At 41.3% G+C, this 56,673-nt stretch carries 58 protein-coding genes, 1 tRNA gene and 1 pseudogene (1 of these 60 cut by a window edge); 28 read left to right on the top strand and 32 right to left on the bottom strand.

The window, feature by feature from the left end; translation table 11 throughout:
• Positions 1–36: 36 nt before the first annotated feature.
• Positions 37–1,515 carry a CoA-acylating methylmalonate-semialdehyde dehydrogenase gene (locus tag U2718_RS24870; protein ID WP_342002743.1) on the top strand — a complete coding sequence of 493 codons (1,479 nt, stop codon included), beginning with the start codon at positions 37–39 and terminating at the stop codon, positions 1,513–1,515.
• Here U2718_RS24870 and U2718_RS24865 read toward each other — a convergent pair.
• Positions 1,506–1,790 carry a DUF2087 domain-containing protein gene (locus U2718_RS24865; RefSeq protein WP_342002742.1) on the bottom strand — a complete coding sequence of 95 codons (285 nt, stop codon included), beginning with the start codon at positions 1,788–1,790 and terminating at the stop codon, positions 1,506–1,508. The genes U2718_RS24870 and U2718_RS24865 overlap by 10 nt on opposite strands.
• Positions 1,791–1,990: 200 nt before the next feature.
• Here U2718_RS24865 and U2718_RS24860 point away from each other — a divergent pair, with 200 nt between their 5' ends.
• Together U2718_RS24860 and U2718_RS24855 are read left to right on the top strand one after the other, a co-directional pair.
• Complete coding sequence (locus tag U2718_RS24860) at positions 1,991–2,380, top strand: hypothetical protein (RefSeq protein WP_342002741.1); 390 nt, start codon at positions 1,991–1,993, stop codon at positions 2,378–2,380.
• Between the two features lie 626 nt (positions 2,381–3,006).
• A complete protein-coding gene (locus U2718_RS24855; protein WP_342002740.1) occupies positions 3,007–5,349 on the top strand; it encodes a WD40 repeat domain-containing protein in 2,343 nt (780 codons plus the stop codon).
• 512 nt (positions 5,350–5,861) lie between these two features.
• Here the strand turns inward: U2718_RS24855 and ptsP are convergent.
• On the bottom strand, positions 5,862–8,426 hold the full coding sequence (gene ptsP / locus U2718_RS24850; RefSeq protein WP_342002752.1) for a phosphoenolpyruvate--protein phosphotransferase: 2,565 nt from the start codon (positions 8,424–8,426) through the stop codon (positions 5,862–5,864).
• Positions 8,427–8,902: 476 nt separating this feature from the next.
• On the opposite strand from ptsP, the gene U2718_RS24845 reads away from it, so the two are divergent.
• A complete protein-coding gene (locus U2718_RS24845) occupies positions 8,903–9,040 on the top strand; it encodes a hypothetical protein (RefSeq protein WP_342002739.1) in 138 nt (45 codons plus the stop codon).
• Positions 9,041–9,231: 191 nt separating this feature from the next.
• On the top strand, positions 9,232–9,411 hold the full coding sequence (locus tag U2718_RS24840; RefSeq protein WP_342002738.1) for a hypothetical protein: 180 nt from the start codon (positions 9,232–9,234) through the stop codon (positions 9,409–9,411).
• Here U2718_RS24840 and U2718_RS24835 read toward each other — a convergent pair.
• From U2718_RS24835 to U2718_RS24820, 4 genes are all read right to left on the bottom strand, one after another.
• Complete coding sequence (locus U2718_RS24835; RefSeq protein WP_342002737.1) at positions 9,400–10,152, bottom strand: hypothetical protein; 753 nt, start codon at positions 10,150–10,152, stop codon at positions 9,400–9,402. The two genes, U2718_RS24840 and U2718_RS24835, sit on opposite strands and share 12 nt — an antisense overlap.
• 252 nt (positions 10,153–10,404) lie before the next feature.
• A complete protein-coding gene (locus U2718_RS24830; protein WP_342002736.1) occupies positions 10,405–10,878 on the bottom strand; it encodes a GNAT family N-acetyltransferase in 474 nt (157 codons plus the stop codon).
• 247 nt (positions 10,879–11,125) lie between these two features.
• Positions 11,126–11,272 (bottom strand): hypothetical protein, encoded by a 147-nt coding sequence (locus tag U2718_RS24825; protein WP_342002735.1) that lies wholly within the window; start codon positions 11,270–11,272, stop codon positions 11,126–11,128.
• Positions 11,250–11,807, bottom strand: coding sequence for a dihydrofolate reductase family protein (locus tag U2718_RS24820; RefSeq protein ID WP_342002734.1), 558 nt, complete (start codon positions 11,805–11,807; stop codon positions 11,250–11,252). The genes U2718_RS24825 and U2718_RS24820 overlap by 23 nt, the downstream gene beginning before the upstream one ends.
• A 569-nt stretch (positions 11,808–12,376) precedes the next feature.
• Between U2718_RS24820 and U2718_RS24815 the strand changes: the two genes are divergently transcribed.
• A complete protein-coding gene (locus U2718_RS24815) occupies positions 12,377–12,625 on the top strand; it encodes a hypothetical protein (protein WP_342002733.1) in 249 nt (82 codons plus the stop codon).
• Between the two features lie 107 nt (positions 12,626–12,732).
• The gene (locus U2718_RS24810; protein ID WP_342002732.1) at positions 12,733–13,008 is read left to right on the top strand and encodes a diguanylate cyclase domain-containing protein; all 276 of its coding nucleotides are present in this window, start codon (positions 12,733–12,735) and stop codon (positions 13,006–13,008) included.
• Here the strand turns inward: U2718_RS24810 and U2718_RS24805 are convergent.
• From U2718_RS24805 to U2718_RS24755, 11 genes are all read right to left on the bottom strand, one after another.
• Entirely contained in the window at positions 12,988–13,119 is a 132-nt protein-coding gene (locus tag U2718_RS24805) for a hypothetical protein (protein ID WP_342002731.1), read from the bottom strand. The genes U2718_RS24810 and U2718_RS24805 overlap by 21 nt on opposite strands.
• Positions 13,112–13,627 (bottom strand): DUF1877 family protein, encoded by a 516-nt coding sequence (locus U2718_RS24800; RefSeq protein WP_342002730.1) that lies wholly within the window; start codon positions 13,625–13,627, stop codon positions 13,112–13,114. Before U2718_RS24800 ends, U2718_RS24805 begins: the two co-directional genes overlap by 8 nt.
• Entirely contained in the window at positions 13,617–13,778 is a 162-nt protein-coding gene (locus tag U2718_RS24795; RefSeq protein WP_342002729.1) for a hypothetical protein, read from the bottom strand. Before U2718_RS24795 ends, U2718_RS24800 begins: the two co-directional genes overlap by 11 nt.
• Before the next feature lie 123 nt (positions 13,779–13,901).
• Positions 13,902–14,384: a cupin domain-containing protein gene (locus tag U2718_RS24790; protein WP_342002728.1), complete on the bottom strand. Its 483-nt coding sequence runs from the start codon at positions 14,382–14,384 to the stop codon at positions 13,902–13,904.
• Between the two features lie 158 nt (positions 14,385–14,542).
• Positions 14,543–14,938 (bottom strand): ACP S-malonyltransferase, encoded by a 396-nt coding sequence (locus tag U2718_RS24785; protein WP_342002726.1) that lies wholly within the window; start codon positions 14,936–14,938, stop codon positions 14,543–14,545.
• Positions 14,935–15,309 carry a DUF433 domain-containing protein gene (locus U2718_RS24780; protein ID WP_342002725.1) on the bottom strand — a complete coding sequence of 125 codons (375 nt, stop codon included), beginning with the start codon at positions 15,307–15,309 and terminating at the stop codon, positions 14,935–14,937. The genes U2718_RS24785 and U2718_RS24780 overlap by 4 nt, the downstream gene beginning before the upstream one ends.
• 664 nt (positions 15,310–15,973) lie before the next feature.
• A complete protein-coding gene (locus U2718_RS24775; protein WP_342002724.1) occupies positions 15,974–16,252 on the bottom strand; it encodes a DUF5615 family PIN-like protein in 279 nt (92 codons plus the stop codon).
• A gap of 8 nt (positions 16,253–16,260) precedes the next feature.
• A complete protein-coding gene (locus U2718_RS24770) occupies positions 16,261–16,590 on the bottom strand; it encodes a DUF433 domain-containing protein (RefSeq protein ID WP_342002723.1) in 330 nt (109 codons plus the stop codon).
• 72 nt (positions 16,591–16,662) lie between these two features.
• Complete coding sequence (locus tag U2718_RS24765; protein WP_342002722.1) at positions 16,663–16,842, bottom strand: pentapeptide repeat-containing protein; 180 nt, start codon at positions 16,840–16,842, stop codon at positions 16,663–16,665.
• Positions 16,839–17,012, bottom strand: coding sequence for a hypothetical protein (locus tag U2718_RS24760; RefSeq protein ID WP_342002721.1), 174 nt, complete (start codon positions 17,010–17,012; stop codon positions 16,839–16,841). Before U2718_RS24760 ends, U2718_RS24765 begins: the two co-directional genes overlap by 4 nt.
• 174 nt (positions 17,013–17,186) lie before the next feature.
• Positions 17,187–17,318, bottom strand: coding sequence for a hypothetical protein (locus U2718_RS24755; RefSeq protein ID WP_342002720.1), 132 nt, complete (start codon positions 17,316–17,318; stop codon positions 17,187–17,189).
• A gap of 108 nt (positions 17,319–17,426) precedes the next feature.
• Between U2718_RS24755 and U2718_RS24750 the strand changes: the two genes are divergently transcribed.
• Positions 17,427–18,242: an alpha/beta hydrolase gene (locus tag U2718_RS24750; RefSeq protein ID WP_342002719.1), complete on the top strand. Its 816-nt coding sequence runs from the start codon at positions 17,427–17,429 to the stop codon at positions 18,240–18,242.
• Here the strand turns inward: U2718_RS24750 and U2718_RS24745 are convergent.
• Together U2718_RS24745 and U2718_RS24740 are read right to left on the bottom strand one after the other, a co-directional pair.
• The gene (locus U2718_RS24745; protein WP_342002718.1) at positions 18,233–18,898 is read right to left on the bottom strand and encodes a pentapeptide repeat-containing protein; all 666 of its coding nucleotides are present in this window, start codon (positions 18,896–18,898) and stop codon (positions 18,233–18,235) included. The two genes, U2718_RS24750 and U2718_RS24745, sit on opposite strands and share 10 nt — an antisense overlap.
• Positions 18,899–19,811: 913 nt before the next feature.
• Positions 19,812–20,303, bottom strand: a complete 492-nt coding sequence (locus U2718_RS24740) for a hypothetical protein (protein WP_342002717.1) — start codon at positions 20,301–20,303, stop codon at positions 19,812–19,814.
• Positions 20,304–21,334: 1,031 nt separating this feature from the next.
• Between U2718_RS24740 and aroF the strand changes: the two genes are divergently transcribed.
• Positions 21,335–22,210, top strand: a complete 876-nt coding sequence (gene aroF, locus U2718_RS24735) for a 3-deoxy-7-phosphoheptulonate synthase (protein WP_342002716.1) — start codon at positions 21,335–21,337, stop codon at positions 22,208–22,210.
• Between the two features lie 93 nt (positions 22,211–22,303).
• Here the strand turns inward: aroF and U2718_RS24730 are convergent, their stop codons facing one another.
• Entirely contained in the window at positions 22,304–22,582 is a 279-nt protein-coding gene (locus U2718_RS24730) for a DUF3493 domain-containing protein (protein WP_342002715.1), read from the bottom strand.
• A gap of 38 nt (positions 22,583–22,620) precedes the next feature.
• Between U2718_RS24730 and U2718_RS24725 the strand changes: the two genes are divergently transcribed.
• Positions 22,621–22,692 (top strand) — tRNA-Thr (locus U2718_RS24725).
• Between the two features lie 132 nt (positions 22,693–22,824).
• Here U2718_RS24725 and lysS read toward each other — a convergent pair.
• On the bottom strand, positions 22,825–24,351 hold the full coding sequence (gene lysS, locus U2718_RS24720; RefSeq protein ID WP_342002714.1) for a lysine--tRNA ligase: 1,527 nt from the start codon (positions 24,349–24,351) through the stop codon (positions 22,825–22,827).
• A gap of 206 nt (positions 24,352–24,557) precedes the next feature.
• Between lysS and U2718_RS24715 the strand changes: the two genes are divergently transcribed.
• The 10 genes from U2718_RS24715 to U2718_RS24670 all read left to right on the top strand — a co-directional run bounded on the left by U2718_RS24715 (position 24,558) and on the right by U2718_RS24670 (position 35,757).
• A complete protein-coding gene (locus U2718_RS24715) occupies positions 24,558–25,793 on the top strand; it encodes a DUF4336 domain-containing protein (RefSeq protein ID WP_342002713.1) in 1,236 nt (411 codons plus the stop codon).
• 405 nt (positions 25,794–26,198) lie between these two features.
• The gene (locus U2718_RS24710) at positions 26,199–27,875 is read left to right on the top strand and encodes a hypothetical protein (protein ID WP_342002712.1); all 1,677 of its coding nucleotides are present in this window, start codon (positions 26,199–26,201) and stop codon (positions 27,873–27,875) included.
• A 131-nt stretch (positions 27,876–28,006) separates the two neighbouring features.
• Positions 28,007–28,336 carry a killer suppression protein HigA gene (locus U2718_RS24705; RefSeq protein ID WP_342002711.1) on the top strand — a complete coding sequence of 110 codons (330 nt, stop codon included), beginning with the start codon at positions 28,007–28,009 and terminating at the stop codon, positions 28,334–28,336.
• The gene (locus tag U2718_RS24700) at positions 28,329–29,423 is read left to right on the top strand and encodes a helix-turn-helix domain-containing protein (protein ID WP_342002710.1); all 1,095 of its coding nucleotides are present in this window, start codon (positions 28,329–28,331) and stop codon (positions 29,421–29,423) included. Before U2718_RS24705 ends, U2718_RS24700 begins: the two co-directional genes overlap by 8 nt.
• A gap of 71 nt (positions 29,424–29,494) precedes the next feature.
• Positions 29,495–30,214, top strand: coding sequence for a class I SAM-dependent methyltransferase (locus U2718_RS24695; RefSeq protein ID WP_342002709.1), 720 nt, complete (start codon positions 29,495–29,497; stop codon positions 30,212–30,214).
• A gap of 138 nt (positions 30,215–30,352) precedes the next feature.
• Positions 30,353–30,958 carry a gamma-glutamylcyclotransferase gene (locus U2718_RS24690; RefSeq protein WP_342002708.1) on the top strand — a complete coding sequence of 202 codons (606 nt, stop codon included), beginning with the start codon at positions 30,353–30,355 and terminating at the stop codon, positions 30,956–30,958.
• 578 nt (positions 30,959–31,536) lie between these two features.
• Complete coding sequence (locus tag U2718_RS24685; protein WP_342002707.1) at positions 31,537–32,292, top strand: tryptophan 2,3-dioxygenase family protein; 756 nt, start codon at positions 31,537–31,539, stop codon at positions 32,290–32,292.
• 135 nt (positions 32,293–32,427) lie between these two features.
• Positions 32,428–33,552, top strand: coding sequence for an aminotransferase class V-fold PLP-dependent enzyme (locus U2718_RS24680; RefSeq protein ID WP_342002706.1), 1,125 nt, complete (start codon positions 32,428–32,430; stop codon positions 33,550–33,552).
• A 244-nt stretch (positions 33,553–33,796) separates the two neighbouring features.
• A complete protein-coding gene (locus U2718_RS24675; RefSeq protein WP_342002705.1) occupies positions 33,797–34,375 on the top strand; it encodes an NIL domain-containing protein in 579 nt (192 codons plus the stop codon).
• 29 nt (positions 34,376–34,404) lie between these two features.
• The gene (locus U2718_RS24670; protein WP_342002704.1) at positions 34,405–35,757 is read left to right on the top strand and encodes a selenium-binding family protein; all 1,353 of its coding nucleotides are present in this window, start codon (positions 34,405–34,407) and stop codon (positions 35,755–35,757) included.
• Positions 35,758–35,776: 19 nt separating this feature from the next.
• Here the strand turns inward: U2718_RS24670 and U2718_RS24665 are convergent, their stop codons facing one another.
• The 3 genes from U2718_RS24665 to U2718_RS24655 all read right to left on the bottom strand — a co-directional run bounded on the left by U2718_RS24665 (position 35,777) and on the right by U2718_RS24655 (position 39,224).
• On the bottom strand, positions 35,777–37,708 hold the full coding sequence (locus tag U2718_RS24665; protein ID WP_342002703.1) for an ATP-binding cassette domain-containing protein: 1,932 nt from the start codon (positions 37,706–37,708) through the stop codon (positions 35,777–35,779).
• A 177-nt stretch (positions 37,709–37,885) separates the two neighbouring features.
• Positions 37,886–38,302 (bottom strand): DUF1824 family protein, encoded by a 417-nt coding sequence (locus U2718_RS24660; protein ID WP_342002702.1) that lies wholly within the window; start codon positions 38,300–38,302, stop codon positions 37,886–37,888.
• A gap of 79 nt (positions 38,303–38,381) precedes the next feature.
• Positions 38,382–39,224 (bottom strand): prohibitin family protein, encoded by an 843-nt coding sequence (locus tag U2718_RS24655; RefSeq protein ID WP_342002701.1) that lies wholly within the window; start codon positions 39,222–39,224, stop codon positions 38,382–38,384.
• Between the two features lie 134 nt (positions 39,225–39,358).
• On the opposite strand from U2718_RS24655, the pseudogene U2718_RS24650 reads away from it, so the two are divergent.
• The 5 genes and pseudogenes from U2718_RS24650 to U2718_RS24630 all read left to right on the top strand — a co-directional run bounded on the left by U2718_RS24650 (position 39,359) and on the right by U2718_RS24630 (position 47,132).
• Positions 39,359–41,138, top strand: a pseudogene (locus tag U2718_RS24650) (ABC transporter ATP-binding protein).
• A 178-nt stretch (positions 41,139–41,316) separates the two neighbouring features.
• Positions 41,317–41,745, top strand: a complete 429-nt coding sequence (locus U2718_RS24645; protein ID WP_342002700.1) for a hypothetical protein — start codon at positions 41,317–41,319, stop codon at positions 41,743–41,745.
• Between the two features lie 642 nt (positions 41,746–42,387).
• A complete protein-coding gene (locus U2718_RS24640) occupies positions 42,388–44,745 on the top strand; it encodes an alpha-glucosidase (RefSeq protein ID WP_342002699.1) in 2,358 nt (785 codons plus the stop codon).
• 22 nt (positions 44,746–44,767) lie between these two features.
• Entirely contained in the window at positions 44,768–45,043 is a 276-nt protein-coding gene (locus tag U2718_RS24635; protein WP_342002698.1) for a hypothetical protein, read from the top strand.
• Complete coding sequence (locus U2718_RS24630) at positions 45,033–47,132, top strand: cation:proton antiporter (protein ID WP_342002697.1); 2,100 nt, start codon at positions 45,033–45,035, stop codon at positions 47,130–47,132. Before U2718_RS24635 ends, U2718_RS24630 begins: the two co-directional genes overlap by 11 nt.
• 40 nt (positions 47,133–47,172) lie before the next feature.
• Here U2718_RS24630 and U2718_RS24625 read toward each other — a convergent pair whose 3' ends face one another.
• Both U2718_RS24625 and psaK read right to left on the bottom strand, forming a co-directional pair.
• Positions 47,173–47,457 (bottom strand): photosystem I reaction center subunit PsaK, encoded by a 285-nt coding sequence (locus tag U2718_RS24625; protein WP_342002696.1) that lies wholly within the window; start codon positions 47,455–47,457, stop codon positions 47,173–47,175.
• 204 nt (positions 47,458–47,661) lie between these two features.
• On the bottom strand, positions 47,662–47,913 hold the full coding sequence (psaK, locus tag U2718_RS24620; protein ID WP_342002751.1) for a photosystem I reaction center subunit PsaK: 252 nt from the start codon (positions 47,911–47,913) through the stop codon (positions 47,662–47,664).
• Positions 47,914–48,002: 89 nt separating this feature from the next.
• On the opposite strand from psaK, the gene U2718_RS24615 reads away from it, so the two are divergent.
• Positions 48,003–48,635, top strand: a complete 633-nt coding sequence (locus U2718_RS24615) for a phosphoribosylanthranilate isomerase (protein WP_342002695.1) — start codon at positions 48,003–48,005, stop codon at positions 48,633–48,635.
• Positions 48,636–48,689: 54 nt separating this feature from the next.
• Here U2718_RS24615 and folE read toward each other — a convergent pair whose 3' ends face one another.
• The 5 genes from folE to U2718_RS24590 form a co-directional block, all read right to left on the bottom strand.
• On the bottom strand, positions 48,690–49,400 hold the full coding sequence (gene folE / locus U2718_RS24610; RefSeq protein WP_342002694.1) for a GTP cyclohydrolase I FolE: 711 nt from the start codon (positions 49,398–49,400) through the stop codon (positions 48,690–48,692).
• A gap of 42 nt (positions 49,401–49,442) precedes the next feature.
• Positions 49,443–50,168 (bottom strand): SDR family oxidoreductase, encoded by a 726-nt coding sequence (locus tag U2718_RS24605; RefSeq protein WP_342002693.1) that lies wholly within the window; start codon positions 50,166–50,168, stop codon positions 49,443–49,445.
• Positions 50,169–50,545: 377 nt separating this feature from the next.
• Complete coding sequence (locus U2718_RS24600; RefSeq protein WP_342002692.1) at positions 50,546–51,526, bottom strand: acetyl-CoA carboxylase carboxyltransferase subunit alpha; 981 nt, start codon at positions 51,524–51,526, stop codon at positions 50,546–50,548.
• A gap of 152 nt (positions 51,527–51,678) precedes the next feature.
• Complete coding sequence (locus tag U2718_RS24595) at positions 51,679–52,698, bottom strand: long-chain acyl-[acyl-carrier-protein] reductase (protein ID WP_289792604.1); 1,020 nt, start codon at positions 52,696–52,698, stop codon at positions 51,679–51,681.
• A gap of 207 nt (positions 52,699–52,905) precedes the next feature.
• A complete protein-coding gene (locus U2718_RS24590) occupies positions 52,906–53,601 on the bottom strand; it encodes an aldehyde oxygenase (deformylating) (protein ID WP_289792605.1) in 696 nt (231 codons plus the stop codon).
• Between the two features lie 384 nt (positions 53,602–53,985).
• On the opposite strand from U2718_RS24590, the gene U2718_RS24585 reads away from it, so the two are divergent.
• Both U2718_RS24585 and U2718_RS24580 read left to right on the top strand, forming a co-directional pair.
• Positions 53,986–54,813 (top strand): carbohydrate ABC transporter permease, encoded by an 828-nt coding sequence (locus U2718_RS24585; RefSeq protein ID WP_342002691.1) that lies wholly within the window; start codon positions 53,986–53,988, stop codon positions 54,811–54,813.
• Positions 54,814–55,141: 328 nt separating this feature from the next.
• Positions 55,142–55,651, top strand: coding sequence for a phenylacetaldoxime dehydratase family protein (locus tag U2718_RS24580; protein WP_342002690.1), 510 nt, complete (start codon positions 55,142–55,144; stop codon positions 55,649–55,651).
• Position 55,652: 1 nt separating this feature from the next.
• Here the strand turns inward: U2718_RS24580 and U2718_RS24575 are convergent, their stop codons facing one another.
• Positions 55,653–56,673, bottom strand: partial view of a hypothetical protein gene (locus U2718_RS24575; RefSeq protein ID WP_342002689.1) — the 3' portion only. Its footprint extends 320 nt past the window's final position; the window shows 1,021 of its 1,341 coding nt (coding positions 321–1,341); its start codon lies beyond the right edge, outside the window — the gene reads right to left on this strand; its stop codon occupies positions 55,653–55,655.

Below are 56,673 nucleotides of genomic sequence, written 5' to 3'. Positions count from 1 at the left end.
CCCGGATTTTTGTTCTACGAATTTAATATTCAACCAATGGAACCAATTATCACATTACCTAACTACATCAACGGTCAGTGGTGTGCATCTATAGCTACAGAATTTTTAGACGTAACCAACCCAGCAACAACAGAAGTATTAGCTAAAGTTCCCCTCTCGCCCACATCTGAGGTAAATCAAGCAGTAGAAGCCGCAGCAGAAGCTTTTTTGACATGGCGTCGCACACCACCGACAGAACGGGTGCAGTATTTGTTCAAACTTAAGAATCTATTAGAAGAACATTTTGAGGACTTATCCCGGATCATTACCCAAGAATGCGGTAAGACTTTAGCAGAGTCGAAAGGTGAGATGCGCCGGGCGATTGAAAATGTGGAAGTCGCCTGTGGTATCCCGATGATGATGCAGGGAACAAATTTAGAAGATATTGCTAGGGGGATTGATGAAATCATGATTCGGCAACCGTTGGGAGTATGTGCGGTGATTGCTCCTTTCAACTTTCCAGGGATGATTCCGTTTTGGTTTATGCCCTATGCTCTTGCCTGTGGCAACACATACATCGTTAAACCATCGGAAAAAGTGCCGTTAACGATGCAGAAAATCTTTCAGTTATTAGAAAAAACTGGATTACCAAAAGGTGTAGTGAATTTAGTGAATGGGGCAAAAGCAGCTGTTGATGCAATCTTAGATCATCCTCAAATTCGGGCAATCAGTTTTGTTGGTTCCACACCCGTTGCTAAATATATTTACAGTCGGGCAGCGGCAAATGGGAAGCGCATGCAATGCCAAGGTGGGGCGAAAAATCCAATTATTGTCTTACCAGATGCAGATATAGAAATGACTACCCGGATTGCTGCTGATAGTGCTTTCGGTTGTGCTGGGCAGCGTTGTTTGGCTGCTTCTTTTGCTGTCACAGTTGGGGAAGCACAGCGCACATTTACAGAGGCGATCGCCGAAACCGCTAAAAAACGGGTAGTTGGTAATGGTTTAGATCCTAATGTAGAAATGGGGCCAGTTATTAATGCTCAAAGCAAGGTAAGAATTGAAGGATTAATTAGAAAAGGAGCAAATGAAGGGGCAAGATTACTAGTAGACGGTCGATATCCAAATATTCCCGGTTATGAAGCAGGGAATTTTATTAAACCAACAATTTTACAAGATGTTGATCCTGACAGTGAACTTGCTCGCGCAGAAATTTTTGGGCCTGTTTTAAGTTTGCTGCATGTAGATACTATAGATCAGGCAATTTCATTAGTGAATAGCGGTCAATACGGTAATATGGCTTGTTTATTCACTACTAGTGGTGCGGCTGCTCGTAAGTTCCGGTATGAGGCTGAGGCTGGTAATATTGGTATCAACATTGGTGTTGCCGCGCCAATGGCGTTTTTTCCTTTTAGCGGTTGGAAAGAAAGCTTTTTTGGTGACTTGCACGGACAAGGTAACCATGCAGTAGAATTTTTTACTCAAACTAAAGTAGTAGTAGAACGTTGGCCTGGTGATTGGTCGCGTCAATTTTGAAGAGGATTGCACCAGTAAGCAGAACCATCACGCATTCTATTGATTAGTTTACTCTCAAATAATTCTCGTCGCAACAGGGCAGGATCGTTAAAGGTGTGATATTGATTCAGTAGTGCATTGACTTGTTTTTCTGTATAGGTTGTTCCAGACTCAAATTTTGTTGCGAGGTACTCCAAAACTAGCTTTTGAAACTTGCTGCGATTTCGTTTAGAGGGCCATTCTTTCACGCGTCCTTGCTCATCTAGGTAGCTTTTGAGTTCTGCCAAGTAATCCATAATTTATGCTAGAACTTTGCTGTCATCAATTTGGTGAATGTTCAAAAGATATTAGAAAAAACATAATTTAGCATCCGCTTTTCTGAATACTTATATTCCTAAAGCGATCGCCTAAATTGCCAAAGTTATTTCAATCTCCATTTGGCACCTAAGTAGAGTCAAATCCGTCACCATTGGTAATGGACTTATAGGAGAAAAGTGTGAAAACCAGATTTATCACCAAAACACTGCTGACATCAATGGGTTTGTTAGTTTTATTTGTCCCGCAGCGTACTCATGCTCAACTAGTACCACAACCTTGGGTTTCGGTGGGAGCCAAAGATGGTGATGTGACCTATTCTATTGGTGCAAGGGCTTTTGATTGGGGTGCTGAGTTTGGAGTAGGTTCCGATAGCGCTACTGGTATAGATGTGCTAAAATTCCTGAGCTTACCAGTAGTTTCACCTTATGTAGGATTAGGTTACTATTCCGCAGATAAAGGTATTGCCGTGTCTGGCGGGGTTCAAGTAGGCGCAAGTGATAACCTTTTTTTAGGTGTTGGTTATAACTCTGTTCGTGGTGTCAACGGACAATTGGGAATTAGGTTCTAACTATTTAGTAGAGATTAGGGGCGAGAGATTGGGAAAAGATTAGCAACAACTAAACAGGCGAAATATTAGGATAATTAGTAAAAAAAGCTCAAAAGAACGCATTTCATGAAAGTAAATGGGGTGTATCTCCCCCTCCTGCTTCCTAGCTAAAATAGTATATATTGGGCTAAATATAGAACCATCTGAGTTCATTAAAAGGCGTTAAACATTATACAAGATTTGAAGAGTAATCTGATTTGATTAGGTGTAGGATATTGACTATGTTTAAGTGGTGCAGGACGCTATCTCCCGTCATCCTATAGCCAAGCATCGCTTATTTGCTGTCAATAATTTCTTTGTTTGTGGAGAAAATAAACTGCTAAATACCTATTTTGATTTTTTGAAGATTTTTTGAAAGTTTAATAGGGTTTTGATAAAATTCAAGCGATTTTTCAGAGTACTAGATTACGCATTGTCTGGTTGTTTATTCCTATTTTTGTGAGCAAACGAGCCATCAGTTCCGATCAAGTAGTAGGATCGGCATATGTAGGAGTTTTATTGAATGGTATTAATGCCTAATTGGGTTGAGCTATGACATTAAAAACACTGAAAGATATTAAGGTTATTTATTTAACAGGCAACTCTGTATGGAGCAAGGCTTAAGGTTACTAATTCAATTAGTACTAGAATTTGCACCTGTGATTGCAAGTTTGGTACAGAAAAGCAATGAAGTACGTCAAGAAACAAATAAAGATGAATATCCTAGACATATTCAAGAAATAATTCATACTGTAAACAGTGCTAGTCAAAAACTGAGTTTACTAGAAGGATTTGAAGAAAACAAAAACCAGCACAAAGAGCAACAGCAGTTAGCAGTTTTCTACCGTCAAACACAATTACAAATAGCAACTCAAGAACAAGAAACAGCCCTCAAACTACCAGAAGTTCAGAAGATTTTTGAGAGTTGGCCTTTGCGTTTATACCCTTCACAAATTCTAAATTCTGTTAGGAAACAGGAACGCAAGCCGCTCAAAATTTTTCTTGCTCCTCCTAAAGTAAAATTTGACACTTTTGATACTCGTCCAGAGGAAATTTCTACAAATGTTGAGTTAAAGTTAGCTGAGGGATTACGAGATTTTCTTGGCAAGCATTACTCTTTACAAGATATAGTGAGACCGACAGAGTTTTTAGCAGGAGCCTGGGAAAGTAAGCGTTTTCACAGTGAATCAAGTATTAAGGCTCTGTTTGGTATTTTGAAAACAGAGCCTGTTTTGATTTTAGAGTCAGAAGCAGATGGAGATTATTTAAATTTCCGGATTGGTTATTGGGGAATTGAACAAGAGCATTATTACTACAAAACGATTTCTCGCATACCTTATAGAGAAATAGTTAAGCAGTCAGCAAAAAACCGTGCCTTAGAATGGAGAAAAATCAGAGATGAATTGATTGCGTTGGGAGAAAATCTAGAGGAAATTAACTACCTTGGTAGAGATAATGCTGTTAATTTAGCATTGTTGGAAAAGGAAGAAAAATGGAAAGCTAAGGGAATTGACGTTAGTAAGTTATCTTTGCAATACCAAGTTAATCATCAGGACTTTGAACAGCTTTGTCAGGTTTTAATTACTTGTCACTGTTTAGTTGCTGGCTGGGTAGCAGATGTTTATCACTTGGTTCATCATGATGTGCCTCCCCTCTTACCTGAGTTACTACCGAGTCTAATTAATAGTCCAGTTGATTTGCAATCGCTACAAGCGATCGCCGAAGGGTATCAACAAGTCTACCAAGCTCTAGAAAGAGAACGTCGTGATTGGATTCCGGAGTTGGCTTTGCAGTTAGCTCACAGTTTCTCTCACCTCAGCGATCGCTCTTTGGCTCGTCAACAAATAGAATATTCGATCAAAGCATGGCTGCAACTGCGACAAGTAGGAACAATGCAAGTAAATAACCCGCTCCAGAGTATGCGAGCAGCAGCCAGGATAGAAGATACAGAATATTTCCAAAAGTTAAGAGAATATTTTGCAGTAGTTGGTGATAGTCAGAGTATTACTCAAGTTGAGGAAATTTTATATGCGATCGCCAACCTGAAAATTAAACGCCAAGAAAACTATGCTTATCTGAGTCACACTCTGAATGGACATATTGGCAAAATAACATCTTTAGCAATTAGTCCGGATGGGCAAATTTTAGTCAGCGGTAGTGCAGACAAAACAATTAAGGTATGGGATCTCAACACTGGTAAATCGATCCGCACCTTAAATGACAATTTAGGAGAAGTTTCATCAGTCGCAATCAGCCCGGATGGGAATTTTCTCGCCATTGGTAGCTGTCAACACCCAAAAAGTAATGTCAAAGTCTGGCACCTTGCTACTGGTAAATTACTGCACACTTTATTGGGACATCAAAAGCCAGTAAACTTCGTTACGATCAGTCCAGATGGACTAATTCTTGCTAGCGGCAGTAATAAAATCAAAATTTGGAACCTGCACAAAGGCGATCGCATTTGTACCCTCTGGCATGCTTCCTCAGTTCACGCTGCTGCGATCAATGCTGATGGCTCAATTCTAGCTAGTGGCAGTAGTGATAGTAAAATTCGACTGTGGAACCCACGTACTGGAGAACCACTACGCACCCTCAACGGGCATACAGGTGAAGTACACTCGGTTGCGATTCATCCTCATGGCAGTATCCTCTTTAGCGGTAGTGCTGATAACACAATCAAAATTTGGGATCTCGATAGTGGAAGAATGTTGCATACTTTCACTGGGCATTCAGATGAAGTGAAATCGGTTACTATTAGTCCAGATGGGCATACTCTCTTTAGCGGCAGTGCCGATAATGTAATAAAAATTTGGTGTTTGCAGTCAGGGCAATTGCTACAAACTCTGACTGGGCATGCAGGAACAGTCAATGCTATTGCTGTAAGCCCCGATGGTAAATTAGTTGTCAGTGGTAGTTCCGATCAAACAATTAAAATTTGGCAGGTAGTTTAACCAAAAAGTGTCAGAATCACTGCTCATAGAGAGTTGCGTATAATTCTTTTAGTGTTGCTATTAACTGGTTTCATAAGTTTTGTGTTCAAAACTTTATGTTAAATACAGGACTAGATACCATATTGTGCTGTTGGTAATATGTATTTTGGAATTTGGATTAAAGTCATTGATGATTAGACTATTCCAAAATCTTGAAATCAGAATTCCTATTCAAATTTGGTATGGGAATCCGATTTGATTGCTGAAAAAAAATTAAGTATTTGTAGGGGAGGCAGTTTGCGGTGTAGATTTTCTTCCCGCAAAACTGCTGTTGTGTTACGGCTATACAAAGATTTGAGAGTTTAAGAAAATGAGCATTAGCCGTAATGCACCACAATCCTGCTACAGTTTAAGGTTTACTTTATAAATCATCTTTTAACATTCACAAAAGCGCCGTTAAATAACCACGATCCCACTGCTAATTTCTCGCGATCGCCTATCACCCACAAGGAAAATTAAACAAGATACCTTTTCTATAGAACCAGAGAATTTAAAACAACTTCTCTAACTTTGGCAGCAGAGTCTTGTTGCAATGTTGTAGTTGCGATCACCCGTGCTTGTGCCATTGTTAATTTGGCGATCGCTTCTTTAAAAGTTGGGATAGCGGGAGGACTCAAACTTACCTCATCTAGTCCCAACCCTAGTAAAATTGGTGCTGCTAGGGGATCTGCGGCAACTTCGCCACACAATCCCACCCAAATACCAGCAGCATGAGCAGCTTGAACTGTTTGCTGGATCATGCGCAATACCGCCGGATGTAAGGCATCAGCTAAAGGAGCCACTTGTGGATTGGTGCGATCTGCTGCCATCACATACTGGCTGAGATCATTGGTGCCAAGACTGAAAAAGTCAACTTCTTGAGCAAATTGTTCGGCAATGGCAACCGCTGATGGTATTTCCACCATGATGCCCACTTCCATTTTTTCATCAAAAGGAATACCAGCTTGACGTAGTTCTGCTTGTACCTCAGCCAGCATAGCCTTAGCCGCCTGTATTTCTGCAACAGTGGCAATCATCGGAAACATAATTTTAACTTGATGTCCCGCACTAGCTCTTAAAATTGCTCGTAATTGAGTTTGCAAAATTTGGGGACGATCTAAACAAAAACGAATACCGCGCCAGCCCAAGAAAGGATTAGTTTCCGGTTGCATTCCTAAATAGGGCAGTGGCTTATCTCCACCAACATCAAGCGTGCGAATGATTAAAGGATGGGTACCCAGAATTTGAGCGATCGCCTGATAAACTTTTAGTTGCTCTTCTTCAGTAGGAGCAGTTGGGCGATGAAGATAGAGAAATTCGGTACGCAGCAATCCTACACCTTCCGCACCCATACTCAGAGCTTGTTGTGTATCTTCTATGCTGCCAATATTTGCCAGTACGCTCATCTGATGGCGATCGCGGGTTAAGCAAGGCTGGTGTGCAACAGCTAGTGCTTGTTGTCGGGCGGTTTGCTGGGTATGCTGTTTTACCTCAAGTACAGCCAAAGTATCTGGTTCTGGTTCTATCCATACGTTACCAGTCTCACCATCAACCGTCAGCAGTGTTCCATCTGCAACCTGCAATATCTCTGATGGTAAACCAACAACGGCAGGAATACCTAACGAACGTGCCAGAATGACGCTGTGGGCAGTAGCACTACCAGCAGTTATGCAAATGCCCAAAACTTTTGTCGGATCTAAACTAGCTGTGTCAGAAGGAGTGAGATCACTCGCAACTAAAATCGCTGGTTGGGATAAATCCACAGTAGTGATGGGAGTACCCGATAAGATTCGCAAAATTCTTTGTCCCACATCTACTACATCTGCTACTCGCTCTTGTAAATAAGGATCTTCGAGCTGGTGATAGTTATTCGCCACTTCCTCAATCACCGCGCCCCATGCAGCTTCTGCATTTAGGTGTAGTGCAAAAATTCTCTCCTGCACAGTCTCCAGCAGCATGGGATCTTCAAGAAATAGCAAATGAGCATCAAAAATGGAAGCTTCTGCGTCACCGATTTGAATTGAAGAGTGCGTTAGTAACGCCTGAATTTCCTGTTGGGCAATTCGTAGCGCTAATTGTAGTCTTTGCCACTCAGTTTCTGGATTTTCTACGTGATATTCATGAACATGAATAGGTGCAGCGTGATGCCAAACAACTGTTGTCTTTTTAAATTGAAAGCTGGGTGCGATCGCCACCCCAGGCGAAGCGGGAATTCCTTTTAGGGAAGAAGGGGAGAGCGCAGGAGTGGGAGAGGAGGAGATTGCTTGAGATGCTAAAATTTTGTCATCTTCACCAAAATGACTTTGCACTAATGCTTCTAGTGCAACTAGAGCCTCATTTGCATCAGTACCTGTTGCAGTAATGACAATTTGGTGTCCTTGACGCACCCCTAACATTGTCACTTGGTTAATGCTATCAGCACGTACAAAACTGCTACCTTTAGTTAGATTGCATACCTGAATTTGCGATTTAAATCGAGTGGCACACGCTACAAACTTAGCTGCCGGACGAGCGTGCAATCCTAGCCTATTATGAACAGTCAGGTGAATTTCTCTGGTTATTTGTCCTGCTGTGGGAGAAGCTTCCTCAGGGGCGCCCATATCATGAGTCACTTGTTCTTCACCAATGATTGATGGCGGATGACTGATAGCAATGCCTAATTGAGTTGCTTTTGGTACTAATGCTGCTTGGGCTTCTGCAATCACTCGCTGCATATCACTGCCAGATGCCGCTGCAACTGCTGCCGCGATCGCACCTTCTACTAGAGGTGCTGCACACAAGTGGACTTTTGTTTGTTGTTCTGGTGGAAGAAACTCTAGTGCCATTTCCGCACTCATCAAAGCGCTACCCAGATCCATCAATACGAGAACGCCATCTTCACTGTAGACAGAGGCGATCGCTTCATAAACTTGTATAGCATCTGTACCGAGCGGGTTTTGTGGATCGTCAATTCCAGCAGCAACAGCCAAGGAAACTTTGCCCTGAACCATCTGCGCTACTAGTTCCCGCACTCCTTCAGCTAACCCTTTGCTGTGAGAAACAATGACAATTCCAACCACGGCAATACCATCAAATTGATTAAAAAGCCTTTGCTTGCCCAATCCCCTTTGTTACTTACTTCCATTGTGCAACGTTAAAATCAGTGTTGATCGTTATTTTGACTCACCGGGCTTTTAGTGTCCATTGGTAATCTCCATTTTCAGCAGAAAACATTAAGATGTCTGCAATCGTACAACTTTATCATCACCTTGCGTCACTTATCCGGGATTTCTTTAATTTTTTTTGTAGTGTTAAAAACTTAACTGTCAATTAGCGGTCACTACACTTTTATGTAATTTTTGATATTAACCTATCGAAAGTACTTAGTGAATATTTTAATATAGTCAATATCAACCCTGATATTTTTTTAACAACAGCCCGCAACAAAGACTGGTAGTTTACAAGTTAGGATTTTGAGAAACTGTTTTGAAATCACTAGATATGTTGTCAAAAGTCAGGGCTTTGGAAGTCAGACATCACTGGCGAGGTGTAACAAATGAAAGTAAAAATGATTCTGTCTGCACTGACAGAGGCACTTAGTCCCTTTTGGCGACTAATTAAGTATCATTTATTTCCACCTTTGGGACTAGCAAAGATTGCTAGTTTCTTCAGCGAAGATGATGAAATCACATAGCAAGATGAACACGTTGAACCATTAAACTTGGACGATGAACCAGACTTAGTAGTAATTCAGGTGTATATTACCTGTTCTCACACCCTGTCCCGGTACAGCGCTTTACACCCGCATGGTACAGCAAGAGCGTATGACTGAGAATAACTGGGATTTATTACGATACTCGTCATGTTGTTTATAAACCAGTAAAAATGACGCCAGAGATTCTAGAATCTAGTAATATGTTCCGGGGTGCTTGGCTGAAAGAAACTTGGGGCGACAAGATGAGACATTTAGTTTATTCTGGTGCCTGGAAAAAGCTAGAACCAGTTTGGGATGTAATTATTCGTGCCAAACAGGTGAATACAATGTTACCCGTGTTAGAAAGGTAGACTAGTAGGTTCGGATCTAGTGCTGTATGTGCTTCTCTCAAGTTTCCACAAATATAATCCACTGTAAGATACGACATTACCTTCAGAGTCACCGAACATATCTGTTGCTATGGCTATCTCTCCTTCTGAAGGTAATTCACCTACAGACAGCTTTGAGAGAAACTGGTTATTAACATATAACAGTCCTATATCTTCATATACAATAAGACGAATCTTATTTGCCTGACTGCTGTCTTGGCGGAAATCTTGAACCTCACCCCATTGAATTTTTTTAAATTGAGGTTTCTCTCGTTGAGGAATTATTGTGACGACCGTAAGAGTCCACTTTACTTTTTTGTCAAGATCGTAATTAAAAGCAAGACGGTATTGAGAGGAATCACGGTCTCTAAAGATAAAGCCATAGTCCCAATATGTATGACTTGGATTAGGAAACGTTACTTCAACAATGAAATTTTTAACTTGACCAAGGTTTATTATACTTAAATTTCCATCTTCCTTAGTAAAAAGCTGACCAAATGAAGGTGCTTTTACGGTACTCCCCAGGTCTTTAAGGATATCAGCAACAAAACTTCTCTCTTCTTGGGATAACTGCTCCTCTAATTGAGGTGTAACAGTAAAGAAAGGAAGTCTCACTTTGTCTGATGCAATTATTGTTCCAACAGCCCCTATAATTGCTCCGAGAACTGTTGCCAAAAAACCAATTTGTGCTACTTTAATTTGTGCATTGCTTTGATCAGACATCGGGATTTGATATAATTCCGGATTTTGTGGATTATTAGCTAGCCCAAGTACACCTAGCGCAGATTTATTGTGTATTTTAGTCGTTTAGTTGCAAAATTTTAGAAAATATACAAAATTGTACAAATTACAGTGATCGTCTCTCTAAAACTGCGGCAACAGCAACGTCCACACGATCGCCCATCCAATTGATATAAACAGACGGTAATACTACTTTTGGAGCGATCGCTCTCGCCCATTACTCCAGACCGTGATCTAGTCTGCGTTTAACACTTTGCGGAACACAACCTTATCATCGCCCGCCGCGTAGAAGTCGCGAATGCGTGCCTCCTCCTCGTAGCCACACTTCGCGTAGAACGCCCGCGTGCGCTCGAAGCTCGGCAGCCCGGATGTTTCCACCAGCAGCACGCGCCCACCGCGCGCCGTCAACGCCTGCTCGACGTAGCGTAGCAGTTTCGCACCGCGTCCTTGACCTTGGCGATCGGGGTGGATCGCGATCAATTGCAGATTCCAAGTTCTGTCTGTCATCCGTTCCGGCTCGCAGTAGGCAACGCCCACTGGCCCGTTGTCATCGTCAGTAATCCAGAAGTTTTCTGTGTCGGTGTTTCCTCCCAAAGAATCGACCAACATCTGGCGCAATAACTCTAGCGCGCTCGGCGGGAAAAGACCGGTTGCCTCAGCTAGGGCGAGCAGAGCGGTCGTGTCATCAGGTGTGGTCGGTCGAATCATGGTGAACTCCGGCGTATTGAGATTGGGAGGTTGTCATGCATTGTATTGACAGGCTTAAAGGTTAACCACCGTGGAACTCCAATCAACGGTTTAGGCTATTTCCCAACAAAAGACACTTTTAGATAGAGCTGCTCAATCATAGGCAATAGAAACAAGGATCTCTAAACTATACCTTTTGCACTACACTATACTACAAAAACAGTTAGCTTGGCTTTGAGCGATCGCCCCTCTCAAACTGCAACTATGCCTAACGCCAAGTTGTGTTTAACTCTACCCACTGAAAGCTATCTACTGGCGCGATTCTCCTACAAAGACGTTGCGCGATCGCAAATTTGGAAATCATGGCAAAAGCGGTTTTGATGATTATGTCATCAGCGTGGGCGGGGAACTTCATAATGAAGCTCCGCAAAAGCATTACCATACACCTTTGCAGATAAAAGTTTTAATGGAGGTGTTACGATCTGACGTGGTAGCAGTGGTGCTCCACTACCAAGTGTCACCGATGCAATCTGAACAATTACCTCATCAAGCAGCCCTTGATCGTGAAATTGACCGACTAAGTCGCCTCCGCCCACAAGCCAAATATTCTTATTGCCTGCCACCGCAATCATCTGTTGATGCACAGGGAAAACGTCTCCTTTAACAAATCTAATATCCGCTCCTTTGATGATAGGCAGAATGCGAGAGGTAAATACCCAAGTTGGTTGCTCATAGGGCCATGCTTGCGGACACTCGGCTCCTTCATTGAGATGATGGTTTAAAATCCATTCGTAAGTCGTCGAACCCATAGCAATGGCTCCAACTTTGCGGATGAAATTAAGGTAGCTGCCATCTTCGGCTTCGCCGAACTGAAAGAGCCAATCCAAAGAATTCTGTGAATCGGCAATGAAACCATCTAGGCTGGTGGCAGTGTAATACTGAGTCTTCATTGAGGAAATTCTAACTCAACAAACGCCGAACACTAAGATTTAATTGCCATTATTGAAGTGAGTCATACGCACATGAAAAAGCAGGTGCAACAGCACAACTATTTTATTTATTATATGGAAATTGTCTATATATCTCCCTGTCAAAGGATGAAAAACCGAATTTTTCTATGCCTCCAGTAAGCTCTACCAAGCTTGTAGATAACCTTAAACTCATCTGTGATATCAAGTCCGGATAATCAATTACGATTAAATTTCTCCGCGTCTTTTTGTCTCCGTGTCCCCGCGTCAGCCTTAATGATAAGTCTTTAAGCGGACACAATATGATGCTGCCATCCTGATTCTCGAAGTCATTTAACAGTGAATTCTCGGTAGATTTTCTCTTCTTAGATATGCGCACAATTAAGTTTCGAGTCCCATTTTTACTCCTGTGTCAAACTTTTGAATCTTCGACTAAAGGTACTGTTACTAAGTAATGCAAGTCTCACAATCCTTTTATTGGGGATTGCGGTAGGTATTCGCCAACCGATTTTGCAACGCTTTGCAGCGCTAGAGCAAAATCTGATGCATTTGTGCAACGAGTCGAAAAGCTTGACTCCAGTGCTAAGGCAGAAGCAACCTGGACAAAAATGTATATTTATATGACAGAACGCGATCGCACTTTCTATAAAGACACTTACCCATTTCAAGGCTTGGTGAATTCTGCTTATGATGTATTGGGTATCCTAGACCGCAAGGATAACCCTATTCATCTAGACTGGATATTTCCGAAACAACTCTTCAGGCTGCAAATCAGGAGTTGCAAAAACTTGCCAATTTAAACGGCTTCACTCAGATTGCGAATCGCCGTTACTTTGAGCAGTTTCTCCAACAGGAATGAACACAAGCTATCTGCGAGCAGTATCCACTCACCTTGATTCTGTGTGATGTGGACTACTTCAAGTCCTTCAATGACACCTACGGACATTTGCAGGGGGATGAGTGTTTGGCTCAAGTTGCCCAAGCAATTTGTCGTGCCGTTAGGCAACCTGGAGATTTTGTAGCTCGTTACGGGGGAGAAGAATTTGCGATCATCTTGCCGCATACCGATTTACAGGGTGGGTTGTGGGTTGCGAAAGCAATTCAAGAACAGGTGCAAAATCTTCGCATAGAACACGCTGGCTCACCGATCAGTGCTTATGTCTCACTCAGCTTGGGAATTTGAGTCTAGTACCTGAGCAAGGCACTGCACCACAAATTCTGATTGAGCAAAGCGATCGAAAATTGTATAGCGCCAAGCAGCAGGGAAGAAATCAAATCGTTTTTTATTAGTCAAATGACAAAAGTACTATGTCGCCTTCTTGTGCTGCTAGGTTGAAAAACTCGACTAACTGAGCATACAAATCGAGAAAATATGGTTCCGTGTAAACTCTGCTCTTATGAGAACCAAGCAAACTGTCAAGACGTGATCTGAAGTCGTCCTCTGAAATATGATCTAACGCCTCAGCTATCTCATTCACCTCGCTGACTGTCAGATAACGTACCGCGCCATAGGTAGCTTCCCAAGGTGTTTCTGAACCACCCATAATCACCTTATGCAGCGATATGTCACCCTTATTTTCACAATCGTATGGAAAATTTCCTGTCAATAGGAAGTGAAGTGACTGCCAATTTTTATCAAGATGTAAATAGCGATCGCTAGCTGTTAATGCTTGAAAATAGGCATGAATCTCTTCATCCGTTTCTAAATCATTACCAAAATAAACACTTGCATAAGCAGGATCATTTTGCAACCTTTCAAATTCTTCTGGTTTTACGCGCCTATAGCTGGCTTCAATACCCATACAAACACAGATAGCGATTATTAAGCTTTGTACAACACGATTGTTCTTCTGACAATTTCAAAGCACTGTTACTGCCGAGGACTTGTGGCATAAATTTTGACATCAGGTGCTGCGAATGAGCGATCGCCTGAATAGAAAGGTTAGACCTCATCGATGTCTGATATCAAGTCCGGCTAATCAATTACGATTAAAATTTCTCCGCGTCTTTGTGTCTCCGTGTCCCCGCGTCAGCCTTAATGCTAAGTCTTTAAGCGGACACAATATGAGATCTGCGTTACAAGTAGGGCGTGCCGTCCTTATGGACAAACTTCCACTTTCCATCCACAAGCAATGCCTTGAGATCATCATCGGGATAGCTTCCTTCATCTCCTGGGGTTCTGTCACCAACTTCGAGGTACACGACTTCCTCTAAAGTTTCGTTGATCAGATGATGTCCGTTGCCAGTGCCAGCCTTGAAACCGGCGCACATTCCAGGGCAAAGTTGGATGCTACCTTCGTCAGTGTATAGCGTCGGGCATCCCTGCAAGATATAGACGAACTCGTCTTGCTTCGTGTGAGCGTGACGAAGCGCCGAAACGGCATTGGGAGCCAAGCGTGTTAGGTTGACACCGAAGTTTGTTAGTCCGAACAGATCGCCAAGTGGGTGCTTCTCCCTGCCCGCCATGCGCGACGCGAACGGTTCAGGGTAGTTTGATGGCTTGGTTCGTGCGGGTGCCTCAGCTGCGGTGATGGCGATTGGATGTGTTTCTTCTGACATAGTAGTCTCGCGAGCAGATTGATAAGGGCTAACAGTTCCAATCAGCGGCGGCAGATAACCTTGAACCAATACCAGTAGGTTTCAACCGTCCGTTGCATTGGGGTTTTTATACCGCGCTCCTTGCAGATGCGACTGCGATTGCCCAATGTTTAGGTATGTTACGGAATAAAGATTCGCCTTGCACCTCGATAACTATCAATATCAAGCACAATTTCAACCAAACTCTCAACACACCGCCCTCGATATTCGGAGTCGTTTAGTAGGCGATCAGCATTGCTGATTGTAATCACGGGCAACGATCCTGAGGTATTTTCTTCACGCATGACTTGTTCCAACGAATCCTTTCCTTTCATGCTGCGGTTGGCTGTGAGTAGAATCATTTGATTTTCCTGGGCTAATCGCCAAACAACCCTATCATCGCTGTCGTTCGATAGCTCCATTTCTAAAAACGTGACAAATCGAATCGGGACAATATCAAGCCAGCCTTGACTAGCAATCGCTCCAAATAAAACTAGGGCATGACCTTTGAGATTGTGATCAATCAGAAAAATCATACGTTGGAATTACGCTTCGCCTTAGCTGCTCGAAGTTTTTCCCAAGCAGCTTCAGTTCCGGGTTTGGGAGGCTGTGCCGCTATTCGGGCAACTAACTCACGATTTTGCTCTTCGTAGTACTGCCGGAGTTCCTCAGCTTCTTTGAGAACTTGCTGATACTCTGCTTCTATCTCTGCACGATTTGACTCAATGTAAGATAAAGCCGCATTAATTTGTTCCTCTGTAAGATCAAATAGTCCCCGGATAAACTTGGGTGGATATTGTTCCGTCACGTAGTCCATCACATCGTAGAGAGTGATTCGTGTACCTGCGATCGTCAGTCCACGTTCTGTACGGATAATCATTACTTGCTCACCGGATGACAAAGCCATACCCGTAAACCTCTAAAACTAATTCCATGTTAATCCACATGAAAGAAGTCTTGACGATCGCTATCACCTGAGACCATGTAACTGCAAAGCGCTACGCCTCCCGAAATAAGTACAGTTCCAACTATGATAAGTGCTAAACGAGCAAGAGATTTTGTAAATTTCACTGTAGCACCCTCTCATCTATTGCTTTGCGGTATAACTATTTACTACATGGAAATTTTCTATATATCTCCCTGTAAAAGGATGAAAAACCGAATTTGTCCGTATATCCTCCCATTATGGAGTCAAAAACCAAATTATTCTGTATATCTACTTATAACGGCATAAAAAGCCGAATTTTTCTATATATTTATCTGGGGAAAAGAAGTTTTCTACATAAAATTCCATTAACATTCATAATTTAAGATGGGAATGTTGCTTTTGGAGCGATCGCCTGCCGACAACTCTTAAATTCTGTCCTCAACAATTGCCTTGTACATAACTTTCACTTTAAACATCGCATTCAATTACAGCAACAATTGCAATAGTCAATAATGTCACCTGCTATTAGCTTCTACTATTAAAAATATTTTTGATAGTAGACTTTGGCTCTCACAGTGGCAGATACAACACAACACCCTGCCATTCTGCCTGTTGGCTACAATCTACCAGCAGTAACAACTCATCAATCGCCTGTCGAATGGGCATTCGATCGTTGACTACAAACAAGCCCTGCCATCGGTTCTCCTCTAACCAAGCGTTCATACGCAAAATCTGTCATGGTTGCGCGATCGTGAGTGAGAAGGATACGCTTGTTACTTGCCGCCCAAGCTAAAATCGCTGGATCGTCTACTTCTCGTAAACCGATATCCTGAACTCGGAGCAAATCAAGATTAGGTTGACGCAGCAATAGCCCTCGAACAATGTCACCGTTAAAGTTTTCATCGCTTAACAAACTCAACATACCCACTGCTATGGATTCTGTTGAGACAACAAACGAGAACGAATGTAACTCAAGTCAGGTTGAATGTTAGACAAACGTTGTCGTACAGAATCAGCCAATTGCTCTCTCTGACTCAAGTAAGCCTCTACAGCATCTTGGTGGCGAAGATAGTAAGCGATTGTGTTGTAAACATCGGACAAAGATAGAGTTGAATATCGATGAACAATAGACTCAGGAGATGCACCATCTTGAAAAGCTCGGATTACAGTCTCTAGTAAGACCCTTGAATTTCCAACTCGAATTGCTCCGGTTTCATCTTCCCACAAAGGCGGTGTCTCAGGCTCTAAAACAAGGCTCATGAACTAATTTTGCTGGCTCAGGTACACAACGATCGTAACTTAACGTAGGGCATAATCCTCTTGTCAATAAGCTCAAAGTACTGCTTTATAGGCAACTCTAAGGTTTCTTGCTGTTGAATACCAACAGAGCCTTGCGGTTACACTTAAATCTGATTCCCAAAAACTAGACTGGCTGAACTCGCTATTACTCAAATTGACGCCGCTAAGATTGCACTTATCGAAGGTTGCATGATCTCCTCTAAAATTACTCAAGTCTGCGCCACTTCAATCGCACTTTTCAAAGCAACCTCTAAATAAGAACCTCTCAGGTTAACTCCTTTGAGATTAGCACCTTTGATAGAACCTCTAAGCCATAGGTCAGCAAATTCCTTCTCTCCAGCAATATAACACCTCAATAGCTCTTCAACCTGTAGCTTCTGCATATCTCACCACTAGAAAATAAAATCTTTTTCCCACCACACAGAATCTCGGTGCATAACTATTAACATTAATATCTAAGACGGTAATGCTGTTAATGAGCGATCCGCTTGCCAACAACTCTTACATTCCATTCTCAACGATTGCCTCGTGCGTAAAGTTTACTTTAAACATCGCATTCAATTACAGCAACAATAGCAATAGTCGATAATGTCACCTGCCATTAGCTCCTGCCATTCAGAATCTTGTTGATAATAAGCAAGCATCATCTCTGCTTGGTTTTCCAGGATACGTCTAATTTTACTGCACATTCCACAGAAATTCCTGTCACGCCACTGGAGCTGATTTAACAGCGATCGCACTAACTGGATTTACAAAAAGTATAGTAATGTCCAACCAAGATTCAAGGAGATCTAGCTGTGCCAGTAATTCAAGTTAACGGAATTGATTTGTTTTATACAATTCAAGGTGACAGCGCAAACGAGCTATTACTATTGATCGCAGGATTTAACAGTGACAGTTCGACATGGGCAGCAATGATGCCATCACTAGTTAAACAGTATCAAGTACTTCGCTTTGATAACCGGGGTGTTGGGCAAAGTTCTGCACCAGAGCGCCCCTACAGTATTAAACAAATGGCTGCTGATACGGCAGCACTGTTGGATTACTTGAGTATTTCTAAGGTGCATATAGCCGGGCATTCAATGGGCGGACAAATTGCCCAAGAACTAGCTTTGGCACATCCAGAAAAAATTCAAAGTTTAATACTCCTCTCATCTTGGACAAAAACAGATGAGAAATTAGATTCTCTTATTGAGTTATTTGGCGAGTTGACACAGAAACTAGAGGGAATACTTTATCAAAAGGTTTTATTACCCTGGTTGTTTACCGATGCGTTTTACTCAACTCCAGGAGCGATGGAACAACTCATTCAGATGATTGAGAATCAACCGTTTCCGTCCACACCTAGTGGGCTATATCACCAATGCCGAGCCATTCTTGCCAGTGATACGAGCGATCGCCTCAAAGACATTCACTGCCCCACACTCGTTGTAGTTGGCAACCAAGACATTATGACTCCCGTCAAATTTTCTGAGCAATTAGCTCAAGGCATTCCCAACGCTAAATTAGTCATCCTTGAGCGCGGCGGTCATGCCTTTGTGTTAGAGTCAGCAGATGCAGTGGTCAAAGTAATGCTCGATTTCTTGGCAAAACATAGGCAATCCTACGCATGAATTGTACCATCAGGCATGATTGCGCCAGATAAATTCGCACCAATTAATTTTACGAGTAAGCGATCGCCAGAACGCATTCGCGCTCCTGTCAAGTCAGCGCCCCGTAAGTCAGCACCACTAAAGTCGGCTCCAATTAAGTTGGCATTACGTAGATTGGCTTCTCTCAAGTCTGCTAAAAGTAAGTTGGCTCTAAACATATTGGTGTCAGATAAATTGGCACCCCTAAGAATTACTTTGTGCATAAAAGTATCGCTGAGATTAGCACCACTTAAATTGGCGTAACTCATGTTTCTGCCAGATAAGTCTCTGTTACTTAAATTAGCCCGGCTAAAATCCTGCCCACTCAAGTCTGGATTTGGCTTTGGTGGCTCATATGTTCTGGCTTGTGGCTCATAGGTTCTGGCTTGTGATTTTTTTGGAGGAGGTGGTTGGTGGTGGGGAGTTTGGTATTTGGCTTTGAGAGAGCGTAATTTTTCCCGTGCTTCATTGATTTGTTGTAGCTTGATTTGCGCCTTCTGCTTGAGGCGCTGATTGTCATGGGGAATGCGATCGGGGTGCCAAATAAAAGCCAAATCTTTGTAAGCCTGGTTCACTTCCTCTAGGGTTGCTCCAGGCTCCAAGTCTAACACCCGATAATATTGCTCCAGCTCTCTCATAAGACTTTTAAAGATAATCAACTTTAATTATGAGTGATGCGGCTAACTATCAGCTTGATTTTTTGTCAAAGTTTCTGCTGTTGAATGATTACAACTAAAATTGGATTTTTCCGCAGTATTTGCCACAGTGAAAGAGATACCGTAATACTAATGTCTAAAAATTGTAACAATAGGTTTAGGCACTTCAGTGGATTATCAATGTTTTGTTACGCTCCTACAAGCAGCTTCGCGCCTGATTAACTGTTACTACCCACTAAAATAATTTAGTTTCCTCAGTATAGTTACTTATTAATAGAAAATAATGTAGTAAATTGTGATACATTTAAATTTTCTCTTGTCTTGTTTGCTAGCAGTGAACATTCTTTTTGCAATCTCATCTCAAATCGAAATTTTTAGATAAGTTAGTATACTTTTTGAAATAGTTCTAAAGAAATAGATCACCCCATTCATTTAACTAAATTTTTACCCAATTACAGGAGTATAAATTGAGTATTTATGCTCTCACTTCTACTGAATGAAGTATCTTATTTAATAACCTAAGTTATAATTTGGAACTCAAAATTATATTCTGCATTCCACTTCTGTATTTTGTATTTTGGGTTCTCCTCCAGTTCCAATATGAATACTCCAGTTAATCTCACCAGCAAAAATGACGTAGATTGTGCAAGCAAGCGTTGGGATTTGAAAATCATTTTCTAATACAAGTCAGAGAGTATTTACTTACCCAACTGTCGCAGGAAGAATTTTTGTACAGCTTTGCTATGTAAAACAGTTGGGGCAGATTGTATACCCGATCGCGCAATTACTTTGTTTTAGAAAAACTTACCAAGAATGTTATTACAGAGGTACGTTTTGCCATAGTTTAAGACACCGAGACGTCATCCAAAAGTTTAATCATCAGAAAATTTTCCTATCAACGACTGCTCAAACGCTGTCGTAAGGCTCTAAAATAAGCTCGAACAGGAATCTGATAAATCTCAATAAACAACCAAACAATAATTGCTAAATGCGAAAAAAATGTTAGTACAGTCCAGATATATGGAACCCAAGAAAAAGGAGCATCTGGATGTGGTGGGAAAATATAAGCGACTATTCCAATTAAAGCAGTGGGAAGAAAGATAAAAGCAATTGCTGCTAGCACATAACCCCAACCAAATTCCACTCCTTCTAAATGAGCTTCTGTCCAATGAAAGCCATTCCAACGCCAAACTAAGGGAGGTTGTCTAGAAGGCATTACTAGCTGCTGTTGCTCTACATTAACAGTAAAAATTTGATGGCAAAAATCACAGGACATAGCCTCCATCAAGGGCATATGAGTAATTTTACCAACATGGCAAACCGGACAAGGATAAACTCCTTGATAGTCGAAAGAAGTAGCTAAAAGTTTGGATTTGGAGCTAGGCATAATACAAATTAGAATGCTTCAAAACTGAGTTACGTCAATAGGGAATTGGTAACGGCTAATTTTTGGTAGTTTGTCGCCATAGAATACCGTTAAATCAAGTACAATTGAATGCTGATTTCTAAGACAGACGTCGAGACACGCAAGATTTACAGGTAGGTTATTAACTGAATTTCATCAAACCTCACAAGATTTTGAAAACCAATACTTTTAGATATTGGGTAGTGAATTAACCATAACTCAGTGGAAATAGCAAATGTTAGAACTTTGGGAAGGTAAGGCATTTCAGAGAATTTATCGGCACAGCGCTAGTTGTCACTGTAGATATCTGTTTAGAACTTCAGAGTATTCTTTTGTAACAACTACCATTCCTTAAGACTATTAACGTGCAACTAATGTGGTAGATGGCACAAAAATTAAGATAAATACAACAGCGGTGATCGCCTTGGCAAGCAACAAGTCTCTATCGCCAGATTTTTGTTGTCGGTAAGCTAGCTTGAAAATAGGGAACGGGGAACAGGATAAAGATATATTTTCCTGCCTTTGTAGTGTGATTTAATTACATGGACGTCTAGCTTGATTTTCTAAATTGTACTTAACAAGCAATTCAAAATTGTCATACCTCATACTTCACACCTTTTTTAGTCCAGGGTATTGACGCAGGTCTAGGCGTCTGCTATTGTCTTTGAGTATAGGTGTAATTTTAGTTTTAAAAAAAGCCCCTCGCAGATGTTCACAAATAATTCTTACTTTTATTACTGGTTTAGGGTGGTTCACCGGGAGTGAATCTAGTTTCCTAATGGAAACCACCCGGTGAACCGCAGAGCGAACTCTGCGGTTTTTGTTTTTTAAGGAGAATCTCATCGTCATGATTGATTTCGGTAGCTGGTTTTATAACTATTACTTTTGGCCCAGAATAGGTTCCGGGTAAATAGCTTCATGGCGATGAAACGTAATTACCCGGAACTTAACCAAACAGTTCCGGGTTTTTTATTATCAACTTCAAATTCTATAGTCCAAAGGAGAATTCCATCATGATTAGTGCAAAACTAGCTAGTAAGTCTGATACTGATCACCAATCAATTGTAAAACTCTCAAACAAAGTTGCTTTTGGTGATGCAGAATTAGTAATTATCGGTGGGCCTTGTACCGTTGAAAGCTGGGAGCAAATGGAAACAGTTGCTCAAAAACTATCTGCTGCTCCCGTACAAGCGTTACGTGGCGGTGTTTTCAAACCCCGCACCTCTCCCTACGCCTTTCAGGGAATGGGAGAAGAAGGACTAAAAATTCTGGCAGGAGTGCGATCGCGCTACAATATCCCAGTGATCACAGAAGTTATGTCTATCTCCCAAATTGAGGTAGTTGCTGCTCATGCTGATATGCTTCAGATCGGTAGCCGCAATATGCAAAACTTTGACTTGCTGAAAGCTTTAGGACAAGCAGGTAAACCCATACTCCTCAAACGTGGTTTAGCAGCAACACTAGAAGAATTCGTGATGGCAGCCGAATACATTTTAAGCCACGGCAATCCTAATGTAGTACTGTGCGAACGAGGTATCCGCAGTTTCGATAACTATACCCGCAACGTACTTGATTTAGCAGCAGTTGCAGCTCTTAAGCAAATCACTCACTTACCCGTAATTGTCGATCCCTCTCATGCCGTAGGAAAGCGAGAGTTGGTGGCACCTGTGGCGAAGGCAGCTGTTGCGTGTGGAGCAGATGGTTTAATTATTGAGTGTCACCCAGAACCAGAAAAATCTGTTTCTGACGCGCGTCAAGCCTTATCTTTAGAAGATATGGTGAGTTTAGTTCATAGTTTAAAATCTGTAGCAGCAGCAGTTGGACGCAGTATATCAGCAGAATTAGGGGTAGGTTTAAAACCTGCCCCTATTTGTTTGTCTGCTGCATAATAAAATTTCACGAAAACTCTGATACAAATACAGACTGTGTAGAGACGCGAAATTACTCTAGGGGAACCCCTGCGGTGTACGCGTCTCTACTGTCTAGCGTTTTTGCCTTCGCTCTTCCCAGCGCCATAAAAAAGTCATCAGCCCTACTATTCCAATTTGTAATGCTAAATTGGGCAAGGCAGTATCAAGATCGCGCCCAGCCAGTGATTGAAAAAAAAAGATGAATGCCCCGATTAAACCAGAAGCAGTGCCAGCAATATAAATAAATTTCCGTACATTACGATAAGGATTTTTGATTTCTGCCTTGAGACGGGCATACTGTTCTGAGTTAAGTTGGCTTGCTGTACGATTTTTGGGATTTGGCTGTACCATGATTACTTATGATGCTGCTATAATCTCAAGGTGAATGTGCCGATGTGGCTCAGTGGTAGAGCACTCGATTCGTAATCGAGCGGTCGCGGGTTCAAATCCCGCCATCGGCTTTGTTTAAATCATATGGTGTGTTGATGGCGCGTTCCGGACTATCGTCCTAACGCAACGGCAGTTCTGCGGAAAGAAAATCTACACCACAAAATGCCTCCCCTACAAATAGGAGATTTTTTAATTTGAAGTCTCTAAGTGGTTGATTCTGAGGGTGAGTCAGATTTTTCGGGTTTGAGTAAAGGGAAGGCGATCACATCCCGAATACTCGGACTGTCAGTCAACAACATAATCAAACGATCTATGCCGATACCTAATCCACCTGTAGGCGGCAGCCCATATTCTAAAGCTGCAAGAAAGTCTTCATCTACTCCCTGCGCTTCTAAATCACCTGCCGCTTTTCGTGCTGCTTGTTCTTCTAAGCGTTGTCTTTGCTCAATCGGATCGGTAAGCTCGGAAAAGCTATTAGCAGTTTCTCGCCCGACAATAAATAACTCAAAACGCTCTACTAAATTGGGTTTAGAACGATGCGGTTTTGCTAGTGGTGAAATTTCCACTGGATAATCGATCACAAAGGTAGGCTGCATGAGGTTTGCTTCTACCTTTTGCTCGAAAGCTTCATTGAGAAGTTTACCAATTGAAGGGCAATCTTCTATGGCTTCTAATTCGGCATTTTTACCAGCAGCTTTTGCTTCTTCCAAATTTTGGAAAGAATTGAAATCCAAACCTGTATATTCCTTCACCAGATCGTGCATGGTGATGCGACGCCAAGGTGGTGTTAAATCGATGATTTGTCCTTGGTAGTTGATTTGCAGCGTGCCGAGTACTTCTTTGGCGACGGTGGTAATAATTCCCTCCGTCAGTGCCATCATATCGTTGTAGTCGGCGTAGGCTTGGTAAACTTCAATTGTCGTAAATTCTGGATTGTGACGAGTAGAAATTCCTTCATTACGGAAAATTCGCCCAAGTTCAAATACTTTTTCAAAACCACCCACAATTAACCGCTTCAGATGGAGTTCTGTAGCAATTCGCAGATACAACTCCATTTCTAAAGTATTGTGGTAAGTAATAAACGGACGGGCATCGGCACCTCCTGCTTCTGCTTGCAAAACAGGAGTTTCGATTTCTAAGAAACCACGTTCTTCTAAGAATCTCCTAATACTAGCTGTGATTTGGGCGCGACGACGAAAGGTTTGTCTTACCTCAGGATTAACGATTAAATCTACGTAGCGCTGGCGGTAGCGTTTGGCAACATCTGTTAGTCCGTGCCACTTATCTGGCAAAGGCAAGAGAGATTTAGTCAGAATTGCGTATTGTTTAACATAAACTGATAACTCGCCCTTTTCAGTCCGTTTGATTGTTCCTTTCGCTCCGATAATGTCGCCTACATCTGTAAGTTGCTTGAGGTGATTGAAGGCATCAGAATCTATATCTGCCATGCCTTCTTGAATGCGATTTTTCTCTAGATAAAGTTGAATATTACCCGTTTCATCTTGCAATGTGAAGAAAGCCAGTTTACCGAAGACGCGACGCGCCATAATGCGTCCAGCAACTGCCACCTCGATATCAACTTCTTCACCATTGGCTAGATCGGCAAACTTGTCTTGCAATGGTGCTGCTTGATGGGTAGATTCCCAATGATAGGCATAGGGATTCATCCCTAGTTGTCTAAGCTGTTCTACTTTCTCCAGCCTGGCGGCACGGATATCTTCTTCCGACATGGTTAACGAACTCTCATAGGGCAAGAATTAATTATAGATGCTGTCAAAGTAGCATAAACTCTTTGTTGGATACGACCGAGCAAAATCTAAATCAGCTTTATACTTTCTAAGCTTAACTTGGAAACAATAAGGGCGATCGCGTCAAAATAGCAGTAGCTTTTCCAGTGCTAGAAATTGGAAAGGAGCAAAAAGTAGGTAGAATGCCTATGAACGCACACAAACATAAATCGAAGATACAAGCGCAGCAGCAACGGATACATCCAAAAGATTTGTCATGGCGATTTTGGCCTGTTTTACCACTTTACCCCTATGGCAGGCGGCGGACAATTTGCAGGGAAATAGTTGAAGATACTATTTGGACATTTGAACAACTTCAGGGTATTCTCTACACAATCACCCCAATTCGGATGACAGTCATCAGACTCGAAACAGGTGGGTTATTTGTTTATGCACCAGTTGCTCCGACGGCTGAGTGTGTGCGCATGATTAACGAATTGGTGGCAAAGCATGGTGATGTTAAGTATATTATCCTGCCAACAAGCTCCGGTTTAGAACACAAAATCTTTGTTGGCCACTTTGCCAGATGTTTTCCCCAAGCTCAAGTCTTCGTCGCTCCCCACCAGTGGAGTTTCCCGTTCAATTTGCCGTTGAGTTGGCTTGGTTTTCCTCAAAAACGAACTCAAGAACTCCCAGAAGATGCCAGCATTGCTCCCTTTGCCAGTGAGTTTGACTATGCGGTGTTAGACATTGACTTGGGAAGAGGATCTTTTGCCGAAGTTGGAGTCTTTCACAAGCGATCGCGCACTTTACTTGTCACTGATTCTATATTGTCTGTGCCAGAAGAGCCACCCGCGATCGCCCAATTAGATCCGTATCCGTTGTTGTTTCATGCCAGAGACAATGGTTGGGAAGCGAGCGAGGACAATCCAGCAAATCGCCGTAAAGGATGGCAACGCATCTCATTATTTGCGATTTACTTTCGTCCTCATGCAGTAGAGACGACAAATTTGTGGCAAGCTTTTCGCGATGCGCTCAAAGCACCAGATCATTCAAAAAAGGCATACTTCGGTTTATTTCCGTTTCGATGGCAACAATACTGGCAACAATCATTTGATGCTCTACGTTTAAATGGGCGTCCATTTGTAGCGCCAATTCTACAAACTCTGATTTTTCCTCAAGCACCAACACAAGTGCTTAACTGGGCTGACAAAATCGGAACATGGGACTTTCAACAAATAATTTCTTGTCACTTTGATTCACCGATTCAGGCAACTGGGCGTCAATTTCGCCAAGCATTTACTTTCCTTGAGAAAAAACCTGCCATCAGTGAAGATTTATTGGCAAGCCAGTCTTTGCCAGAGGAAGACTTGAAATTTATTAAAGAACTTGAGGCGAGTTTAATTAAGCGCGGTATTGCCACACCACCAAAAGAGAAAGTGTGATTCAACATATTTTTCCTACGCAAGTAATTGCTTATTTAACTGCCGAAGGAAATTTATTGCTCAAGACTGGTTAATTTACCTTGATGACAAACATATTCGGTTTTATCTTCGTATCCTTGAGTGCGATCGCTTATATGATGGGCAACGCTCCCTTTATCTTGGTATTTTATCGGAGCAAATTACTAATCTTCAATACCTTGTACCAAATTACTTAATATTAATTAACTTTGAAAAAGCAGGAACAAAAGATGAGAATAACTGCGTCTCGTCTTTGTGTAATCCTTACAAGCAAAACTTTGATTTATCCTGATGATTTAATTTATAACAGAATATATTTTAATTCTTACTTGTCAGTTATTTATTGATTATTAACTATTATTTAGTTACTAAATTGGCAATTTTTCTATGAAAATCTTCTTCAAGAATTATCGTAGCATCAAACACGCTCAAATTCTCACCGCTTTAATATTAACTGGTATTTTATCAGTTAGTAGTGGTTTAACATTATTAAAAAGCGCTACAGCCAACCCAAGTAATTCTTTGCCAGAAACTGTTAATGAATTTCAAAAAGGAAATACTAAAAAAAGCAGTTTACCACAGCCAGTAGCTAGGGCTGTACTGCAAAATCTCTCTCGTCGAGAAGGAATTTTACCCAACAAACTGAAAATTATTGAATATAGTCAACAGACTTGGCGTAATGGATGTCTAGAACTACCCAAACCTGATGAGCTTTGCACCCAAGCATTGGTTCCAGGTTGGCGGGTAATAGCATCTAATGGTAGCCAAAGATGGATTTACCATACGAATAGCAGTGGAAGTTTTTTACGGTTAGCAAATTCTAATACTCCCACAAACAACCAGTCAAAAAACTTACCAAACTCAGTTAGAAACGCTGTTTTAAAAGCCGGCTCTAAACGTTTGAATCAACCAATTTCTCGATTCCAAATCATTGAAGCACAACGAAGAACTTGGAGAAATGGCTGTTTAGAATTAGGTAACTCGACTGCAAACTGTATCCAGGTTTTAGTACCAGGTTGGCGGGTAGTTGCTAGCACAGGCAATCAAAATTTGGTCTATCACACTAATGATTCCGGTTCTATAATTAGATTCAATCAGCGAGAAAGCCAAATTAGTGATAGTAAGTTACCTCAAAAAGTAAATGATGCAGTTTTAAAAGCAGCATCTCAACGCACAGGATTGCCAATTTCTCAACTACGGATTATTAACATTCAACAAATAACTGCTGATGGTTGTTTAGGTTTAGCACGTCCTGATGAAGCTTGCATTCAGATTGCTCAAAAAGTTTGGGAAATAACTGTACAAGCAGGAAAACAACGCCTAGTTTATCGTGCTAACCAGGATGGTTCTCAAATTAGGCTAAATGAAAATGCAAGTCGTGTTGATTTACCACAATCAATTAACAACGCTGTTTTAGAGGATGCATCTGAGGAGTTGGGATTACCTGTTTCTCAACTGCGTGTAGTTGAAGTAGAACGCCGAGAATGGAGCGATCGCTGTTTGGGTATTAGCGAACCGTTGATTTTGTGCGCTCCTAGTATTGTACCTGGTTGGCGAGTAACTGTCACTGATGGACAACAGCGTTTGGTTTATCGTGTTGGTGAACCAGATACAATCAAATTTGACAGACGAGCCAGCAAAATTACTCGCAATAGTAGTTTTAAACCCGTGTCAATTCCAACCAGCGAATTACCACCACCATTAGAAAGTGGGATGGTTTTTCGACAAATTTCTAGTGGTGGCTTTGCTGGTAGAACCTATGAAACTTTATTACTAGATGACGGAAGTTTGATTCGGGTTCGCATGGGTGATGCTAATGACTCGGAACGCAGCATTCGCCGAATTTCCTTACAACAACTGCGACAGTTTCAAAGACTGTTAGAAGAAAACGGATCTGATTCATTCCAGAATTTGAGTTATCCAGCCCCCACAGGCGCTGCCGATTACATCACCTATACTTTAACCAGTCCAGATGGTACGGTTCAGTTCAACGATATTTCTCAAAATCGCCTACCTAAAAATTTGCAGGTAGTACTCAAAGCTTGGAATCAACTGCTTCAGTAGCGTACACCGAATCCCCAGTGAGTTACTACAAAATTATTTACCAAAACGGTAAAGCATCAGTTGATATGATATGTTCTCTGGGCAACAAATTTGTTTACCAAAATGGTAAACTTATATTAGTCTACTAAGGCATGGAAATTACTTTCGCTGACAGCAAACTGCAAAACCTATGCGAGCAAGAAAAATTAGCGCAAAGAAAATTGGGTGCAAAGTGTGCCAAGAAATTGACAACCAGATTGGCGGATCTTGCTGCTGTTAGTTGTGTCACAGAATTAGTTGCTGGTCGTCCCCATCCCTTAAAAGGAGATCGGGCAGGTGAATTTGCAGTAGACCTAGAAGGTGGTAAACGACTTGTATTTAAGCCAGATAACGATCCTATTCCTCTTACCGAGGATGGAAGTATTGATTGGTCAAAAGTTACTGCTGTTTGTATTGTTTTCATTGGGGATTACCATGACTGAGACAACCCGAACATTCACTCCAGATTGGGTATCTCCTCCCGGTGATACCATTGCTGATTTATTAGAAGAGCGTGATTGGACACAAGTACAGTTAGCAGAGCGTTTAGGCTACACCACTAAACATATCAGCCAGTTGATTAATGGCAAAGCACCTATTAATGAAGAAACAGCCCTGAAGCTAGAACGGGTTTTAGGGAGTACAGCAGTATTTTGGCTCAATCGTGAAGCCCAATATCGCGCTGCTCTAGCAAGGAAAGAAGAAGAAAACCGCTTAAAGGGATGGACATCTTGGTTAGATCAATTACCAGTCAAAGAATTGATGAACCAAGGTGTAATTTCCAAGTGCAATTTAATTGCCAAGAATAAACCTAGCTTGGTAAAGAAGTTATTACATTTTTTCGGTGTAGCTTCGCCGGAAGATTGGGAGAAATGCTACGCAAGTCTAGAAATTTCCTTTCGCCGCACCCGCGAAGAACAAAGTGATGTTGGTGCTATTTCTGCTTGGTTGCGTTTGGGTGAAATAGAAGCAGAAAAACTGGACTGTCCTAAGTACAGTAAACCAAAGTTTGAAAAAGCAGTGCGGGAAATTCGCGCGTTGACGGTGTTACCACCAGAGGAATTTGAGCCACGGATGCAGCAGTTGTGCCTGGAAGCAGGAGTTGTGCTTGTTTTAGTACCATCAATAAAAAGAGCGTACGTCAGCGGTGTAGCAAGGTGGTTAAATCCCCATAAGGCATTGATTCAACTTTCACTTTACGGTAAAACCAATGACCGCTTCTGGTTTAATTTCTTCCATGAAGCAGCACATATCCTGCTACATAATAAAGAAAATATTTTTCTGGATGAATGGGATAGTGAGGAAAGGTTGGTATCTGAACCAGAACGCGAAGCAAATCAATGGGCGCGGGAATTTTTGATACCACCTGAGTATGAAGGAGAATTAACGCGACTTAAATCTAAAGCAGATGTTGTTGATTTTGCAAAGCGTATCGGCATCCATCCCGCTATTATTGTAGGTCGGCTGCAACACGATCGTCTAATCGATCGCTCTTGGATGAATGGTTTTAAGGAGAGTATTTGTTTTTGATGAGTAGAATAAGTAGATAATGATACAAGCGCCACCACCTCTTTACCTAAATTGCCATTAGAAAAGACAACATGAATGAGACGCCTACTCAAAAAATTCAGAAAGATTTTGATCGAATTGCACTGTTAGAACCAGCGCAATGGGATCACAACAGCCACTATCACGGTTTTTTACTCAAGCAAATACCATCTGCTTGCGAGAGTATTCTGGAAATTGGCTGTGGAACTGGTGTCTTCACTCGTCTTTTAGCCGAACGCTGTAAAAGAGTGGTTGCAATAGACTTATCTCCAAAAATGATAGAAGTTGCTCAACGGCAGTCTGGAGATTATACAAATATAAATTTCCAGGTTGCCGATATATTGCACTGGGAGTTTGCAGTTGAGCAATTCGATGTTATTGCTTCTATTGCGACTGTTCATCACTTGCCAGTTGAGAATTTACTACCTGATTTGAAAGGTGCTTTGAAACCAGGTGGAAAGCTTGTAATTCTAGACTTACTCAAAAGTGAAAGCATCCAGGATACTTTGAGCGATTTAATAGCTGTTCCACTTAACTTGATATTTAAGATCCTCAAAAACAGGCGCATCAAACCTTCACAGGAGGCAGTAGAAGCATGGAGAGAACATGGGCGCACAGATAATTACCTCACCTTATCGCAAGCAAAGCAAATCTATACACATTTCCTGCCAGGAGTGAATGTTAGAAGGCACTTGTTTTGGCGTTATTCAGTAGTATGGGAAAAGTCATTGCATAACATGGGCAGGCAAGATGCCTACCCCACAAGAGTTTAGTCTCATTTCAATATGCAAACTAGATATTTTTCAGCTTAGTTGTGGCAATATAAACTACTATTTGCCCACCGAAATAGTGATAAAAGGTTTGTATATTATAGTGAAGTTAAAAATTTGCATTAATACTGCTAAAGACAGATGAGCAAGCAGGGCAGACACTTACACCACAGTTGGATTCAGTCTCAAGAGCCTGCAAACTTAGACTTGAGACTGCAACCGATACAACAAAAAGAGCCAATGTTTTACTATTTTGCCTATGGTTCGTGTATGTGTCCGGTAGATTTGAAGCGATCGCTTGGCGAAAATACCCACTGTTATGTGATTGGCTCTGGAATACTCAAAGGTTATCGACTGGGTTTTTATCGCTATTCCCCATTTCGTAAATGTGGAGTATTAGATATAGTCAAAGATCCAGGTAGCACAGTACACGGTGTACTCTACCAGCTACCGATGCGAGTTAGCGATCGCCTGGATGAACGAGAAGATGTGCCACACGGCGGTTATCGCCACGAATTTATAGATATTCACTGCCAGGGGCAAGTTTACAACGGTGTTCGTACTTATGTAGTAGTTAATAAATTATCAAAAGAATTTGCGCCTAATGACTGGTACTTTAATGTAGTTTTGCGTGGTGCGGTAACTTGCGGATTACCAGAGGAATATTGCTGGAATTTATTTAATCATATGTACCAATTGCAACAGAAGCATCAACTGCACAAGTTAGGTGATCAGTTAACGCACTAAAATTACTTGCTTAAAACTATTAACATTCATAAGATTTGTACTATTCAAGTTAGCGAAAAGTATTAAAGCAAATATTTCCAGTCAATATAGTGCCATAATCCTCACATTTTTGTTGGAGAACGCCTTTGAAAGCATGATACATTGTGGGTGATCGCCGTACTCAGACGCTTTTGTCAGTCAAAGAGAAAATAGGATGCTTATCTAATAACAACTCCATAGATAGACCCCAACCTCAAACACCACAAACTAAAATAGATACTAGAGCCATTCAACAGGTGTAGTGATTTTTTGGTTCCATACGATGTAACAAACAGGCGATCGCATCCAATTTGGTTTTAGCGAGCAACCAGCATCAAACAAGATAGTTCTCTTGGTATCAAGTTTATTCCAAATAAAATAGCACTCAATATTTCTGCCTACTTAGTATTTAATATTGTTTAGATAAAACTTGTTGAAACCGTTAAAGCCAGTAAAAAAGAAAATAAACACATTAGTTTAGAACATTAGTTCAAAATTTTGGAACCAATTCCCAATTATTAAAAGATGACATACTCTAAACTAAGGGTTAGGAGGTTTCAATGGAACGCGAGTATTTTTATTCGATTATGAATGGTCAGGGAACATTAGATTATGAGATTTATTTGAATACTCATGCTTTACTTTCCTGCCAGAAAGACTATAAAGAATTGTGCAATCAAGACGAACTTCAGTTTCAAATTGTTCATCAGTCAGAAGAACTTTGGATGAAGCTTATTGCTTATACACTTCTAGATATTGATGAATATATCCAAAAAGAAAACACTAATAGAGTAATTACACTTTTTAATCGAGTTCATGGAATCCAAAAAATCATGATCCAACAATTGAGCCTTTTGGAAACCATGTCACCAAAGGAATATCAAGAGATACGCATACACTTAGGAAATGGCAGTGGGCAAGAATCTCCTGGTTTTCGCACTATTATGAAAATGTATCAACCTCTATGGCAGTCTTTTAAGACTTTTTATTTGGATAAACATGGACTGAGTTTAGAACAAATTTATGATACTGAGTATTCTCATTGCAATGCTTACATGATTGCAGAAGCTTTAGCAGAATATGATGAACTGTTCCAAAAATTCCGCTATCATCACATTCAATTAATTAATAGAACTATAGGAATGGGTTCCCAATCTTTGAAAGGAAGACCTGTAGATTTACTAGAAAGTGGAATGCGTATGAGATTTTTTCCAGAGCTTTGGGAGACCAGAAATAAAATGACTGATGCTTGGGGGTTACAATACGGTAAAGTTAGAGAATCTATTGCTAATAAGGAAAAGCTTATTGCTACATAACCCGACTTAGTTTCTGTAGCTATAGGTTATTTTTCTGTTGAATTTTATTACGAGATATAAACCAACAAATTATCAGTCTTTGTCGGAAAAGTAACCAGATTTGGGAATGACTAATTCAATCTTATCGGATTAGTAATGGCGAATCAATATAAACAATACTTTTTTATTCCTAAAGGTATTTATTTACTAAACCACTCGGTAGGATGTCTTCCACAAAAAACAGCCTTAGAAAAGGAGCGTTTCTTTGACTTATGGAAGTTCCAAGGTGGTAACGCTTGGGAGGAATGGCTAAGTTTAATAGATGAATTTTGCAAATCTCTATCTACTTTAATTCATTGCAATTCTGAGGAGGTTTGTCCCCAAACTAATGTGTCTTCCGCAATTTGCAAAATTTTACATTCGCTGCCACTACGTAAAGGTAGAACCAAGATTCTACTATCAGAATTTGATTTTCCATCGATGGGATTTGCTTTGTCTCAAATGGAGAGGAGTGGCTACCAAATTCAATTCCTACCAATCAAGGATAATCAGTTATGTTTAGATAGTTGGAAAAAGCATCTTACAAAAGATACTCAACTTGTGTTTATTATTCATGTTATTTACGGTAACAGCTTCTTAAATCCAGTAAAAGAAATTATTCATTATGCTAAAGAACAAGGTATCTTTACAGTAGTTGATATTGCACAATCTGCTGGTGTGATACCGATTGATGTCGGTGCATGGAATGCTGATTTTGTAATAGGTTCGTCTATTAAATGGTTATGTGGAGGCCCTGGTGCTGCATTTCTTTGGGCGAATCCGGTAAGTATTTCAAGTTTTGCTCCAGTTGATATAGGTTGGTTTTCTCATGAAAATCCCTGGGAATTTGATATTCACAATTTTCAATATGCTAAGAACGCTAAACGTTTTTGGGGAGGTACTCCCTCAGTCCTGCCTTTTGTTATTGCTAAAGTAGGTATTGATGAAATTAACAGCATCGGTGTAGATAAAATTCGCTTTCACAATTTAGTATTAACAGAACGTCTAATTCAGGCTGCTCAAACAAAAAGGTTAACTGTGCTTATACCTACTGAAGCTTCACAGCGTGGAGGAACAGTGGTTATTCAATTTAATAATCCTCAAAAAGCTTATGAAAAATTCAAAAAGGAAAATATTTTCATAGATATTAGACCCAACTTTGGATTGCGTTTTTCCCCTCACATATACAATGATGAGGAAGAAATAGATAAAGTCATTTATTGGATGCAAGATGAAGATTAAAAGATATATCCAAAAAATCTTTAATTAGTAGACAAAGCTTTGATTCTACTTCCAGTGTATGTATCCGGGAAAATAGGAGATGCGATCGCTACACATCGGAATTAATGTATGCTAAACTACTGTAAACCTATCAAATTATCGTACTTTTGATAAAAGAGTATCCAGGGTAGCACAGTACTTAAAAAAGAATCTTGGCGTTGTCCTAGCTCTAGTACACCTGCTGTGAATTAGGGGATTGAGGCTAATGAACCTATCTAATACTGTTAATTCCACCCTGGGTTGTGTCCGCATTCGTGTTCCCCAGCAATACTACTGCCAACCTATTTTTTCCCGATTAATTTCTCGCTACTGCTTAACAATCAACATTGCAGCAGCCTATTTAGAAGCTCATATTAACGAAGACGGTTGGTTTGACTTAGAAATTCAAGGAAGTTCTCAACAAGTAGAAGCAGGGCTTGCCTATCTTAAAAGTTTGAATATAGAAATTGTGCAGCTAAATTTCAAAACAATTTCTCTAGAAAGGATGGAAAATATCCAGCTTTTATGTCTCAATAGGATCGCAACAGCAGAAGATTTGAATGCAGCAGATGGACAATCAACTCGCGCTAAGTTGCAAGTCTGCATTCCTCAGAATTACCGTTCTTCTCCCGTCATCGCAGGGTTGGTTTCCTGCTACGGTTTAACCGTTAATATTGCTGGAGCCTTATTAGATGACACCACAGAAAAAGATGGTTGGTTTGATTTAGAACTTTGGGGTAATCGCCAACAAATTGTTTCTAGTTGGAAGTATTTCAAACAATTAGGCTTACAAATTTGGTTATGATTTCTAACAATTCATCGGAGGTGTAAAATATGACTCATGCTTGTTGCGGGCCTGGTTACGCTTCTCCAGAAGCCGCACTGAAAGCAGAACGCGAAAAGATTCTTTATGCGATCGCCTTATATACGGGTACAGATATCAAAGCACCAGATTATCTTGCCACTGTAGATGTTGATCCCAATTCTCCGACTTACTCCCAAGTCATTCATCGTCTACCTATGCCCTATCTTGGCGATGAATTACATCATTTTGGCTGGAATGCTTGTAGCTCTTGTCATGGTGATAGCAGTAAATCTCGGCGCTTTTTAGTTATTCCTGGACTGCGTTCTAGTCGAGTGTATATTATTGATACAGCAGATGCTCGTACCCCCAAACTTTATAAAATCATCGAACCAGAAGAAATCAAAGCAAAAACCAATTTAACAGCTCCCCATACAGTCCACTGCCTAGCCGATAGCAACGTGATGATTTCTATGTTAGGTGATGGCGAAGGCAATGGCCCTGGTGGCTTTTTGTTGCTAGATAAGAATTTTGATATTGTCGGGCGCTGGGAGCGTCAAGCCGAAGCCATGCAGTTCAACTACGATTTTTGGTATCAACCACGACATAACGTCATGGTGAGTAGTGAATGGGGTGCGCCAAAAACCTTTTATCCTGGTTTTGACCTTAATGATGTAGCAGCCTCAAAATACGGTCATCATTTGCATTTCTGGGATTGGTCAAAACACGAAATTATTGAAAGTTTTGATTTAGGTGAAGAAGGCATCATCCCCTTAGAAGTGCGTTTTCATCATAACCCTGAAAGTACGCATGGTTTTGTTGGTGCTGCACTCAGCAGTAATGTTTGGCATTGGTACAAATCCAACGGACATTGGCAACTAGAAAAAGTTATTGATGTGCCATCACAAGAAGTGGAAGGCTGGCCAATTCCTGTGCCATCTTTAATTACTGATATCCTTATTTCAATGGACGATCACTTTATTTACTTCTCCAACTGGTTGCACGGCGATATTCGTCAATATGACATTAGTAACCCTTCCCAACCCAAACTCACTGGGCAGGTTTGGTGCGGTGGTTTGCTTGGTAATGGCAGCGAAGTTCAAGCCCATAAATTGGCTGGTGGCCCGCAGATGCTACAACTAAGTTTGGATGGTAAGCGGCTCTACGTCACCAATTCTCTATTTAGTAGTTGGGATAATCAGTTTTACCCGAATTTATCCAAGACAGGTTCCTATTTGTTGCAAATTGACTGCGATACCGAAAATGGCGGTATTAAAATTAACCAAGATTTCTACGTTGATTTTGGTAAAGAACCAGCCGGCCCCGCTCGTGCGCATGAAATACGTTATCCAGGAGGCGATTGCACCTCTGATATTTGGGTATAATTGATACTGTTGATATTCTCTAGGATTCCATTTCAGCTAATTCTAACCAGCGCTCTGTCGCCACATCTATTGCCTGCTTTAGTGTTTCCACCTCTTCGTAGAGTTTTTGCACTTGAGTATAATTTCCTGGTGGCACTTTGGAGAGCGCTTTTTCTGTGTCTGTTTTCTCGGCTTCTAGTTGGGCAATTTTACCTTCAAGTTCTTCAAATTCCCGCCTTTCCCAAGTTGAGAGTCTGCGCCGTTTTTTCTGTTCTGGTTGTGGGGGTTGAGAATTTACTTTCTCTGCCTCTACATTTTTCGGTTTTTCCTTAGTACTATTGGTTGCTTGCTGCTTTTCTTCTTCGGCTTTTTTGTAATCTAGATAAACTGAATAATTACCAGGATACTGTCGAATCTTTCCTTCTTCTTCGAGAGCAAATATAGTATCTACTGTCCGATCAAGAAAATAGCGATCGTGGGAAACAACTATTACACAACCATTAAAATCTTCTAAATATTCTTCCAGAATTGCTAACGTTTGTACATCCAAATCATTCGTGGGTTCATCTAATATCAAAACGTTCGGCGCACCCATCAAAACGCGTAACAAAAACAAGCGTCGTTTTTCTCCTCCAGAAAGTTTATGAATGGGAGCATATTGCTGATTCCCAGGAAATAAAAACCGTTCTAGCATTTGGGAAGCAGTAATTTTAGTGCCATCAGCAACTTGGACGTATTCACCTTCTTCTTTAATGTATTCAATCACACGCTGATTTTCGTTCAACGCTGTCAGTAATTCTTCCGAATGTTGGTCAAAATAGCCAATGTGAATGGTAGTACCAATGTCCACATTACCAGTATCCGGCTGCACGCGCCCGGTAATAATATCCATCAATGTAGACTTACCCGCACCATTACCACCAATAATACCAATCCGGTCTTCTGGGTTAAATTCGTAGGTAAAATCTTTAATTAAGGTACGCCCATTGTAAGCTTTGGAGATGTTTTTCAGTTCGATAACTTTTTTGCCGATCCGACGACTGGCTGTAGAAATATCAACTTTTCCCTGAGCTTGTTTAAACTCAGTTGCTTGCATATCACCAATCCGATCTATTCTAGCTTTTTGTTTGGTACTTCTGGCTTTTGGCCCTCTTTTTAACCATTCCAACTCGCGCCGCAATACTCCCTGAAATTTACGCTGACTGCTCAGAGCGGATTCTTCTGCTTCGGCTTTCTTTTCTAGGTAGTATGAATAGTTTCCAGAGTAAGTATAGATGTCGCCTCGATCAATTTCGATAATCTGGTTAGTGACGCGATCTAAAAAATAGCGATCGTGAGTAATCAGCAGCAATGCACCGCGATAACGATTTAAATAACTTTGCAACCACTCAACAGAATTTGCATCTAAATGGTTTGTTGGCTCATCCATCAATAATAAATCTGGCTCTGATAGCAAAGCTGTGGCTAAAGCGATACGTTTACGATAACCTCCAGATAACGTTCTAATGCGAGCATTAAAATCTGTAATTCCTAATTTGGAAAGGATGATTTTAGCGTTGGTTTCTAATTCCCAAGCACCATTTGCATCCATACGCTGCATTACCGCAGAAAGGCGAGACATCAACTGACTATTTTCTGGCTCGTGAGCTAGTTGTTCGGAAATTTCTTCATACTCACGTACCAAAGCCATTTCTTCACCACTGTCAGCAAAAACTTGCTCTAAAACTGTGTGATTTTCATCTAAGTCTGGCTGTTGGGGCAAGTAGATAATTTTCGCACCAGAATTCACAAAAATTTGCCCACTATCAATTGGTTCTAGTCCGGCAATCATTTTTAATAATGTTGATTTACCAGAACCGTTAGTACCAATTAAACCGACTTTATCAGTCGCATCTAGACTAAAGCTTGCATCTTTAAGAATTTCTTTAATACCAAAATCTTTTTTAACTGATTGCAGTGTAATCAGACTCATAATAATTTCAAGTTTAAAATTTTGTATTAAGTATAAGGCAGAAGGCAGAAGGTAAATTCTAAGTCTAATTATGTCAGCTTACTTAATAATAAGGTGCGTTGCGCAAGCGACAACGCACCCTACAATTTTAACTTCTCCTATGATTTCTTGTTTTGCTTTTGCACTTATCTACCCTACTTATACAAATAAGTCTAGGGGTAAATGACCGTACATTTCGTTAATACCATTAGGAGAAAAAGACTGGCATGATACCAATACACCACGATGATGCCCAAAATAAGAGTCGATATGGCATACACCGTTTTTGCCGTTTAATTTAATATAAACTGGCCCATCAATAGCAGGTAAATTACTTGGTGGTTCATAACCCAAAGCTAGGGAATATGTTTTCATCGCTAACATTCCTTCTGCTTCTGTATCAGCACAAATACCTAAAATTTGGTAATCAGAAAGTTTGGCAATCAAAAGTAAAGCTTCACGAATTAAAGACTTTTCTGACGGCTTAATTTTTGGTGCAATATCTACACAATTGAACTTATTAAGAACTTTTTTAGCGTCTGCGATCGTGAAGTTAGTCTGATTTTTGCTTGACATAAACCTGCTTATTATCTACTAGGTGTGTACTTTGTTACTGATTAGGGCATGCTCTACGTTTCGATTTAAACTCTTAGTTTTATTCCTGCATATTGCTCACATTAAAAAGGAAAGGTACACTACTTTGAGAGTCTTTACCAATGACAAGAACTTTTGGCATTTGAGCACCACCATTTTTCCAGGCTTCAATTGCTTCCTTTTGTAGAACTAATTGCCCTCCTTGGGCTTTTAATGTTTCCGCTAAAAGTCTTTGAGCTTCAGCTTTTCCCTTAGCACGATTAATATCAGCCTGTGCTTCTTGTTCAGCTTCCTGTGCTATGTAGACAGCTCTTTGCGCTCTTTGTTCCGCAATTTGTTTATCTTCAACTGCTTTTGCAAATTCTGGAGAGAATGTTAAGTCAATCACACTAGTATCTAAAACAATTATCCCATATTTATCTAAGCGTTGTCCCAAAGCTGTATCAAAATCTTCCTTTAGTTCATTTCTTTTGGTAATTGCCTCTTCTACTGTCCTCCTTGCCGCTGCAATTTTAAAAGATTCTTGAGTTTGGGGAGCGATAATTTTGGAGACAATATTCTCTAAACTTCCCTGTTTTCTTCTAATCTCAACTACTTGTTGAGGATCAATGCGGAAATTGATAGCAAATTTAGCTGTTAGTTCTTGTAAATCTTTGGTAGCACTTTGAGCAGGTATTTCGTATTTTTGCACCGTTACATCATATACATCTACTCTAGAGATAAAAGGTGGTTTGATATGAATACCCTCTAATAAAGCTCCATCTTTTGCTTTACCCAAAATACTTAACACCCCCGCTTCACCTGGATTAATAATGATAAAGGAATTGAGAGCAAATATCACAAGTACTGCTATTGCAACACCTGCTACTATGCTTTGCCAACTACCAAATTGCTGATTTTTCAAATTTTATCTCCTTTGATTATTGTTAAGTATTTCTAGCTATATGGTGACGCTTCATCAATGGCAAACATGGTAGTATCAGTCCTTTCACGTAATTGCAAACGGCAGTGACTACGGTATTTAAATCTCGTCAGGCGATGAAAGAAGGTATGGGTTCAACCCATCCTCTCAAACGTCTGCTGAATTATGGACAGCAGTATCGCAAACAATTTTGGCAAGCCAGTACTTGCTCTATGATCAATAAGCTGATGGACTTGGCACCACCAGGGTTGATTGGGATTGCGGTTGATGTGGTTATAAAGCAGCAAGATTCTATCATTGCACAGTTGGGAATCTAAAGATATTTTTGGACAATTTTTAATTCTTGCTTTTCTGACTGTCATTATTTGGATTTTAGAATCTATTTTTGAGTATGCCTATGCCAGACTATGGCGTAATTTGGCACAAAATATCCAGCATGATTTACGTTTGGATGCTTACAAGCATTTACAAGATTTGGAACTGGCATACTTTGAAGAACGTAGCACAGGTGGTTTGATGTCTATTCTCAGTGACGATATTAACCAACTGGAGCATTTTTTGGATAGAGGAGCAAACGACATTATCCAAGTTGCGACAACTGTAATCATTATCGGTGGCGCTTTCTTTATTGTCGCTCCTAATGTCGCTTGGATGGCAATGTTGCCTTTACCTTTTATTATTTGGGGAACATTTGCTTATCAGGATGTACTTGCGCCTCGTTACGCTGATGTTCGAGAAAAAGTGAGTTTACTTAATTCTCGCCTAGCGAATAATCTCAGTGGAATCACTACTATTAAAAGTTTCACTGCTGAAGATTACGAAATCTCGCGTTTAGCAGTAGAAAGTGAAGCATATCGCCGTAGTAATGCCAAAGCAATTAGACTTTCTGCTGCCTATGTTCCTTTAATTCGGATGCTGATTTTAGTGGGATTCACAGCATTGTTATTCTATGGTGGCTTGGCAGCAGTTCGAGGCACAATTTCTGTAGGCGCGTATAGCGTTTTAGTGTTTTTAATTCAGCGCTTGCTGTGGCCTTTAACTAGATTAGGCGAAACCTTTGATCAATATCAACGAGCAATGGCTTCCACAAATCGAGTCATGTATTTGTTGGATACTCCTGTTGCTATACATCCGGGAGATGTGCCGCTAGCTTTGCAAGAAGTACGTGGGGAAGTAGAATTTAAACACATTACTTTTGCTTATCAAGGTAGACAACCAGTCATCAAAAATTTGACATTGATGATTCCAGCAGGGAAAACGATCGCTATTGTCGGTTCAACTGGTTCTGGGAAAAGCACCTTAGTTAAACTTTTATTGCGGTTTTACGAAGTCCAATCGGGAGAAATCACTCTAGATGGTTTTGATATCCAAAAGCTAAAACTGCAAGATTTACGCCGCTGTATCGGTTTGGTGAGTCAGGATGTATTTTTATTTCATGGTACTGTGGCAGAGAATATTGCCTACGGAAGCTTTGACGCTAGCGAACGAGAAGTTATTATAGCGGCTAAAATTGCAGAGGCGCATGAATTTATTACAAGCCTGCCCCAAGGATATAAAACAATAGTGGGCGAAAGAGGACAAAAGCTATCGGGCGGGCAACGCCAACGAATTGCTATTGCTCGTGCCGTACTCAAAAATCCACCAATTCTGATTTTAGATGAAGCCACCTCAGCCGTAGATAACGAAACAGAAGCAGCAATTCAGCGATCGCTAGAACACATTACTGTCAACCGAACAACGATCGCGATTGCTCACCGTCTTTCTACTATTCGTAATAGCGATCATATCTATGTCATGGAACATGGAAAATTCGTCGAGTCTGGAACCCACGAGGAACTGCTAGAGCAGAATGGAGTTTATGCTAGTTTATGGCGTGTTCAATCTGGTTTAAGGTAAATTTGTCAACATTGCCTTTGAGCGTGAGATGATTTTCTATGAATCGTTCTTCTGCACTGGGTAAATAGGTAAAAGGCTATAGCTTACAGGTTACATAAAAATATAACTAACCTATCCCCTATCCCCTATCCTCTATCCTCTGTCCCCTGTCCCCTGTCCCCTGTCCCCTAGTTAAATTATGATGTTTGGTACTACACAGCCTGAATCACCAGAGAATAAGTGGCGTCGCCAACTCGATCAATTTATCAAAACTCATCAACAAGAACTGGCGGCACTAGCTTGGGGCTTGTGGTTAGAAAATGGTGACAGCAAAGGTACTATTGGCATTGACTTGCAACCAAAACCACATTTTGTTTACTGTCCTCAAGAAGCAATAGAGAACTTAAATCTGAAAGTTGAGAATAGACTTCAGGAAGTTATGGGAATTGTGGCGCATTATCAACCTGAAGTGGAAGTTGTCATGATCGGTATTGGAAAAGACCAAATTAAGTTAATTCATTTTGAACCACAACCAGCACCGCCAATCAGTTTTGAACAAGTTGGTAAAGATGTTGATAGTTTATTAGAAATGTTAGAGCAAAGTCTGAGCGAACAGCTGCAAGGCTAAAAAATAAGGAAGTAGAGCTTCTCGTTAAGGTTGACGCGGGGACGCAAAGAGGGGCAGACGCGGAGAGATTTTTTTGATGATGAATTAAACGGACTTGAAATGACAAGGTTCTGAAGCTCAATGATGAGGCTTTGAACTTGGATGGCGAGGTTTTGAGCTGGAATGACGGACTTCTGAAGCTCAATAATGAGGCTTGGAACTCGGATGATGAAGTTCAGAGCTTGATAAAACCTGCGATCAAGATGTTCTGAACCAACTAGCCCCCACGGGCAATAGTCCACAACGAGGGGAAAATCTCTTTTCTCTAGACTCTATTTTCAAGACGCAGTAGTCGGGAATTACTTCTTTTCCAATTGAAATTACATATATGTACTAGCGTGCGTTACGGATATCCTAACGCACTAAATTGTTTTGTCACACTGATGAAAAAATCTCAGGACTTACGCAAAATCCTCTCTAACTTTTATTCCTCCGTGCCTCTGTGTCTGGAGTGGTTTTATTCTTCCGTGACTCGTGCGTAAGTTTTAAATCTGAAGGGGTGACAAAAACTATAAAAATTCTTGAAACAATATTCAATGTTACTTTAAATACATATAATTAACGAAAATTATAGGTAATTTCAGCTATATAGGAAGTAATAATATGCCTTCTCCCCAGTACTATCAGGAAAACACCCCAGAAGCGTTAACTTTTAAACAGCTACAGCAACTCCAAAAACAGGTAAAACGACCAAAGTCCAGAGTGCGTTCTTCTGGTTGGGTAGTAAGACGGCTCCTGCGAGTGCTGACTAAACCTTTTCGGATCATTTTTCGTCCAAAAGTTATCGATTTTGGTGTAATCGCTACAGTTGTTCCCAGCCAAACTTATCAGTTAGGGGAATTTACGATCAATTGGCAGGGTGCTGATGCCCAAAAGCCGTATCTATATATAAATCATGCAGACAATCCATCAAAGATAGTATGGCACACACCTGCTGGTCAGAACTTTGTCGCTGGAGCAAAAGTACACCTAGAAATTGTTGAGGAACGGGGTTCGGTAGAAATTGATGAAAATAGGAAGTCCCAATTTCCCAATCAAACGGTAGATCGGATTGAGGCAGCAGGAGATTTTCTGGTAATTTTTGGTCGTCTCCAGGAATCACGCTCTCAAGGCGAAAGCGCCCAGTACGCACTTTACTTCCGTACTTCTGGCTCCAAACAACTCGATTTTTACTTGCATATCATTGGTGATGATATAAATCTGGCTCAATTGCGATTTGCAACATCGGCTGACGAACACTTTTACGGCTTCGGTGAGCAATTTTCTCGAATTGATTGCAAAGGTTATGAAGTGCGAATTGTGACAGAGGAGGGGGGAATCGGTCGTGGAGATCCTGGCCCCAAAACCCTGAATTTGTTGGGGGTAGCAGGTACAATGTTCTCTAGCTACGCTCCAGCACCTCATTTTATTACCAGCAAAATGCGATCGCTGTTTTTAATGAATACCGAACCTTCTGTATTCGATCTGCGAGAAAAAGAAACAGCTAGCGTGAGAATTTTTTCTAACCAGATGCAGGGGCGAATTCTTACTGGTGAGACTCCATTAGAGTTGATAGAACTGTATACCGCCCACACAGGGCGAATGCCCCCTCTTCCCGACTGGGTGAATTTTGGTGCGATTGTTGGAATGCAGGGTGGTACTCGGTTAGTACAATCTGTCTGGGAAAAGCTACGCGCTTTCAACACTCCCATTGCTGGTTTTTGGTTGCAAGACTGGGTAGGACAACGCAAAACAGCGATCGGCAAACAACTATGGTGGAATTGGCAGTTAAATGAAAATACTTATCCTAACTGGAAAGAATTAGTAGCCGATTTAGCCCAGGAAGGAATTAGAGTTGGCGTATATATCAATCCTTTTTTGGTCAATCCTCCTCCAGAACAAGTTCAAGGCAGAAGGAACCTTTACCAAGAAGCAGAAGAACAAGATTTTTTGGTCAAGGATGAAGCTGGAGAGATTTATCTTGTGGATAATACTGATTTTGCTGCCGCTCTTGTTGACTTAAGTAACCCGAATGCCCGTGAATGGTTTAAAAGCTTGATTAAAGAAGAGATACTAGGCAACGGTGCAAAATTTTGGATGGCTGACTTCGCGGAAGCAGCACAGTTTGATGGTGAGTTTTACTCTCAAGAATCAGGACTTAGCTATCACAATCAATATGTAGTTGACTGGGTACAAGTAAATCGGGAGGCGATCGCAGAAGCTGGTAGAGAAGGTGAGGCATGGTTTTTCAATCGCGCCGGATACCTCAAAACTCCTCTTTTTAGTACAGCTATGTGGTTGGGTGATCAAAATGTCACTTGGAAAGAAAACGACGGTATGCCTAGCGCCCTGAAAGGATTAATTAGCGGTGGAATATCCGGGTTTAGCATTAACCACAGTGATATTGGTGGGTACACGAGTATTGCCTATCCAATTTTGCTCGCTTTGGGTATTGGCTTCAAGCGTTCTAAGGAACTCCTCTTCCGGTGGATGGAGATGAATGCCTTTAGCCCAATCTTCCGTACTCATGAAGGTAATCAGCCCGAAGCTAATGTCCAGTTTTATACTAATGATGAAACAATAGCAACTTTCAGTTATTGGGCAAAGGTTTATGCAGCATTTGCTGGATATAGAAAAAAATTAATCGCAGAAGCAGCAACAACAGGATATCCACTCGTTCGTCATCTCTTTTTACACTATCCTGATGATCCCAATACTTACACAATCGAAGATGAGTTTTTACTCGGAAGTGAGTTTTTAATCGCACCAGTTTTAAAGCAGGGCGCGACTAGTGTTAATGTTTATTTGCCCATTGGTAAATGGGTTCACCTGTGGAGTGGCAATACTTACGGGAATGTAGCTCAAGGCATGTATCAACAGATAGATGCTCCTGTTGGGCAGCCGCCTGTATTCTACCGTCAGGGTTCACCTGATGCTCAGGCAGTTTTGGAAGCACTGAAGGAGAAGGGTTTACTCAATTAAAGCAGAAGTACGTAGGCAGGAGGTGAGGCAGCCCACCACCAAAGGCGGTTTCCGGCGTTCGCGTAGCGTCTCCGAAGGAGTTTGGGGGACTGCCGAATCCGAAGGGCAGAAGGTAATTGAGAAGAATTTTAAACTAACTCTTTATTATACGGTGATAGAAGTTTTACAGGTTAGACTCTTAAATCCTTATCTGAGGTGGAACTTGAAGGCTTTTATCAAAGCTTGTTCTTTCCCTTCTGCCGTCTGTCCTCTGCCTACTATTAACAGTCTTCTCAAAAGTAGCCATTGTGAACATTGAATTACAGCTTTTGAATTTTCGGGAAATCAACCTAACTCAGCAGTTAGTCTTTGCACAGATATTTCAACCGATTACCGATCCAGTTGCCATCTTCCTAATTATTCTGGCAATTATGCTTGTTACGCCTCTATTATTTGAGCGCTTCAAGTTGCCAGGAATTATTGGCTTGATTTTAGCAGGGATAATTGTTGGGCCTCATGGTTTGGGTTTACTAGAACGAGATAAAACAATAGAGTTGCTTGGCACGGTAGGGTTGCTGTTTTTAATGTTTCTCGGTGGACTGGAAACCAGTTTAGATGATCTTAAACGCAATGCGAATAAAGCTTTGACCTTTGGATTGGCAACTTTTGTAATTCCGATGGTTATAGGCACAGCAGCAATGTTGCCCTTAGGATATAGCTTTTTAGCCTCGGTATTGGTAGCATCTTGTTTTGCTTCCCATACGCTGTTGGCTTTACCTGTTCTGTCTAAGCTTGGAATTATGCGGAATCAGGTTGTCACTGCTACTTTAGGAGGAACACTGATTACGAATGTGCTAGCGCTGTTAGTACTAGCAATTGTTGTCAAAGCCAACCAAGGTAATCTCACACTCAGCTTCTGGCTATTTTTGATTCCATCCCTGGCAATCTATACCTTTGCTACCCTCTGGGGAGTACCAAATTTAGGTCGTTGGTTTTTTCGCCGCTTCGGACATGATGAGGGGGCAGAATTTTTGTTCGTATTGGCAGCTCTATTTATTGTCTCTTATCTTGCCAAATTAATTGAAATTGAGCCAATTGTTGGAGCTTTCTTAGCAGGAGTTGCGATTACTCAACTCATTCCCCAGATGAGTCCGTTGATGAATCGAATTCAGTTCATTGGCAACACATTATTTGTGCCTATTTTCCTCATTTCTGTGGGAATGTTGGTAAACCCTCTTATCCTTGTCAAAGATACTCGTGGTATCTTAGTTGCTGTTGTGATGATTGGGGCAGAATTCGCTAGTAAATTTTTAGCAGCTTGGGGTACAGCCAAGGTATTCAAATGGAAAATCCCCAGTACGATGGTGATGTTTGGGCTTTCAGTTGCCCAAGCCGCTTCCACACTAGCAGCCATCACAGTTGCCTTTAACATCAAGCTTGTTGATGAATTGACTGTGAATGGAATTATCGGGATGATATTGGTAAGCTGTATTGCTTCTCCCTGGATTGTGGAGCGTTGGGGAGGAAAAATTCAGCAAGAGCCTGCCCATGCTGCTAGCTCTAAAACAGAAGACTTGGAACATTCGGCAGCGTTCAGTAATTTGGCAAATCGTGTTTTAGTTCCGGTTGCTAACCCTAGTACAGAAGATAACTTGCTCAATTTGGCTATTATCCTCACTAAACAAGGCAACGGCACTTTATTACCACTACACGTGATCATCTCAGATAAACATGGTTCTGTGGGTATAACAGCAAAGACGCAACAAAAACGGCTATTGGATACTGCGGAAACTCTTGCCCATGCTGCTGTTACTCGTGTTGAACCTATCGGTAGGATTGATGATTCTATTGATTTAGGCATTTTGCGAGCAGCCCAAGAAAGAGATGCCAGTTTGGTAATTTGTGGTTGGAAGGGTTACTCTACATACCGAGAAAACTTCTTCGGTGGTGTAATTGATAACATTGTGCGTCGTTCAACAGCACCTGTACTGATTACTCGTTTTGCCCAGCCGATTGAGAATACCCAAAGAGTATTATTAGCTATAACTGACTACAGAGTTTCTGCTGCTACGCTTCGCCAAACTATAAGCTTGGCTAAAATACTTTCAGAAGCACTTAAGGCTCCCTTGGAAATTTTACAGGTATTTTCTGAACCAAAAGAATATTTACCCAATCTAGAATCATTAGTAGCCGACACTGAAATTTCTATTCAAAAAGTGCGAGGAAATTCAGTCAGGAAAATCTCAGAATTACTCAAAGCCAATGATTTATTGGTTTTACTTGAAAGCACTCATCGTTTCGGTCAACCGGCCTTGGGAAAAGAACCAGAAGCGATCGCTCGCAATCACCCAGAAACTTCTATTACAATTGTGCATTTTCCAGAGCAATCAGGCACACCAGAATCATGATGTGCCTTTGGAATTTAAGTTATATTTTATATGCTGGTTATTAACTTGCTAAATAGCCAATATTGGTTAATCCTAAGTAGGCACCAACACCAATTAAATGACCGGCAGCCATTGCAGCCAGGAAAGTACCCACACTGGGATTATTGAAAACTGATGGGAAGGGCAAAGGCATTTTCGGCCCAACATGGGGATACCACACCACACGGGGAATGATCAAAAGACATAACAGGCAAGCACCGATAATCACGACTGGCTGTGCTAGGCTCCATCCCATGCCAGTATAAGGAACAGTAGATTGAACTGCAAATAGAATTGATGAAATCATGTTTATTTCTCCTGCATAAATCAATTGAGTTAGTTACAAAAACGCGAAGCGATCGCCTTTTTACAACCACGTCTATGCTCTACCTGATTTAGCAGCTGCATCCTCCTTCTACAGGTAGGTTAAATAAAACTCTTCCCGTGGTTAGGAGGATAGCAGAAGAGAAATTTGAATCAGAGCGTTGTATTTAACGTCTCTATTCAAAGATTAAATACTTCCGATATTAGTCAGCCCTAAAACAATACCAACGCCAATTAAATGACCGAAAGCCATCGCCGCAATGAATGCAGGAACGCTCAAAGGCAGCCCAGGTAATTTAGGGCCAACTTGAGGGCGCTCAATTCTGGTAGTCAGTAAGACTGCTACTATACAGCTAACACTGATAATGACTCCCACTGTGGGATTCCACGCTGGTGTAGCAGGAACAGTGGGTTGGGCTGCTAGTAAAATTGAAGAAATCAAACTCGTATCTCCTCAAAAAAATATTGACATAGACCACAAAGATTATAGAATTGCCAGCGACACAGAAACTCTGAAATTTTTATTTTATGCGGGTTAAGATTTGCGGCATTACAAAACCGGAACAGGGTAAAGCGATCGCTTCTTTTGGCGCAACAGCTTTAGGATTTATCTGCGTTGCTACCTCACCCCGTTACGTACAATTAGAACAAATTCAAGCAATAACGGCACTTTTACCCGACAAAATCGATAAAATCGGTGTATTCGCTAATACTAGTATTGAGAAAATTACACAGATAGTGACTAATTCTGGGCTAACTGGTGTTCAATTGCACGCAGACGAATCACCAGAATTTTGCCAAAATTTACGTAAAAATTTGCCAAATGTAGAAATTATTAAAGCTATAAGAATACGTAATGCTAGAGATTTTGATAAAGCAATTACTTATAGTGCCTATGTAGATACACTACTACTTGATGCTTATCATCCCCAGCAACTGGGCGGAACTGGTAAAACTTTAGATTGGCAAATGTTACAGCAATTTGACCCCAGTTGTCCTTGGTTTTTAGCTGGGGGACTAACGCCCGATAATATTTTAGAAGCCCTCAATCAAGTTCATCCCGGTGGCATTGATTTATCTAGTGGTGTAGAACATACACCTGGAGACAAAGATTTAGATAAGGTGGCTAGGTTGTTTGAGAGGCTAGGGGCTAGAGGCTAGAATAATATACAACCTTGACTAAATATTTGATTCCTAGTCCCTAGTCCCTAGTCCCTAAAATATTGCTGCTTGGTGACGAATTAAGTTGAAGAATTCTTCGCGGGTTTTTTGCTCTTCTTGGAAAACACCCACCATAGCGCTAGTAACAGTCCAGGAACCGGGTTTTTGTACACCGCGCATTACCATGCACATATGAGTGGCTTCCATCACAACCGCAACGCCTTGTGGTTCCAAAATTTCTTGAATCGCTTCGGCGATTTGCCTGGTTAATCGCTCTTGCACTTGTAAGCGGCGAGAGTACATTTCTACAATCCGAGCCAGCTTACTTAATCCCACAACTTTTTGGTTGGGAATATAGGCAACATGAGCTTTGCCCATAAACGGTAACATATGGTGCTCGCATAAACTGAAGACATTAATATCTCGAACGAGCACCATCTCGTTGTGTCCTTCATCAAAAATAGCACCGTTGACGAGTTCTTCCAAAGACTGGTTGTAACCGCTGGTTAGAAAGCGCAGTGCCTCTGCCACTCGCTTGGGTGTTTTCAAGAGTCCCTCGCGTTCCGGATCTTCTCCCACACCCACCAGTAGCTTCCTGACGGCATCTATCATCTCCTCGATTGGTTCCTCTTCTGGAGAGGGATGCAATTCTGCTGGATGCCCATCGTGAGTGTTGCGATCTGGTCTAGTAGTTATGGCATCGGTTAAGTCGGGAATCAATGGAGATTGAAAGCGATTGGAACCGTTGGAACGAGCTATAGTCATGGTATAAGTCTTGAATAGGTTTTAAGGTCGATGACTGGGCGTTTAAAGAGTGCCGGCACTGGGCATTACGGTTAACTCATCAATTACTGCTTGCTGTGGTAACAATGCAGCATACACAATCGATTGAGCGACAATTTCTGGAGTTAACATTTTTGAGCGGTCAAAGTTGACGTTTACAGTTTCTTGATCCCAAAGTTCGGTATTAACAGCACCAGGACAAACAGTAGTAACGCGGATGCCGTAGGGACGTTCTTCTTGTGCCAAAGTTTGAGAAAGAGCAATTAAACCAGCTTTGCTAACACTGTAGGCTCCCCACCCAGAAAAAGCTTGTTTGCCTGCTATTGACGCAACGTTAATGATCGTACCTCTGTTGCGATCGCGCATTCCCGGCAGAACTCCCATAATACACTGGAACACACTGGTAAGATTTAGGTCTATCACCCGCTGCCAATCAGATAGGGAAGTTTCACTCAAGCTTGCGGTGTAACCTATACCAGCGTTGTTTACCAAAATATCTATATCCCCAAAGTCACGGTTGATATTTTGTATCTTTTCTTTGATTTGGGATACAAAAGCTAGATCCAATGAATAAGCCTTTGCTTTCACTCCTGCGTGCCTAGCTGCTTGTGCTGTTGCCTCTAACTTGTCAACAGAACGACCAATTAGAGCTACATCCACCCCTGCTTTAGCAAAAGCCAAAGCAGTTGCTTTGCCAATCCCACTACTTGCCCCTGTAATTAGGGCGCGTTGTTTTTGCTCAAAACTCATGCTCTTTTCCAATTTTTGGCAGACAAAACCCATCGCCGTAGCTTTATACTCAAATTTCTCGATTTGCTGCTCTAGATTAAGCAAACCTTAAAATTAGATGAATTTGCTTGGACAAGTGCTAAACTCCATAGCCAAGGTGGGAATACTATAGGATGCAACTAAGTTAAGCTTTTGCAAGACTCATATAAAAATGTACGTCTTGGAAGCAAGATTGCGCCCTTGGTTTTTTCATAAGTACATTACAAATCACTCATTAATTCTGAATTTGATTTGCAAAAATGCGAATGCCTATGACTCTTAAAGATTGTTAAAAATCTTTACAGTGCCACAGGCAATTATAGCATTGCTAATATGCTAATCAATAGTTTTCAGTGCTATCAGTGAGCAACTTCGGTAAAAACACCCATTTTGCGGAATTTTTCGTACCGCAGTTGGCGGCGTTCTGTGGGAGTTAAGCGTCCCAGTTCCTCTAAATTGTCTAACAAAGCACTTTTAAGAGTTTGAGCAGCTTTGAGTGGTTCGGAATGAGCACCACCAATGGGTTCAGACAATATCTGATCGATAATGCCTAAGTTTTTCAAGTCATAGGAAGTCATTTTTAGGACTGCTGCTGCTTGTGGAGCCTTGCTAGCGTCCTTCCACAAAATAGCTGCACAAGCCTCCGGAGTAATTACGGTATAAACGGAGTGTTCAAACATCAAGATGCGATCGCCGACTCCAATGCCTAATGCTCCTCCAGATCCGCCTTCACCAATCACTGTACAAATAATTGGTACATCCAAACAGAACATCTCGCGCAGATTATAGGCGATCGCTTCACCTGCGCCTTGTCGTTCAGCGACTACTGTGGGTAAAGCTCCCGGTGTGTCAATAAAAGTCAAAACCGGCATCCCGAACTTATTGGCGTGTTCCATTAATCGCATTGCCTTGCGATAACCACCAGGAGTTGCCATACCGAAGTTACGGGCAATATTGTCTTTTGTGTCACGCCCTTTTTGATGTCCCAACATTACCACAGGTTGTCCTGCCAAGCGAGCCACACCACCAATCAAAGCTGGATCGTCAGAGCCATTGCGATCGCCATGCAACTCGAACCATTCATCAGTGATAGTTTGAATGTAATCTAAAGTACTTGGACGGCGGGGATGACGAGCGACTTGCAGTCGTTGAGACGGAGATAGACTAGTAAAAATTTCCTCACGCAGTTGCATGGCACGTGCTTCCAATTGACGAATTTGACTAGAAACATCGACGCCATTCTCTTCTGCAAGTTTGCGGATTTGATCAATCCGGTTTGCAAGTTCTGCCAGCGGCTTTTCAAAATCCAATAGTAGTGGTTTACGCTCAGTAGTTGCCATAGTTAGAGATTAGGGATGAGGTATTAGAGATTAGGTATTGGGACTAGGGGCTAGGGGCTAAGGGCTAGGGGCTAATCAATTCAAAATTCAAAATTCAAAATTTTTTATTTCCTGTTTCCTGTTCCCTGTCCCCTGTTCCCTATCTCCAATACCTAAACTAGCAGCGGTCTAAAGCCGTGTTTTACCGACACCTGACCTATATGATCCATCTTCTCTACAGTAATCTGATTGCGTCCCCAAGAGAAGTTCGTATACAACTTCTCAAACTCCAATAGCATTGATTCTGCAAAACAAGCAAATAACTGACGCGCCGGAACATCCATATTGACAATTTGCATGATTTTCCAGTCAATATCAAGAGAATGTTCTACAATCCCACCATTGAGGACATATACACCAGGATGCTGGAGTTTAGTAGCCAGGTTTTTCGGGTAGCCTCCATCAATTAGCAAACAAGGTTGCTTTAATGAGTTGGGGTCAATTTCTACACCTTTGGGCATACTGGCAACCCAAACTACAATATCAGCTAGGGGTAGAGCTTCTTCCAAAGCCAGGATTTTCCCACGCCCAAGTTCTGCTTGTAAATTTATGAGTCGTTCCTCGTTACGAGCTATCAATAATAAATCTTTAACATCGGTTCTTGCATCCAACCAACGACAGACAGCACTGCCAATATCTCCGGTTGCACCACAAACAGCAACAGTTGCTTGCGATAGGTTAATTCCTAATTGTTTTGAGGCTTCCTCAACCTGCTTACAGATAATATAAGCTGTATGAGTATTCCCTGTAGTGAAGCGTTCAAATTCCAGTTTGATGTTGCGGACTTGCCGGAACTGCTCTAACTTAAAATTTTCAAAAATAATCGAAGAAAATCCGCCCAAAGCCGTGATATCAATTCCGTGCTTTTGAGCATGAGCCATCGCGTTGAGAATTTTACGCGTCGCTGTTTTGATGCGGCGATTTGCCAGCATTTCTGGTAAAAAGCAAGATTCTACATACTTACCTTCGATTTTTTGCCCAGTGACGCTAGTAACGGTAATGTGATCGACTATTTGGGGCGGAGCGCTGCACCAAAAATCTAAACCTTGATCAGCATATTCTGGATAGCCTAATTCTCTGGCTACCGACTGCGCGTGTTCTAAACTAGTGAGATGTCCGATGAGACCAAACATGAACTATTCTATTTAGGCGTGAGCTTTGCCAAAAGCGTGGTGGAAGTTGGGAAAGATGCTAACTAACCCTTAAAAATACTACACAAAGCGTAAGATTATCCAGACTGAGAGTAGCTGCTTCTACGAGGTGAAGGTAAAAGGTAAATGTACAAAGCTTTGTGTTTTCTCCTTTTACCTTTGCTCTGCAAGCTCTACCTATTGTAGTGATTATACAGTTCTAAGTCCGTAAGCTGAAAGACGCATGATGTCACGGGTGTTGAAGCCAATGTTACTTAAAGCTTCACCGTACTGAATCATAAAATCTTCTACCAAAGCCTCTTTTTCCATTGCTAAAGTCTCAGCATCTTCTTGGACTTTATTAAGCATTTTCCAAACGATAGGTAAATTTTGACGATTCGCTTCTTCTAATTCAGCTTTGGATTCTTGGAAGTGTTCTTGTAACCAAACTTCACCAAAATTGAGATGAGTGTATTCATCTTTAACTACACCTTCAGTAATTTTGCGGGCAAAAGGATCGGCAACGGGTATATAGATGTTGTATGCTGCGATCGCAAAACATTCAATAATTAAAGACTGAATTAGCAAGCAAGTGACAATCTTACCTTCGGCGGCTGCATCACGGAAATTCTGGTGTAGATCGGCAAAAAACTGCTTGGCAAATTCCATATCTGGTGTCACCTGGAGATTACGCCCGCAAGCTTCAAATCCTTTTTTGTGACGGCTTTCCATCTTGGAAAGACGAATTAGTTCATCTTGATGTTCTGGCAGCAGTTCAGCTAGTTTGAGATAATTTTCATGGGCTTCTTGCTCCCCTTCAATCACAATTGCATTAATCCGGCTATAGGCATCTTTATAAGTTTCACTGTGGAAATCAATTTCAAATTGCTCTGCTAGCTGCTGCATTTTATTTTCACTCCTGAATGTGTAGAGTATTAGATTCCAAATTTGTATTTAACCCTATGTATGCAGGGCAATAATCATCCCTAAGTTAAAGTCTACAGAAGCCAGTAGGAGAGGGTTAATGAACGAGTTATGGAGACTCGTAAACGCCTGCACGCTTATTTGCTACAGGGCAAGGAGCATGAAGTAATCAAATAACACGTACCCTTCCAGATTCTGACTTCTTACTTCTGCTTTCCTTCATCCTTTAATTTACTCACTGTGGTTTAATTTAACTTAACAAGTACTATGTTATAGATTATCTGTTGGTGGCAGCGTTAGTGTATCTCCTCCGGAAGGAGGTTTACGTTAGTTGCATCAAAAAATGCTTGGATCTCTTTATAATTCATGTCAAAACCAAGCTCGAATTTCAAATACCCTCTCATTTGGAGTCTGGGAGTATTATTGCTAGGGGCCACTGTTGTCCTACTGCCCCTATGTGTGGTTTTCCTGACATCTTTTGCACCATCTGGGGCAACTCCTACACTTTTCTCCAAAAATAGTTGGTCTTTTGCTAATTACCGCGAGGCATGGCAACGAGGTAAATTTTTGCTGGCGTTTGCTAATTCTACCTTGGTGGCCCTAGCTGTCACAGGCTTTCAGATTGTAACTTCGGCATTGGCAGGCTATGCTTTAGCCAGGCTAAAATTTCGCGGACGGCAAGCACTATTACTCATTGTACTGGCAACATTGGTAATTCCCTTTCAATTGTTAGTAATTCCAATATTTTTAGTTTTAAAGTGGGGACACTTAATCAATACTTACTGGGCATTAATTTTTCCAACTGCTGCTAATGGTTTCGGTATTTTCCTGCTGCGGCAGTATTTCCTAACTATCCCAGTAGAATTAGAGGAAGCGGCAGCAATTGATGGGGCAAACCGATTGCAAATCTTATGGCGAATCATGTTACCTTTAGCACGCCCAGCTTTGGTAACATTGTTTTTGTTCACCTTTATCGGTGAATGGAATGACTTATTTAAACCATTAGTATTTACCACACGACCAGAATTAAGGACAGTGCAGCTAGCCCTAGCAGAATTTCAGGAGCAATTTACGAATAACTGGCCCTTACTGATGGCGGCAGTAACTATAGCCACCATACCAGTATTGTTGTTATTTATTCTCGGTCAGCGTCAGTTGATTCGGGGTATTGCTACAACGGGAATGAAAAATTGAGTTATGGGTGGAGATAAGGGAACTCTTAACAGGGAACGGGTGATAGATAATAGGGTACAGGGAAAGAAATTTTCATTCTTTGTTGTGAATTCTGTTTATGATGTCTTTTGCACTCATTCTATTTTCAAAAAAACGACCACAGACAAACACAGATGAACACCACGAAAATCTTTGTTTGTCTGTGTCCATTTGTGGTTGTAATTAATAATGATTCTGATTTTTGCAAGAGATAGGTCTAATGTATAATTAATTTTGTTTAGATAATTACAAAGGCTTAATTGCTTAGAACCTTCACTAAAACTTAAAATTATAGTGGGGTTTAACCTCCATGTCCGAAATTCCTACTGAGCAAACATATATTGCCGCATTATGGGAACAACCGACACTGTGTTTAGCCTTCTTCGGGGTGCAATTTCATACCAAGGAAGGACAAAGGCTATATCAACAATCTGGTATACAAGACGAAATGTTCCCTGCTTTGGAAGCTGCTCGTTCTGAAGGTCTTTTACTCACTCGCCAGATGATGACCGAAGAAGGCCCTGTGAGTATGCAATATTGGCGATCATATGCAGATTTAGATCAATGGGCACGTCATTTGCCCCATAGTCGTTGGTGGCAATGGCTGACCGAGAATGCAGGTAAGGGGTTGGGCTTCTACCATGAAATTTATCAAGTGAAGACGGCAGAAGCCCTTTATGAGCGTGGAACTAAACCTGTCGGCCCAGCAGTTTTTTGCTCGTTGCATTCTGTGAAGAATGGGGAGGGAAAATCAAAAGAGCGTCAGCAGCACTTTGTCGGGGCAGCAAACGAAGCAGAACGAATTGCCAAACAGAAGTAATTTACTTAATCCGCACTCTGATGCCGTGTGCATCAGCGCGTTCTACGTTGTCGGAGCCAAGATTACTGATGGGGACGATTCCCTTGATCATACCACTCTTGCCGCCTTCCGTAACTTTTACGATACCCAGACCTGGAGCACTACCAGTAGAAACGTGTGGATCGGCGCTCAAGGGATTAGGGCCGCGCAGAGAGACGAAAACTAGTTTACCTGATGGATCAATATCTATAAGGTCAGGAGTCGGATCGTTACTATATACTCCTACTAAGTCAATCGTATTGACCTGCTTGTTGGAGTTTACAGAAATAACCTCTATCTTGTTTGCAGCGCGATCGCCTACCCATGCAAAACGCTGATTCTTTGTAACCACCATTTCGTGAGCATCGCGATCGGGAGTGGTATGGTCAGAAAAGACGACTTTTGGTGTAGGCGTATTAGGTAAGTTGAATGGGTTGTAACCAAAAAGGGGAAATTTATACACATCAAATTGCGAAAGATTGCTAGCAGTTCCACCTCCAGAGTTCATGTACATATTGCTCCTAGCTTCAGCACCGCCGCATCCGTTACCATGCACTGTATCCATGTCATACTCAGCCAAGATTGTCATTGGGCTTGACTTTGGATTTACAACAAACATTCCACCTCCGCGCAAGGTAACAAACCCTAGATGACTTGATGAATCCAGAATAGGACAGATGGGTGCATTGTCTGGTCGTACACCTGCTAACTCGCAACCTACCCCATTCGGAGTTGTACAATTGGCTAAGTCTATTGTTGCACTGGGATTAAGGGTGTAAGTGTTAGTTTTATAATCAGTGTCAATTCGTTCTAGTAATTTGCCATTTTGATTAGCTACTAAAATGTAGCTGTTGTCTGAGGAAGGATAAGCTGCGTGTGCTTGTTGTACTCCACCTGCTCCTTTACTAGTTCTGATGCAGGCAATTGGCTCTCGCTTGGCAGCATCATAGATTACCACATGCCCGCTCGCCACAAATGAAAGAATAGCGTGGCTATTGCTGGAA

Origin of the sequence: Chlorogloeopsis sp. ULAP02 (assembly GCF_038404745.2) — a bacterium.
GTDB lineage: Bacteria > Cyanobacteriota > Cyanobacteriia > Cyanobacteriales > Nostocaceae > Chlorogloeopsis.
The sequence above is the reverse complement of the archived record's forward strand: the minus strand, read 5'-3'. Positions and strand labels throughout refer to the sequence as shown.

What these genes read in the sequence shown, in the direction of transcription:
- U2718_RS24825 (WP_342002735.1), bottom strand. Translation starts at nt 11,272, where the DNA reads ATGAAGTTCCCCGCCCACGCTGATGACATAATCATCAAAACCGCTTTT.
- U2718_RS24700 (WP_342002710.1), top strand. Translation starts at nt 28,329, where the DNA reads ATGACTGAGACAACCCGAACATTCACTCCAGATTGGGTATCTCCTCCC.
- U2718_RS24690 (WP_342002708.1), top strand. Translation starts at nt 30,353, where the DNA reads ATGAGCAAGCAGGGCAGACACTTACACCACAGTTGGATTCAGTCTCAA.
- U2718_RS24590 (WP_289792605.1), bottom strand. Translation starts at nt 53,601, where the DNA reads ATGCAGCAGCTAGCAGAGCAATTTGAAATTGATTTCCACAGTGAAACT.
- U2718_RS24640 (WP_342002699.1), top strand. Translation starts at nt 42,388, where the DNA reads ATGCCTTCTCCCCAGTACTATCAGGAAAACACCCCAGAAGCGTTAACT.
- U2718_RS24800 (WP_342002730.1), bottom strand. Translation starts at nt 13,627, where the DNA reads ATGGGTATTGAAGCCAGCTATAGGCGCGTAAAACCAGAAGAATTTGAA.
- U2718_RS24665 (WP_342002703.1), bottom strand. Translation starts at nt 37,708, where the DNA reads ATGAGTCTGATTACACTGCAATCAGTTAAAAAAGATTTTGGTATTAAA.
- folE (WP_342002694.1), bottom strand. Translation starts at nt 49,400, where the DNA reads ATGACTATAGCTCGTTCCAACGGTTCCAATCGCTTTCAATCTCCATTG.
- U2718_RS24770 (WP_342002723.1), bottom strand. Translation starts at nt 16,590, where the DNA reads ATGAGCCTTGTTTTAGAGCCTGAGACACCGCCTTTGTGGGAAGATGAA.
- U2718_RS24705 (WP_342002711.1), top strand. Translation starts at nt 28,007, where the DNA reads ATGGAAATTACTTTCGCTGACAGCAAACTGCAAAACCTATGCGAGCAA.
- U2718_RS24820 (WP_342002734.1), bottom strand. Translation starts at nt 11,807, where the DNA reads ATGAAGACTCAGTATTACACTGCCACCAGCCTAGATGGTTTCATTGCC.
- U2718_RS24760 (WP_342002721.1), bottom strand. Translation starts at nt 17,012, where the DNA reads ATGCAGAAGCTACAGGTTGAAGAGCTATTGAGGTGTTATATTGCTGGA.
- U2718_RS24780 (WP_342002725.1), bottom strand. Translation starts at nt 15,309, where the DNA reads ATGGCTTTGTCATCCGGTGAGCAAGTAATGATTATCCGTACAGAACGT.
- U2718_RS24845 (WP_342002739.1), top strand. Translation starts at nt 8,903, where the DNA reads ATGAAAGTAAAAATGATTCTGTCTGCACTGACAGAGGCACTTAGTCCC.
- U2718_RS24775 (WP_342002724.1), bottom strand. Translation starts at nt 16,252, where the DNA reads ATGTTGAGTTTGTTAAGCGATGAAAACTTTAACGGTGACATTGTTCGA.
- U2718_RS24695 (WP_342002709.1), top strand. Translation starts at nt 29,495, where the DNA reads ATGAATGAGACGCCTACTCAAAAAATTCAGAAAGATTTTGATCGAATT.
- U2718_RS24840 (WP_342002738.1), top strand. Translation starts at nt 9,232, where the DNA reads ATGACGCCAGAGATTCTAGAATCTAGTAATATGTTCCGGGGTGCTTGG.
- U2718_RS24855 (WP_342002740.1), top strand. Translation starts at nt 3,007, where the DNA reads ATGGAGCAAGGCTTAAGGTTACTAATTCAATTAGTACTAGAATTTGCA.
- U2718_RS24795 (WP_342002729.1), bottom strand. Translation starts at nt 13,778, where the DNA reads ATGAGGTCTAACCTTTCTATTCAGGCGATCGCTCATTCGCAGCACCTG.
- U2718_RS24660 (WP_342002702.1), bottom strand. Translation starts at nt 38,302, where the DNA reads ATGTCAAGCAAAAATCAGACTAACTTCACGATCGCAGACGCTAAAAAA.
- U2718_RS24865 (WP_342002742.1), bottom strand. Translation starts at nt 1,790, where the DNA reads ATGGATTACTTGGCAGAACTCAAAAGCTACCTAGATGAGCAAGGACGC.
- U2718_RS24835 (WP_342002737.1), bottom strand. Translation starts at nt 10,152, where the DNA reads ATGTCTGATCAAAGCAATGCACAAATTAAAGTAGCACAAATTGGTTTT.
- U2718_RS24785 (WP_342002726.1), bottom strand. Translation starts at nt 14,938, where the DNA reads ATGATTTTTCTGATTGATCACAATCTCAAAGGTCATGCCCTAGTTTTA.
- U2718_RS24680 (WP_342002706.1), top strand. Translation starts at nt 32,428, where the DNA reads ATGGCGAATCAATATAAACAATACTTTTTTATTCCTAAAGGTATTTAT.
- U2718_RS24755 (WP_342002720.1), bottom strand. Translation starts at nt 17,318, where the DNA reads ATGTGCAGTAAAATTAGACGTATCCTGGAAAACCAAGCAGAGATGATG.
- U2718_RS24710 (WP_342002712.1), top strand. Translation starts at nt 26,199, where the DNA reads ATGAAAATCTTCTTCAAGAATTATCGTAGCATCAAACACGCTCAAATT.
- U2718_RS24790 (WP_342002728.1), bottom strand. Translation starts at nt 14,384, where the DNA reads ATGTCAGAAGAAACACATCCAATCGCCATCACCGCAGCTGAGGCACCC.
- U2718_RS24615 (WP_342002695.1), top strand. Translation starts at nt 48,003, where the DNA reads ATGCGGGTTAAGATTTGCGGCATTACAAAACCGGAACAGGGTAAAGCG.
- U2718_RS24625 (WP_342002696.1), bottom strand. Translation starts at nt 47,457, where the DNA reads ATGATTTCATCAATTCTATTTGCAGTTCAATCTACTGTTCCTTATACT.
- U2718_RS24675 (WP_342002705.1), top strand. Translation starts at nt 33,797, where the DNA reads ATGAACCTATCTAATACTGTTAATTCCACCCTGGGTTGTGTCCGCATT.
- U2718_RS24745 (WP_342002718.1), bottom strand. Translation starts at nt 18,898, where the DNA reads ATGAGAGAGCTGGAGCAATATTATCGGGTGTTAGACTTGGAGCCTGGA.
- U2718_RS24740 (WP_342002717.1), bottom strand. Translation starts at nt 20,303, where the DNA reads ATGCCTAGCTCCAAATCCAAACTTTTAGCTACTTCTTTCGACTATCAA.
- lysS (WP_342002714.1), bottom strand. Translation starts at nt 24,351, where the DNA reads ATGTCGGAAGAAGATATCCGTGCCGCCAGGCTGGAGAAAGTAGAACAG.
- U2718_RS24715 (WP_342002713.1), top strand. Translation starts at nt 24,558, where the DNA reads ATGAACGCACACAAACATAAATCGAAGATACAAGCGCAGCAGCAACGG.
- U2718_RS24580 (WP_342002690.1), top strand. Translation starts at nt 55,142, where the DNA reads ATGTCCGAAATTCCTACTGAGCAAACATATATTGCCGCATTATGGGAA.
- U2718_RS24670 (WP_342002704.1), top strand. Translation starts at nt 34,405, where the DNA reads ATGACTCATGCTTGTTGCGGGCCTGGTTACGCTTCTCCAGAAGCCGCA.
- U2718_RS24870 (WP_342002743.1), top strand. Translation starts at nt 37, where the DNA reads ATGGAACCAATTATCACATTACCTAACTACATCAACGGTCAGTGGTGT.
- U2718_RS24645 (WP_342002700.1), top strand. Translation starts at nt 41,317, where the DNA reads ATGATGTTTGGTACTACACAGCCTGAATCACCAGAGAATAAGTGGCGT.
- U2718_RS24605 (WP_342002693.1), bottom strand. Translation starts at nt 50,168, where the DNA reads ATGAGTTTTGAGCAAAAACAACGCGCCCTAATTACAGGGGCAAGTAGT.
- U2718_RS24830 (WP_342002736.1), bottom strand. Translation starts at nt 10,878, where the DNA reads ATGATTCGACCGACCACACCTGATGACACGACCGCTCTGCTCGCCCTA.
- U2718_RS24600 (WP_342002692.1), bottom strand. Translation starts at nt 51,526, where the DNA reads ATGGCAACTACTGAGCGTAAACCACTACTATTGGATTTTGAAAAGCCG.
- U2718_RS24685 (WP_342002707.1), top strand. Translation starts at nt 31,537, where the DNA reads ATGGAACGCGAGTATTTTTATTCGATTATGAATGGTCAGGGAACATTA.
- U2718_RS24595 (WP_289792604.1), bottom strand. Translation starts at nt 52,698, where the DNA reads ATGTTTGGTCTCATCGGACATCTCACTAGTTTAGAACACGCGCAGTCG.
- aroF (WP_342002716.1), top strand. Translation starts at nt 21,335, where the DNA reads ATGATTAGTGCAAAACTAGCTAGTAAGTCTGATACTGATCACCAATCA.
- U2718_RS24730 (WP_342002715.1), bottom strand. Translation starts at nt 22,582, where the DNA reads ATGGTACAGCCAAATCCCAAAAATCGTACAGCAAGCCAACTTAACTCA.
- U2718_RS24585 (WP_342002691.1), top strand. Translation starts at nt 53,986, where the DNA reads ATGTCAAAACCAAGCTCGAATTTCAAATACCCTCTCATTTGGAGTCTG.